The sequence below is a fragment of the Absiella sp. AM09-50 genome, assembly GCF_003433845.1.
Taxonomy (GTDB): Bacteria; Bacillota_I; Bacilli_A; order Erysipelotrichales; family Erysipelotrichaceae; genus Hoskinsella; species Hoskinsella hominis.
Map to the genome: position 1 here is coordinate 57,672 of NZ_QVFI01000007.1, position 57,671 is coordinate 115,342.

A 57,671-nucleotide genomic window follows, 5' to 3' on the forward strand; every position below is an offset into this window, starting at 1 on the left:
TTTTCCGCATCAGCTCTGCTGTAAATCACTTCTGCCGCAGTCTGTCCGTGAATGGCATAATGAATTTTGTTCTGAACTTTTTTGAAGAACCGGATAGAAATTTCCGCTTTCGGGTCATAGTCAATGCTGGTGGCATAGATTTCAAGCACCTGACGATAAAATACCTTTTCCGAAGCACGAATGTCTCTGATTCTTTCAAGCAGTTCCTTAAAATATCCACCGCCGCCCAGATTTTTCAATCGTTCATCGTCCATGGCAAAACCTTTTTTCATATATTCTTTGAGAATATTGGTTGCCCAGATTCTGAACTGTGTGCCACGCTTGGATTTTACACGATAGCCAACGGAGATGATAACATCAAGATTATAGTAATCTACATCATATACTTTTCCGTCAGCGGCAGTGTAGGCAAATTTTGCCCAAACTGATTCTTTGACCAGTTCGCCTTCCTTAAAGATATTTCTAACGTGCTTTCCGATAACGCTTCTATCTCTCTGGAACAGTTCTGCCATCTGGTCAATGGATAACCAGACGGTATCTTCATCAAATGTGGTTTCAATTTTCGTCAATCCATCTTCTGTTGTGTAAATAATCATATTGGATTTTTGATTCATATCGTCATAATTGTTCACCGAAACACCTCATTCCTATTTGTGCAACGGGGTGTTGCACTTTTGTTCTATGTAGCTCTATGCGTAGAGAATAGCAGCTCCCACATAGAGTTTGGACACTTATTCCACGTCTATTATATCATTGAATTTTTGTTGAATCAATAGTGTCCTTGGATTCTTCGGAGTCATTTTCTTCCTCCAAACAAGACGGCGGCTCCGGAAGATTATCAATATCCAGAACCGCCGCATATTTCTCTATTAAATTTGCAAGTAAATCGGCAAAGCCATTCCAATTATCTGTCAAAGGCAATCTCCTTTCTTTTTCGTCCATGCTCCTGCTTAACGTCCTGTACCTCTTTTCCTCTTGCGAGGATAGCAGAAAGAAAAGCCCTTACCTTTTCCGATGCAACTTCCACTGCATCCAGATAAGGCTGGGCTTTTTCTTTCAGGTCAATATATTTCTTTTTCCAGATACCAGCATCTTTCTTGGCTGTTTCATATTTCTGCTGGTATTTCAATTTCTCCGCTTTTTCAGCAAAGCTGCTGACAGCATAATTTTTGAGAGTACGGCACTCATCGGGTGTCAGAACGATGTTCCCGGTAAAAGATTTCTTACCCATCGACTCCAGTTCCTGAACCGTCACCGCTATTCCGGTTGCCGCCTTGGTCTGCGCTTGTAGGGATTTCAGCTCCTGCTTTTTCTTTTCCGCAGCCTGTGTGGCATCATCAAGCTGTGCTTCTTTCTGGGTCAGCTCCGCTGTCACAGCTTCCAGTCGCTGCTTTTCCTGTGCTACCTTAAACCGGGTCACGGTCAGATGTTCCTCGGTGCTGTCACGCTCTCCACGCTCCACATCGGTATATCCGGCAGCCCTCATGTGCTGGTAAAAATCATCCTGCAAAACAGAGTAGGATTTTCTAAGGACAGGCTTACCATTGGCTTGCAGGATTGGTTTTCCGTCCTCGTCCATAGCAGGCTTGGACAGCCACTTTTTACTGCGGCTGACCTGCATAATGGTTTCCTTTACCGTTCCTCTGAGAGCTTCATCCTTGCAGCGTTTCGACCACAGAATCTGTTTCTCCACCACCGGAACATAGACCACATGAAGATGATAGTGGAACACATCCTTGCCAAGTGCTTCGGACATAGCCCGGTTGATCTCGTCAGCGTGCATGACTGCCGAGAGGATATACTGCTCGCCGCCTACAATCTCTACAGCGGATTTATAGGCATCAGCATAAAACTGTTTGGCAAATTCATAGCCGCCGTGGTTATCAAAGTAAGCAGTGTTCACATCAAAGACCATCTCATTGAAATGGACAGCATCCGCTTTCAGACCTCTGGTGGAAATGATGTTGTCAGCTTTCATCTGCTCAAACATCTCTGCATAGCTCCCGGTCGGTTCTTTGAAGTGTACGTTGAGAGAGCTTCTTTCCGGGATAATATCTTCGTTACTGTATATTTCTTTTTCACGCTCGTTGTGTGCCTGGGCATCTCCGATGTCTTTATCTGCGACATCCATATTTCTTGCACAGGTACGGTCAACTCCGTCATTTCTTGCCATAGCATTTTTCCTTTCTTTGGGATTTGCAGACAGGGTAGCTTTGGAGAGGCACTTCTGCGGAAGTGTAATAACCCACTATGACACTTTCATCCATACTGGCTGCAAAGTGCCGTGGGCTCTCCGAGGGGGAGTGCGGTCGCTGCGGCGACCTCTGCCGAACACCGGAAAGTTGTCTGCTCATCTTTCCAATGTCCGGCACGGACGGCTGCTGTTTTGCGAAACTGCCCCGTCCGCTGACAGAAAAAAGACGAGCTTTTTCTGTCATTGGGGTACGTCACGATGGTTTTATATAGGAGTGATTTCCGGTTGTACGCTGTGTACATACGTACCAAAAAATCAATCCCGCCATTCCTCCGGTACGTACGTACACGGCGAAACGTCGTAAAACCCATTTATATTCGGGCGGGCAACGGCTTCAATTCCCATGAAGCCCCACACCCTGCGCCCGGCAGAGTTTGTAATTTTATTGGTGTGTTCCAGATTGTAGCGACTTAAATTTGCTACCACACTGTCACTAAAGCTGCGGGATTTCAGGGGCGGCAGAGAGTTTTCTTCACACCACATCCGATAGATTTCGTACAGCTCCTTGGAACTGATGGACGCATCTGCTTTCAGACGGATGTACCCCTCAGACTCTATAAAGTCGAAAATATTGTTGTTGTCACGCTTGACAGACTCTCGGTTTGCTTTGGTGCGCTCACTTTCTGTGAATTTGAATTTGTTGCCCACCAAACGCTGTAACCCCTCAAACGCCCACAGGAAAATCCCCTCTACTTCGGCTTTCATCTTCTCAGCAAGGTCGGGGTCATCCATTCTTCCGGCAGGCTTTTCCTTGGTGGTCAGCACAAGCTGGCGACGATAGAAGCCGTCACTTCGGTCATACAATGCCTGCAAATCTCCGTTGGAGAAAGCCAGCAGACGAGCGAACATCCAGCCCTGATAGCTCTGTTTCTTCTTTTGTTCCAAATCCATCTTTCCTTGAGCTGTCACAATGGATTTGACATAGTTGGTCTGACGCAGAGCTTCCATTCGCATATCATCATCCACGCACAGGAGAATATGCTCCAGATCGGCACGGGCAAACTGGTTCTCAGAGATTTTTCCAATGCTGCCGTCTTTCATGGAGCTGCCCAGCATTTGTCCCAGCACTGCACCGATTTGGGATTTACCCTCGCCGCCGTTGCCCTTAATGACCATCATCCGCTGTCCCTTATTGGAGGGAATCAGGCAGTAGCCGATAAACTCCTGCAAGGTGGGGATGTCCTCTGGGTAAAGCAGACCATCCAGAAAGGAAAGCCACAGCACAGGCTTCGGCTCATCCGGGCGATAGAAAAGCGGGAGCCTGTTTCGCACAATGTCCGGCTTGCCCTCTATAAAGGTACCGTCCAGCATGAGCGTCCCGTTTGCCAGATGAATCCTGTCCTGTTCCGGCGGGAAGTCCTCCACATGAGCCACCAGCTTCATAATTTCAATGATGTTGCTGATTTTGCGGGGAATGTTGTTCACGGCACAGTATTTCAGTTCCTCAAAGATTTCCCCACGAAGCGTCAACTCATCTGTAACCCTGCCGTCGGGTGTAAAAAAAGCTCTGTCTACAAAGATAATCTGATGTTTACTCAGAAAATCTTCGCAAAACAGAGCTTCATTGATACTCTTGCCGTCAAACCAAATCGGCATATTCATATCAGGCAATTTCCTGTTCTCTGACATGGCAGCGCACCTCCTTTTTCTGCTCGTCCAGTCGTGCTTGCATTTTTGCAATCGTTCCGCCTGTCAAAAGTTTCTTGACGGTATCAGCCCTTTCTTCCTGATCGCTCGTAAGGAGCAAATCATTCAGATACTCCACATATTCCAGCTTGTGACAAGCTTCCACGAACCTCTCATCAAGCTCTCCCTCCGGTGCTTCGGGAGCATATCGCTCTTTCCAATCCTCCAAAAGATGAAGATACCCGGACAGCACATTCATGCAGAGAAGCTCGTCCTGCTTCAACTGGTTCACACGGGGACGGGGCTTTCTGACCTGTGTTACCACAGACGGTCGGCTGGTGTCCAGCCCGAAGTCCGCAGCCAGTCTCTGTGCCGCTTCATAAGCGGACAGACCAAGCAGCCTTGCCGTGAAGTCCACCACATCCCCGGTAGCCCCGCAGCCGAAGCAATAGAAGTAATCCTCGTTCAGCTTCAAGCTGGGGTGTCTGTCGTCGTGGAACGGGCAGCAAACCATCCCGGAACGGTTGATTTTCAGCCCATAGTAGTCGGCGGCTTGTCTGAGCGTGACCGCCGCCTTGACTGTTTCAAAAATGTTCATTTGCGTAACCTCCTTGATTTTTTCGATGGTTTTTTTCATCTGCCTGAATATACGCAGAAAAACGCTTCAAACCGAAAAATCAGGCACTTCCGCAAGCAAAGCAAAAAGCCGCCCTGAAAACTTGCAAAAATGCAAGTCCGGGACGGCAGTGTTCACACAAAGTTGGTTGATATTGTTCCGTAAATAGAATATAATTGAAGTTACTATGAATCAGGAGGGACGATACAGAAATGAAATACCTGTCTACATTTGAAGTTGCCGAGAAATGGGGTATCTCTCCCCGAAGAGTTGGTATTCTCTGCAATAATGACCGTATCCCGGGCGCACAGCGGGCAGGAAGCCGCTGGATCATCCCGGAGGACGCTGAAAAACCGACAGATGCCCGCATTAAAAGCGGAAAATATATCAAACAGAAAGCTGACAGAGAGGAGGAAGCATAATGGCAGATACTTATTTACCCGCCGATGTCCGAAAAAGAATCGTTGATGTGATGAGAGAACGCAAGATGACCCAGCGAGAGCTGGCACTGCGTATTGACGTGAACGAAAGCACAATCAGCCGCTTCCTCAGCGGAAAAACTGAGAAGCTGAGCGAAGAAAGCGTTATCCGTATTGCCAGAGTGTTCAATGTCTCCACGGACTTTATCTTAGGTACGACCGTAATCCCCGACAAAAAGAACTACGATATTTCCGAACTGGGGTTATCTGTGGAAGCTGCAAAGAACCTTTATACCGGAAAGGTCAACAATGATGTTGTCAACCGTCTGCTGGAAAATCCCCGCTTTGCCACGGTTACTTATATGATCGCACAGTATCTGGATGATACCCTCGCAGGAGGATATGCCGCACAAAACCAGATGTTTGCTACTGTTGGTTCTCTGCTATTGGGGCAGAACCAAGCTCCCGAAGCAGTACAGGCAGCCAGAACCGCCAATGCCATGAAAGTTCCTGCTTATCAGGCAGACCAGACCACGATACAAAACACTTTTATGACAGTGGTTAAGGAAATCAAAAAGGAAGCAGGCAGCGATTTAGCCGCAGCAAGGGCAATTAGCAAGGAAGCCACAGAAAAGATGTTTACCGAGCTGACCAAGGGGCAGGATTCGCCCATTCCAACCATCACGCCGGAAGCAGTTGTTGACGCCATCACAGGTAGCATTTCCGGTGTCGATGGAGTCAATCAGGAAGCTCTGGACAACTTTAATCATGCCCTGCTGGGGCTGATGCAGACGATGGTTCTGCCGGAAGATGATGGACAAGATAACTAACGAACAGCTCTGTATTGCGGCGCAGGGCGGCGACAAATGGGCAGAAAACGCCCTTGTAGAGAACAATCTGCGGTTCATCCGAAAGACGGCATACGAGATTTGGAGCGCACAGCGGGAATTGAATGTTGCCCTCGGCATTGAACTGAACGATTTGGTGCAGGAGGGTTCATTGGGGCTTTTGGACTGCATAAACAGCTTCCAGCCCGACTATGGAAACAAGTTTCTGACCTATGCTGCCCCGGCAATCCATAATGCCATGCTGGACTACATTCGCAGGCAGAATCCCACCTTTGAAGCCAAGAATCTGGACTGTATCATCCGTCTGGATGAGGTTAAAAAGGATGAAAATCGGGGACAGCATGAGTTTATAGCTGATTCCAGAGTACAGAACCCAGAGCAGATTTTCATTGCCAAGGAAACCCACGAAGAAATCCATACAGCTCTGCAAATGATTGATGAACGAGAGAAAGCCTATCTCTGGTATCGCTTTGGCTTTGAAGATGATGTTCTCCATCCCCTGAATGAAACAGCGAAGCACTTCCATCTGTCAGAAAGCAGAGCGAAGTCCACAGAAAAGCTGGCTCTGGATAACTTCTGGCTGGAACTGCCGTGGTGGTACTAAAAACGGTCTGATTTTTACAGACGTTCTTCATATTGTAAAGCTGAAACAAAAATAACAGAAGAAAATGGCGAATGGGGAGAAATTGTATTCGCTTTTGAGATGTATGAATAAAGGCAAATAAATTTACCAGTCACAAAAAGAAAAAACCGCTGCCGCATGGTTTTGTTTCCATGTAGCAACGGTTACACCGATAAAATTCATTCACAATACAAAGCTTCACTTTCAAGCCAACTCCATTCTCATCAGGACAATTTCCTGCCAGCCTGTTTTTCGAGAACGAAAGCCCTTGGGATTTCTGCCATATTCACGAAATCCTATGCCTTCGTACAGGGAAATCGCTCTGCGATTTTCACTGACAACATTTAGCTCCAACTGCATATATCCGGCAGCTTTTGCACATTCTACACAGGCAACAGTTAAAGCATAACCGATTCCAATGCCCCAGAATCCTTTTTCAATACTGATTCCAAACTCCGCACGATGTTTGACCTTATCTTTTTTCCCGACAGCTTCAATACCAGCAGTTCCAACAATATGTCCACCGACAACAGCACAAATCTCAATTTCATTTGCGCTGCGTTCCTTCTCCAGCAAAAAATATCGTTCTTCCTCGGTGTCAAACAAATTCTCATCCGGATATGTACATAAAAAGTCTGTCTGTGCATGGGTCAGATTGAAAATCTTATGTATTTCTTCAGCATCTGTTCCAACTGCATTTCGGAGCAAACATTCCTTATTGTTTTTCAAAAAAACCGTTTTTGTGTACTGCACCAGATATATACCTCCACATTTCAGGGAACAAAGTAATAGCTTTTTTACAGGCTTCCATGCCCTTTTTCAAATTTTCAGGCAAAGCAACACCTGGCATCAGCTGTAAGAGAGCTATCTTCAATGTGTTTATAGCTTCTTCTCCATTTCATACTGCTTCACAAACATCCTAAATCCTGATTGTTTTAGAAAGGCATTCAAAGATTCATCTCTTTCATCTATGTTAATCATTTTTACTTTAGGGCTGCTGGTTTGTCCATGCAAACACCACATAATTTCTGTGGCGACACCCTGCCTGCGATATTCATGCTTTACCGCTAACTGAACGATATCCCCGTTCGATTTGTTTATGATTCCATAGCCTATTAGATTTCCAGATACTTCAGCAAGAACATAGGCAAACAAGTCAGCTATGGCACGCACAGAATCAATGGAATTTTGCCAGGATGGAGAACAATTCCAAAAGCTTTTCGCAAGTTCCCACTGTTCAGCCGTAAGTGCTTGCGGATGAATCATTTGCCACTGCTTTCGTTTGCCTAATTTTCTTTCGTTTCTTTCCGCTATATAGCAATTCAAAGTACGTATAACCTGAAAGCCTTGCCTTTTATACAGAGACACTGCGGCGGTATTTTCCTGTATTGCCTCCAACTGATACCGCCCGATCCCCTTATCCTGACATATGGTTTGTACAATATTCAGCATTTCCTTTGTAATCCCTCTTTTTCGGAAAGCGGGAATCACTCCGGTTCCAAGGTCATAGATTGTTTTTACCCCATCCCAGCAGCGCACACCATTTAAGACGAAACCTACCAGCTCTTCCTGCTCAAAAGCACCAACTGATACATCGGGCATATAACCATTTCTTTTGAGGTTCGTCTCAAAGGCTTCATACGGCATATCAACAGTCACCTGATAATCAGAAAACACCTTTGTGAATGTTTGATACAAACAGAATGTATCTGTCTTTTCTAATGTTTGATACTCCATGCTATAGTCACCATTCCCTGCATCTATTCAATAGGCAAGTTGTGCTGCTTCAAAAAGGACAGCTTATCCCAATATCCTCTCTGAAACAGGATTTTACCATTTACAACATGGAAGAAGCCGCATCCCCGCAGTCCCAGAGGATCCTTCCATTCTAAAATCGCCCACTGTCCATCTTCAAAGATATTCTCTACAATGGCGGTCATATCGGCAGTGGCAAATTCTGCTGTAAACATCTCACGAATTGCTTCTATCCCAATCACGGGATCATTGGTCACCTGATGGTTGGTTGCGTTATCATGGTATAAGCTCACGATTGCATCTACATCGTGATTATTGAAAGCGTCTACCCATTTACATACAACTTCTTTTGGTCGTAACATTTGTTTTCCTCCTGCAAATTCATATTCATAACTGGCTTCATTCTATCCGGTTTCGATATAAAAACCGATATTCCGTCATTTGTCATTTCTTCTCAATGTAATAATTGCATGGCATATCAAGCCAAATACAAGAGAAAAACAGCCGCCGCCAAACAGGGATGCTCCCCACCCTGTACCCGACATTGTCATAAAACCGCCAACAAAGAAAATACCAATGCCAAGAAATATACCGACAGCATAAAAAAGCCCAATTGCCATATCGTATTTACTAAATTCTCGTTTTTCCTTTTTTTCATACGTTTCCATTTTCGTTATTACCTCCTTTGCAAAATCGTCCATGTGAACGCCAAAAAGAAAGCAAATTTTTTGTAGCGTATTCAAATCGGGTTCATTAATATCTCGCTCCCAATTTGATAGTGCCTGCCGGGTAACATTCAATTCCCCTGCCAGTTCTTCCTGTGTCATTCCTGCCTGTGTTCGCAGATGACGTATTTGCTTTCCTGTTGTAATATCCGTCTGTTCCTGGTTCAAAATAGTTCCTCCTCTCTGAGGCTGATTTTATCAATGATATTTCGCAAAAGCAAGCAATGAACACTTGCATTGCGCAAGATGTACATTATCTTTATGAAACATATGCCGATAATGAATAAGCGGTGCTTCTGACTTCTAAACTGAAGCACCGCCATATTCGTTACGGATAAATAATTTTTTCAGTACGAGCATTTTCCATGCCCGCACAGGTGGCTTGCATTATCTCTGGCAATCAATCCAAAGATTTATATTCTGTTATAGTTTGCCCTCCTTAGATCATGCCGAAATGCTTGAGTGCTTCCGTGATTGCCTTTTCCTTGTCGGGCGGGCATTGGGGCTGCCTTGCATCCTCGGACTTCGGTTTATTGTAGTTTTCTCGCTCGATGATGCCGCACTTCTGCTTTACCTGAGCGATATACAAGCTACTGACCTTGAGTCCGCTATGCTCCAGCACATATTCCTTGATTTCTTCATAGGTAGCTTTACTTTCCGCAGAGGTCAAGTCCAACTCGTCCATCTTAACCTCAACCTCGATATGTTGCTTCGTATTAAGTTTGGATAATAAACATACCGTCTCAACCAAAGGTGTATGTGGGAACATATCATATGGTTGAATATTTTTTACGATATAACGTGATTGCAAAGCTGCCAGATTCTTTCCAAGTGTTGCTGGATTACATGATACATAAACAATATTTTTGATTTTACTTCTTAAAATACATTCCAGCATGGCATCATCCAGACCACTTCTTGGTGGATCAACAACCAAAACATCAATACTTCGTTTCTTAGATATGTAAGTCAGCTTATCCGCAGCATCTGCGCACACAAAGGAAACATGCTCACAACCATTTGCTTTTGCGTTTTTATTGGCATTTACTACAGCATCTTTGATACTTTCAATTCCAATAATTTCTTTTGCTTTATCTTTTAAATACAATGAAATCGCACCAACACCACTATACGCTTCTACAATTAGATCGTTGCCATCTTTGATCTGAGCCGCAATTCCACGATATAACTGCATGGCTTGTTTTGTATTCAATTGGAAAAAGCTTCTTGGAGATAATTCTAACTTTAAGCCATCAAAAGTCAGTGGCAAATAACGTTCTCCTGCAAGGAATATCATTTGATTGCCAAATACTTCCGGCGTTTTCTTTGTTGTATGAATACTTTGCCATAAACTATACATACCTTTGATTTTCATCAACGCATCAATTGCCTCTTGTGATAACTCATCATCTCCAGTGACGATCGTACATTGATATTTACCATCAAACCCTCTTGCAATCAGATTGCGGATACCGGATTTTTTATGATAATCATAAGCTGGCATTTCATATTCATTTAAAACACGCATGACATCTTTTCTGAAATGCTCCAAGCCTTCATTGTGGACCACACAACGATTGATTCCAAAAAAATAGTTAGAATTTGGCAAGAACATTCCACTGGCAAGTACACCTTCCTCTATGGCACAAGGCATTTTAAATTGATTACGATATTCAAAAACATCTTCACTAGGTATTACCTTCTGAATTAAGCGAGGATTTACCTGCGCATATTTAATTAAAGACTGTTTTAATAATTCATACTTATATTCCAATTGTTTTGGATATTTTACATCCATTAATGGACATCCGCCACAGCGGTCCTGTACAAAGCATTTTGGCTTCACACGATCTTTGCTTTTCTTTAAGATACGATTGACTTTACCTTTTGCATAGCGTTTATTCTTTTCGATTACCTGTATATCAACTTCCTCATCAATCAGGGCACCTGGTACAAATACCGGCAACCGGTCAATATAACCAATTCCCTCCCCGTTGATTCCAATTTTCTTTATTGTTACTTTCATAGCTTTCAACCTCTAACTTTCCTATTTATCATACCATAATACCTGTTCAATAAGATACTATTTCTTTTTCTTAATGACTCTTTTTTCAACCATTTCTGTGATTCTTGTACATAAAGCAAAGAATTTATCATATTTCAAAGGCAGGCGATACTCTTTGCCATAATCCTCTTCAAATACAATGTTCAGACAATAGCCAAAGTATATGATACAGGAAATTAGATAAATCGCAAGCAATAATGTCACAAGACTTGCGAGTGGCCCATATACGTCCTGATAACTTGTAAAATGATTAATGATTGTGATAAACAAGGAAGCCAGACATAAGATCATCAATGTTGTAAATATTGCCCCTAGTATGCCAAAAGACCAGTTTCTTTTGCGAAAGCTCAATGCCCGATACATCATTGTAAATAGTAGCAGCATCAATCCAGATGATACTAGTGGAAGATATTCCTTTAAAAATGTACCTACCGTTACACATCCTACCAGCATAGCCAGAAATAATATAAATAAAATAATTGATTTAATACGTATTGCCCATTTGGGTACATCTACTTCTTCATGGGATGCACTGATTAACAAAAATGAAAATACAATTCTGCTGGCAAGGTAAAAGGATACACATAATGTGATAATAAAACTGACCAGATTATATTGCCGTTCCAAAAAGAACTGTATAATCGTTGTGATAGTTTCTTCACTGGATGCATAAGGCTGAAAGCTCATTATAAAATTAATAATGATATCGATAGGCAATAAGTTATATTTAAATAACATGACAATGATAATCAGAGAAGGTGCCAGTGCCAATAAAAAAGAAAAGGATAAAGAATATTTAAATAAGCTTCCTTCAAAGGAAGTAAATTCTTTATATAAATCCATAAACCGTTGCATAATAACACCCTTTTCTATTTCATGTTCTGAATATAGTTTACCACTTTTTGTGCATCACTACCAACAATTACATAATAATATTCACCAATTCTCCCTTCTTTTACCTCAGATAATACAGCATCTGCTTCCAAAATTAAATTTATCCACTTTGATTTTAGTTGTGCGATATGTTTTTCCACAGCCTGTTTCATCATAGAATCTTCTTTTTCTTCCACATGAAAAAAAGCAATTTCTCCCATTTGCGCAGGAATTAAGGAGCTGTGTACTTCACATTCTTTGATATTGATCATATCCATCTCATAAAGTTTGGATACTTCATTTAAGCTTATCGCTTCTTTATTTAATAAAGGAAACTGCCAATCTCCATTGATACTTTTCTGATTGATCTTATCTGATAATTTAGACAGCTGCATGGTTCCATCTTCAAATTTTCCCACACCATGACTACAGCCGCATAAACAAAAAAAGCATAGAAACAGCAGGATATATTTCTTCATCTTCATCATCTTGCCTCCATGCTTTACTATATGAATTTCACAGTGTATCTATTACATATAAAAAGCGTAATTTCTTACGCCTAATCGTTTGATGCCCATTCAGGTACTTCATCCCCACGTCTAACAAGAATTGCTTTCTGGAATTCTGTCTGATTTAGGAATTCTAATATTTCATATGTTTCTTCTTCGTTACATCCAACCAATAATTTGATTTCACAATCTTTTTTCAAGATATCCGCACTGACTGCCACAGCCTGTACCAGATTATTTTTTTCTGAACCTTTGAATACATCAATTGGAGATTGTCCATTGGATGCGGTATCACTTAGATATCCATAGTCCACAGGGTACTTCAAATTAGAGTATTTATAATGAGAACTGTTCTTTGGCTGATCAACCACCAGTTTCCCTGCTAAATACAATGTGTCCAGCTTCTGCCAGAAAAATGCGTTATTTTCAAATGCCTTCATAAATATCCTCCTTTACCATTTTACTGTAATATGTTCTTTATTAATTTCTTCTATGCGTTTACATCCAGCCATCGCCATGGCTTCTTTTAGTTCAAGCTGTATTTTATCTAAATAGATTTTGACGCCCTGCGCACCATCGCCAATGACTGCGTGAGAAATGCTTCGCCCAATCAGCACACCATCCGCTCCAAACGCCAATGCTTTAAAAACATCATTTCCACTTCGGATACCGCCATCCACAAACACTTTCATACGTCCATCAACAGCTTTTACAATATCCTCTAATACTTCAATACCACTTAAACAGTTATCCAGAACACGTCCGCCATGATTGCTGACAATGATACCGTCAACACCGGCTTCCAGTGCTTTCATTGCACCTTTCACACTCATAATACCCTTTAAAATGAACGGAACATGACTCATCTGTTTTAATTCTTTTAAATCTTCAACGGTTTTAAATCCTACCGGAGTTACACTTTTTCTAAGGTTGGTTAGTCCGCTGGCATCAATATCACTGGCAATAGCCAGTGCATTCACCTCAGCCGCAAGATCCATACGCCATTTCATATGTTCTTTTGCCCAAGGTTTAATTGTAGGAACACCATATCCCTGCTGTTTCTTTAATATTTCCAAAGGTCCCTTGAACATATCATCATACATACCATCACCTGTAAAAGCAATTGTACCAGCATCAATACATCCTTTTACCAGTTCTTCTGTATATACCAGATCATCCATATCCGCACCATAATTTTGTCTGATGCCAGAGATAGGTGCTGCATACACCGGCATAGATACCTGATGCCCAAAGAAATCTGCATGGGTATCTACTTCTTCATTACTTGTGATCGTATCCATTGTGATAAACACTTTTGATAACATTTCTACATTACGGACAAATGCGCTGCCACTGCCTTTTCCACCAGGTCCAGGTGTTTCACCCCGACAGGCCAGTCCATTACATGTTGGACAACAACGACAGATATTACACTTTTCGCGCGCATGGGCGTAAACTTCATCCCAGGTTTTCATATATGCACCACTTTCTAAACAACTTTTTTATATATACGCTTTTATATTATACTGTTTATGAAAAAAATTATCAACACTTTTAATTTATTTTCATATTTTTTCATTGAAACAACTACCAAAACAACGTTAAAAGCAGGGGAACATTGTAAAAATGTTTCCCTACTTATTGTTATCTTATGAAGATTTTGGCAAATTGTTTACCCAATCCCAGAAATATTCCGGATGATTTTCTTGATAGCCTAATAAATCATCCTTTACCTCGCCTTTTTCAATATAGAAAACATGCGGTGTCAAATCAGCATCTTCAAATCGTTCCCTTAAACGATCTTTATCTTTTTGTGTAGCTTCTTCACTGCTTTCATCTAATTGCACCGTATATAATACTACATCTTGTTTTTTTAAGGTATCCTCCAGCATTTCTTTTAACGCTTTACAATGTATACAGGATTCTTTTGAAATCAGCAATAGGAATGTATCTTTATGATCCATTTTTTCAAACACATGATCTATACTGGCATATTCTATTTTTCCTTTGCCTGTACACCCGCACATCATCAGGATACACAGCAATCCAAGAAATATTTTTTTCACACAATCACCATGATAATGAAACAGTTACATTCTGTTACATCAATCCTTTCCGTGATATTATAACGGGTTTCTTCATATTATTCAACCTTTAATGCACGCATGGAATTTAAAACCGCCAACAGCGTCACACCAACGTCTGCGAATACACCCATCCACATATTGCTTAATCCAAAAATCGTTAGAATCAGGATACCAATTTTAATTACCAAAGAGAAAACAATATTCTGCCACAGGATACCCATTGTTTTTCTTGCGATGCGCATAGCAATACTTAATGCAGCAGGATCATCCTTCATCAACACAACATCCGCAGCTTCAATAGCGGCATCACTTCCAATGCCTCCCATGGCAACACCAATATCTGCACGGGCCAATACAGGAGCATCATTAATGCCATCTCCTACGAATGCTAATTTTTTACCATCGGCTTCTTTTTTCAACAGCATTTCAACTTTTTCTACTTTATCAGCTGGCAATAACTGCATGTGTACTTCATCTAAAGCAAGCGTTTTTGCGACAGCTTCGCCTACCTCCTGACGATCTCCACTTAACATGACACATTTTTTTACACCACTCGCTTTTAATGTCTGGATAGCGGCTTTGCTTGTTTCTTTGATTTCATCGCTAATGAGTACATAACCTGCATATTGATGATCATATGCTACATAGATAATTGTACCAATTGCTTTTACCTGTTCATATGCAATATGATTCGCATCCATTAGTTTATGATTTCCCGCAAGTAGTTCTTTTCCTTCATATAATACACGTACACCATTACCGGCAACTTCTTCATAATCACTTAATTTATCTGAATCAATATCTTTGGCATACGCTTTACGAATAGAAGAAGCGATTGGATGATTAGAATAATATTCTGCATATGCTGCATATTCCATTAATTGATTCGTTTCCTTGCCACTTGGAACACATTCACTTACTCCAAATACCCCTTTTGTAAGGGTTCCGGTTTTATCAAATACAACAGTATCCACATCTTTTAATGCTTCTAAATAGTTTCCACCTTTGATCAAAACTCCCTTTTTACTCGCAGCACCAATACCCGCAAACATTCCCAATGGTACAGAAATCACAAGGGCACAAGGACATGAAACAACTAAGAACGTCAATGCACGATATAGCCATTGATTAAAATCTGCGCCCTCCACAAATATTACAGGTAGAAGCACAACAAGTATCGCAAGTCCAACAACCGTTGGTGTATATACTTTCGCAAATTTTGTGATAAATTTTTCCATAGGCGCTTTTTTACTGCTTGCATTTTCTACCAGTTCTAATATTCTTGATACTGTGGATTCTCCATATTCTTTTGTGACACGTATGGTGATCACACCATTTAAATTCACAACACCAGCCAAAACTTCATCTTCAGGCACCACTTCTCTTGGCATGGATTCTCCAGTTAATGCGGAGGTATCTAATGAACTAGAGCCATTTATGATCACACCATCTAATGGCAGTCTTTCTCCTGGTTTTACCAGTATGATATCATCAACTTTTATATCTTGTGGATCTACTCTTTTTTCCACACCATTTACCAACAGATTGGCATAATCTGCACGAATATTCATCAAAGAAGAAATAGATTTTCTTGAACGATTAACAGCGTAAGATTGAAACATTTCACCGATTTCATAGAAAATCATAACCGCAACAGCTTCTTCATTTGCGCCTACACAAAATGCCCCTATTGTCGCAACACTCATTAAAAAGTTTTCATCAAAGACTTCTCCACGCATAATGTTGCGTAGTGCTGTATATACAACTTTTCCACCCGCAATGATATAACTTGCGAAAAACAACCAGAAAGACCAGTCTTGTTTCTCAAAGATAATTGCGATGATAAACAAGATGATCCCCAAATATAGTCGATAGTTGTCTTTGAAAGAAAACATGGATGCTTTCTTTTCTTCCTGTTTATCAAAACTAACTACTACACCATCTTCTAATGTAGGCACTACTTTTTGAATTTTTTCAAATGTATCCATTTTTTTTGATGGATCTTCAACTTCCACAAATAATACTCCTGTGGAAAAATTCAGACTGGCATCATGAACATTATCCATTTTCTGTACATATGCTTCCACCTTTGCAGCACAACTTGCACAATCTAATCCATTGATATACAGCTTGTCTGCACCTGCAATCACACGTTCCTCATGTGCAGCATGTTCATGTCCACAGCTACAGCCTTCCTCATGATGATGCTCGTGAGTATGCTCATGTCCACAGCCACATTCTTCTTCATGGTGATGCTTGTGAGTATGTTCATGTCCACAGCCACAGCCTTCTTCATGATGATGCTCATGGGTATATTCATGTCCACAGCCTTCTTCATGGTGATGTGCATGATGTTCCTTTTTACCTTTGGTAATATCCTTCACAACAACATCTGGTTCTAAATCATGGATACAATGAATGATTTCCTCCATCATACCTTCTTCATGTTCTATGAACATTTTCTTAGACACGAAATCTACGCTTACCTCATGTACTCCCTTTAATTTACCAACTTTTTTCTCAATCTTCATCGCACAATTTGCGCAATCAAGATTTTCCAATAAATAAACCTTTTCCATATACTTTCCTCCATATCCATTCAAGTATATTTTAGATCCCACCAAGATCATTTCTTTCCATATAGACACTCACCATTGTTTTGTGGCGGTGTTCTATCTTTTTTATCACTTTAAAACCATTGGCATGTATTGCCTGTATTACAGTTTCTTTTTTGTATAACCTAAAGCCATGCGATGAATATGGCATAACGCTTAGAAAGGATTGATCATAGAAGGACAAGATTGCCTTTCCTTCTTTCTTTAAACAGCGATGTAGCTCTTTTAATCCCGCATCCAAACTTTCCCAAAAGTAAATCGTGTTAATGGAATATATTACATCAAAGGATTGCTCCTCATATGGCAAATGTTCCATTATGCCTTTCTTTATAAACATTGTATGATTGAGCGCTTTTTGATTTTTGTTTATCACCTGCTTGATCATACGCTCACTTATTTCCAAGCCATATACGATATGTCCCTTATCCATCACACGCTTCATAACATATCCATTGCCAAAGCCAACATCAAGTATCTTTTGTTTATCATCTTTAATCAGCTTTATGACATCCTTGTACATTTGATAATTCATAAGATTCATCATTTTCGCAGCACAGCTTCCACCAAATCCTTCAGGTTTTGCGAACTGTTGAGCAATTGTTTTCCACATATTTATTCCATAATATGTGCAAGACCAGCATCAAATATCAATTGGATATGTTCATCATCCAGTGAATAATAAATATTCTTTCCACTTCTTCGATATTTTATGATTCGATTCTGACGCAGCACACTTAATTGATGTGATACCGCTGATTGTGTCATATCTAATAATGTGGAAATATCACATACACACATTTCTTCTTTGAATAATAGACTTAATATTTTTAAACGGGTTGGATCTGCGTACATCTTAAACAACACTGATAAATCATTAAATTCCTCCTGTGTCAGCATTTCATCTTTGACGCGATTGACCACATCTTCATGTACATGTGGTTCACTACATACTGGTATCTTTTTATCCATATCGTTGTCCTCACTTTAACATATGAACATCTGTTCATATGTATTATAATTCAAGAAACCAAATTTGTAAATAGAAAACAAAAAAAGTATCTGCTTTTACACAGATACCTGATGATTAGAAAAATATAAGATGGTTTTCATAATCGAATATGTTGCGGCTGTCAGTTTTTCCGGCGCATTTTCTAATGCCTGTTGAAATGTCATGGCACGATCACTGATACTGTAAATCCCCACAAAACCTAAATCAAATAACTCCATATATCCAATACCTAATGCACCACTTATACAAATAGTAGGTTTTTGATAACGGTTTGCGATATTTAATATTCCTACTGGTACTTTTCCAAACATTGTTTGTTTATCACTTTGTCCTTCTCCTGTAATCACAAGATCACAATCTTTTACCATTTCCTCCATATCACTATAAGATGTCAATAATTCAATACCCGGTATCATCTTTGCGCCTAAAATACCAATCAAAACAGCGCCGATACCACCTGCTGCTCCACCGCCTTCAAATTCATTGATATCAATTTGTGTATATCGTTTGATTTGATTACGGAAGTTTTCCATACCAGCATCTACTTTTTTTAACTGATTTGGGAAAAAGCCTTTTTGTTTACCAAACACAAAGGTAGCACCTTCTTCTCCCAACAAATGGTTTTTCACATCACATGCGGCAATTAATTCTATCCCTTGTAAATAATTCATACGGTGAAAATCAATATAACGTACCTTATCCAGGTTGATTGCCTGTGGGGACAGATATTTATGTTCACTATCATAAAAACGACATCCCAGACTTTGTAGAAGTCCCATGCCTCCATCATTTGTAGCACTGCCGCCTAATCCTATAATAATTTTTTTACAGCCTTTTTCCACAGCATCTAATATGACTGTTCCTACGCCAAAGCTGCTTCCAAAAAATGGCATACGTTTTTCTCTTTCATGCATATTTAATCCTATAATATTTGCGACCTCTATGACTGCGGTATTTCCATTTTCAATAACTGTATATTCCGTCTGAATTTTTCTACCATATGCATCGCTTGCGCCAACCTTTTGTTTTACACCCTGACATGTCTGATGAAATGCTTCTACGGTTCCTTCTCCGCCATCTGCGATGACATAGGATATCGTTTCAACATCTCCTTTTACCATATGAATTCCTTCTTCGATATGATCTGCGACCTCTCGTGAACTCATACAGCCTTTATATGAGTCACAGGCTATTACTACCTTCATTCTAATCACTCCTAATTTCTTTTAGATACTCTTTCGTTAATTTTACCACAGTTTCTGTTAAAAATAAAAGAGAAATCAGATTTGGTATTGCCATACACCCATTCAGGGTATCCGCAATCTCCCATACATTCGATAACTGCATACAGCATCCCTGTACCAAAAGAATTAAAAATATCCCATTATATATGTGTATAACCCACTTAGAGGTAAATAAATAGCGAATACATTCACTGGCATAATAATACCATCCTAGAATGGAGGGTATCGCAAATGCGATGATAGAAAACGCAAAGATGATACCACCAGCTTTTCCAAAGCCTTGTTCAAAACAGGCAATTGTTAAAGCAGCCCCATCCATTCCATCACTCAACAACCCACTACTTAACACGACAAGAGCTGTTAATACACATACGACCATAGTATCAAAAAACACTTCAAAGATTCCCCAAAAGCCCTGTTCCACGGCATTAGCATCATCAACACTGGCATGTGAAATTGGTGAACTTCCCATACCTGCCTCATTACTGAATACACCTCGTGATATTCCATAATGAATGGCACGACTTGTTAGAAAACCTCCAATTCCACCACTCACACTAGATAGATCAAATGCATCTTTTAAAACAATTTCAAATACATGTCCCAATTGGTCCGCATGTAAAATAATGAGATAGATACATGCGCCTAGATATAAGACACTGACAAAAGGCACAATGATTTCATTAAATTTCATAATCCCTTTGGATTTTCCTATTAAAATCATGCCAATGCCCAAAGCCAGTATCATGCCAATTATCAAAGGTGGTACATGAATATAGGTCTGAATCGTTGCAGCAATGGTATTGGCAGGTGTTACATTACCGATACCAAAGGATGCAAAGATACATAATAACGCAAAGATTACTCCCAACACTTTACTATGCATCCCATTTTCCAATGTTGTCATAGGGCCGCCAAGATAACCTTCATCGCTATGATTACGATAATGTATCGCCAATACGACTTCCCCATATTTACTCATCATACCAAAAAAAGCACTTACACACATCCAAAGAATTGCCCCTGGACCACCCAGTGTGATTGCGGTCGTTACGCCAATGACACTGCCAACACCAAGTGTACCGGCAAGTGCTGTCGATACCGCCTGAAAAGGTGTGATTCCTTTCTTTTCATCCTTATGAAATAAAGAACCTATCGTCTTTTTCATAATCAAAATTCCATGACGAAGAGGTAAAAAACCTGTCCGTATAAAAAGCCAGAAACCACAAAACAATAATAAGAAAATCATATATTTTCCCCAAACAAGATGATTCAATGCGGTATTTAATCGCATAAGTTTATCCATTTCTCCACGCTCCCTGCATGCTACTATTCTATTCATCATATATATAAAATAATGAGTGATAAAAAGAAAAGTGATATAATATCGTTGTATGAAACAAGGAGGAGCATATTATGAAGGTATTATGTGTATTAACAGATGGTTTTGAAGAATTAGAAGCAGTTGGTACGATTGCTTTATTAAGACGTGCAGGTATTACTATTGATGTTTATGCGTTAGATGCAAAACAGGCAACCGGCCGTTTCCAAATCAACATGGGTGAAATCAAAGATATTGTAGAAGCGAATGTTGAAGATTATGGCATGTTGTTTTTACCAGGAGGGCCTCATTATCAGAAGTTAGAAGCTGATGCACGAGTGATGGCTATAATTGATCATTTCGCAAGTCAAAATAAATTCATTGCGGCAATTTGCGCTGCACCTACCATTTTAGGTCGTCATGGTCTATTAAAAGGAAAACGCTATACCTGCTTTACCAGTATGAATGAAGACTTTGGCGGTACGTATGTGGATGAATATACGGTTACTGATCACAATATCATCACAGGAAGAAGTGCTGCGGCAGTCATTGATTTCGCATTTGCGATCATTGAAAAAATTAATGGTCCACAGGCTGCGCAAAAGGTAAAAGAATCTATTTATTATTAAAATTTCTTCTGATTGACAAAATTCGACAAATTATTTTGTATTCACTGGCTATACTTTGTACATACAGGGAGTGTTATGCATATGGAAATCAAAGAACTTCACGTCTGTATCAAACGTATTATAGATGTATCTTTGGATATCGAAAAAGAAAAGCAAAAAGCATCTTCTGATTTAAAAACAGCACTGGAGCATGAGGATGTTATACAACAGGCATATGCGTATCAACGTTTATTCGCCTGTAGTATTATCAAAAAAGATACTGTAGATGCAAGATACTACAAAGCATATGCCACGCAATACGCCATTCATCTTGACGAGCCTGCCCTATTGCTGATCAATCATCAATTGTGCGGGCTTTTCTATTTGGATGAAGAAGAAGCACTGGAGTATGATTGTAAAGCGCTCATGATAGCGAAAAAGCTGCAGGATGTGGAAAGTGAAGCACGTATTTTATATGATATAGCAACCATATTTGATAAGCGAAAAGATTGTAAAGCCAAAGATTTTTATGAACGCTCTATGCAGTTGATGGATAAAAACGAACGAATTTATCCCTTGTTAATGGCACATCTTTTTACACTTTATACCAAAAGTGATCCCCTTTTTGCGATACAGTTTTATGATGAACATTGCAGTTTTCCACAATTCTCATCTTTTATTCATGCGTATTTGGATATCCTTTATTTATATGCTTGTAGAAATAAGCTTCCCTTTATGCAGTTAGAATCATTTCTGAAGAAGCCGATGTGTGATGCTTCCACATATTGGATGTTAGAAGAACTATATCAGGTTGCTTTGCAAATCAAAGATCAAAAACATGCCAAACAGATTTTGATGCTGTTATGTGAAAATGGCGAACATGATCAAATCCAGCAGCTGTTAAAGATTCAGGATTATGTCATATCTTATTCTGAAACATTTCCCTGTGCCTATGATCAAAGCATGTTGTATCAGGATTACGTACACCTTTCAAGAAAGCTCATGATAAAAAAAGATGCACAGATTTCCCATCGATATGAAGAAAAACTTCAATACTATGAACTACTGGCACAAAATCAGATATTGAAACAACAGGCAAGCTATGATGAAGTCACTAAACTGCGCAACCGTCAGCGGTTTCAGATTGATATCGAAGAAATGATGCAGCTTGAAAGTATACAATCCATTGGTATTGCCATGTGCGATATTGATAATTTCAAAGAATATAATGATACCTATGGACATTTGTTTGGCGATCAAATCATACGGAAAATGGCGGATATTTTACAATCCTTCGCAGATGATAATATTACAATCTATCGCTTTGGTGGAGATGAATTTTTATGTATGTTCGTCAATAAAAGCAAAGATGATATCAGCTGTTATCTTACAGAAATATTTATCGCATTAGAAAAGCTGCCGCAAAAGCTTCATATTTCTGCTGGTTATACGTGTTTAAGTATAGAATGTATACAATCCTTAAAAGAAATGATTCATCATGCGGATACCGCTTTATATCAGGCAAAAAACTGTGGAAAAAATCAATTTATGGAATATGTGGAACAGGAAGCATGAATTTGCTTCCTTTCTTGTAAATTTATCTTTATTTTTAAATCTTTCTCATGATATAATAAATGAGCGAAAAAAGGATGGTGAAGTTTATGTCTCCAGAGCCGGAAAGTCCATATCATCAATGTAATAGAGAAAATACAGGAGGCATAAATGTACTCCTGTTATAAGGAGGGCACCATGTTAGAATACTACAAAACATTTGAGAATGGCACAAGAAAAATCGACCAGCCGGAAACAGGATGCTGGATCAGCGCAATTTCTCCTACACAGGAAGAAATCGAATTTTTAACAAATCAGATTGGTGTATTGCCAGAGTTTATCAAAGCGAGTCTGGATGAGGAAGAAAGCTCTCATATTGACCATGATGAAGATGAAGGACAAACACTTGTCATTGTCGACTACCCTAGTGCAGAAGATGATGAAAATATGGATGAGAATACATTACTTTATACGACCCTGCCACTTGGTGTTGTCATCATGAAGGGATATATTGTTACAATTTGCCTTCACGAAAACTTCAATATTGAAGATATGGCAAGTGGAAGAATTAAAGGTATGCATACAGATATGAAAACACGCTTTTTATTCTTATTGCTGTTACGTATCTCACAGCGTTTCCTGATGTATCTGAAACAGATTGATCGTGTATCCTCACGAACAGAAATGCGTTTACATCAATCTATGAAAAATAAAGAGTTGATTCAGATGTTAGGATTAGAGAAGTCATTGGTATATTTCTCCACATCCTTAAAGACAGATGAAGTTACTTTAAACAAGATCATGCGTGGCAAACAAATCAAGTTATATGAAGATGATCAGGATATTTTAGAAGATGTTATGATTGAAATTCATCAGGCAATTGAAATGTGTAACATTTATAGTAATATCCTATCTGGAACAATGGATGCTTATGCATCTGTTATTAGTAACAATTTAAATATTGTTATGAAGGTATTGACAGTTATCACCATTGTAATGTCTATTCCAAATATTATCTTCAGTTTCTATGGTATGAATGTTAGTGGACTTCCTATCCCTGAATGGTGGTTTCCTACACTAGTGGCTGTCATTGCCTGTATCATCGCAACTATTATATTCAAACGAAAAGATATGTTCCATTAAAAAAATGTATGCGCGACTATCACGCATACATTTTCTTTTACTCTTCTTCTGTTGGAACGATAACATCCATTTCTTCGATCTTATCATGCTTTTTTTCTTCCCCAAAATCCAGCATGCTTTCTCCTCTTGTACCATATTTACGAACGATGCGTTTATAATACAAGATCGTATAGAAGTTGGCGATAGCATCCAGAATCAATAAGAAACTAAACAGATTGTGCAGGGTATTTTCATCAAAAGGCACAAGGATAATCACCATGCCAATGATTAAAGGCACAATGGCGGCACCAATATTGATTTTCCACTGACTTTCCTGCAGACGAAATAAATTCATGGAGTATTGTAAACGAAGAGTGGAATCTAATACAACAAGTCCACTTAATACAAGTGGATAATTGTCCACAATGACTTCTGGCTTAAAGGTGACAATCAATCCTGCCATACAGTATAAAATACCTGTCGCAAAGCTGAATTCATTTGGTTTTAAGTATTCTTTCTTAAAGAAATATACTAGAATCTGAAACAGGCCAATTAATATAATGACGATTCCAGCAATTTTAAAGAAATTTAGAAATTCAACCTTCTCAATTGTATAAGATAGTATGCCAAAGATGATGTAGAATACTGACAAAACCAGCAGTTTCCAGTTTTCTATTTTTATATTCATATGTAAGTCCTCCTGTTTATCTTTTTTTATCATATCATATTTTGTGCCATTTTTCTGTGTTTATAGAAAAGAAGTTTTATTTTTCCTATTCATATCCAATACGCTTTTTTCCTGTTCGTGTTATACTTAGAAAAGAGGTGAGCAAAATGTTGAAAGAATTATATGAACGTCAAAGTATTCGTAAGTATTTAGACAAACCGGTCGAGGAAGAAAAAATCATGGAGTTGTTACGTGCTGCCATGAATGCACCAACAGCCAGAAACACCCAAAGCTGGCGATTCATGGTGATTGAAAACCGGGAGGCTTTAGATCATATGCAAACATTATCCCCCTATACTGGAATGATGAAAACTGCACCATGTGCCATCATGGTATTAGGTGATAAACGAGATATTGAACCAGAAGAGTATCTATATGTTAATGCTGCGGCAGCCATTGAAAACATGTTGATTGAAGCTGTACATCAGGGACTTGGCACATGCTGGTGTGCTATTGGTCCAAGAACTGAGCGTATAGAAAACTTTAGAAACTATTTCCATATAGAGGATCATTTGATTCCTATTGGTGTTGTGGCTGTTGGTTATGGTGATGAAGTAAAGCCAAAAGTTGATCGTTTTGATCCTGAAAAGATATCGTATTATAAATAAGGAAACGCACATGCGTTTCCTTTTCTATAAATGTTCGATTGGTTTTCTTTCTGCTTTCAGATTATGTGTTTTTTGAGAACGTTTTTCCAGTTCTGCATTTACATCATCTAATGTGATGCCTTTTTCTACCATCAACACGATTAAATGATACATCAAATCTCCGATTTCACCTACAAGCTCTTCTTTACTTTGTGATAAGGAGGCAATGACAACCTCTGTACACTCTTCTCCCACTTTTTTTAATATTTTATCTAAACCTTTATTGAAAAGATAAGAAGTATAGCTTCCTTCTTCTCCATTGGCTTTACGATCAATTACCGTTTCATATAATACATCTAATTCTTTCATTTTTCTTCTCCTTCTATATTGCGATAAAAACAACTGTAGTGTCCTGTATGGCAGGCTGCACCAACTTGTTCCACCAGTAATAAAATGGTATCTTCATCACAATCGATACGAATATCTTTTACATACTGATAGTGTCCACTTGTTTCTCCCTTGACCCAAAGTGCCTGGCGGCTTCTGCTGTAATAGGTCGCTACTTTTGTTTCTATGGTTTTATTCAGACTTTCTTCATTCATATAGGCAAGCATCAATACTTCTTTTGTATGAACATCCTGCACTACTACTGGCAACAAGCCATTCCCTTTTTCAAAATCAAGCTTTATCATATACGTACAGGAATTCCTTTCTTTTTCAAATATTCCTTAACTTGTGGAATTGTAACTTCTCCATAATGAAACATACTAGCAGCGAGTGCCGCATCACATGCTTCTTCTTCAAAGGCTTTCGCAAAGTGTTCCAGTGCACCACAACCGCCACTGGCAATGACTGGTACATCAACGATTTCACGCACTGCCTTGCATAAAGGTATATCAAAGCCTTGTTTCGTACCATCAGCGTCCATGCTTGTTAATAGGATTTCACCAGCACCAAGTGATACGGCCTGTTTTACCCATTCCAACAAATCCATGCCTGTATCTATACGACCACCATTGATCACGACATTCCAGCCACTTTGATCTTGTCGCATTCTTCCATCAACCGCTAAGACAATACACTGATTGCCAAACATGGCAGCACCTTCTTTGATTAAATCAGGATTTTTTACAGCTGCACTGTTTAAGCTGACTTTATCTGCGCCAGCACGAAGCATTTTACGGATATCATCAACACTGCGAATGCCTCCACCTACGGTAAAAGGAATAAAAATCTCTCTGGCGACTCTTTCAACCACTTGTTCCATGGTATCCCGCTGTTCATTTGTTGCGGTGATATCCAGAAACACAAGCTCATCAGCCCCTTGTTCATAATAGGTTCTGGCTAATTCTACAGGATCGCCAACTTCTTTTAAACCAACAAAGTTAATGCCTTTGACCACACGTCCATCTTTTACATCCAGACATGGAATGATTCTTTTTGTGTGCATATCTTAGTCCTCCTTACATAAAGCAATTGCTTCTGGAAGAGATAAGGTTTTCGCATACATTGCTTTACCGGTGATTGCTCCATAAATATCCAGATCTTTTAAAGCCTTAATATGGGTGATATCCTTGATACCACCACTGGCAACTATCTGCATGGAAACATTTTTCTTTAATTCTGCCAGCATCTCAACATTAGGTCCCATCATCGTTCCATCTTTACTAATATCTGTCACGATAATTGTTTTCACTCCCATAGCTTCCATTTTCTTCGCAAAATCGATATATTGCCATTTACTTTCTGAAAGCCATCCATGACCACATACAAAGCCATCTTTACAATCAATACCTACTGCGATTTTTTCTTTATACTTGTCGAGCGCAGCTTTTATAAATGTTTCATCTTCTAATGCAGCTGTCCCTAGAATCACACGGGATACGCCTTTACTAAGATAAAAATCCACATCTTCCATAGAACGGATGCCACCACCGACTTCCACAGGAATATGAATGGTAGAGGCAACTTCAATAATCGCTTGCGCATTACATTTTTTGCCATCCTTGGCACCATTTAAATCTACCATATGAAGATAACTGGCACCTTCTTTTTCAAACACTTTCGCAATTTCTAAAATACTTTCTCCAACGGTTTCACTTTGTCCATAATCTCCCTGATATAAACGTACAGGTGCATTATTCAATATATCAATTGCCGGTAATATGATCATACAAATTCCTCCTTAAAATACCTTAGAATTGCCAAACCATCCTCGCCACTTTTCTCAGGATGAAATTGTGCTCCTAAAATATTATCATGTCGTAACAGTCCTGGAATTTTCAAATCTCCATAACAGGAATATCCCACTAAATCACTTTCTTCATAACCTTGTGCATAATAAGAATGTACATAGTAAACAAATGGCTGTGATGACAGTTGATCAAATAAGGCGAAATCCTGGTTTTTTTCTAATAAGTTCCATCCAATATGAGGGATTTTCACATTAGGCTCCACCATTTTCACGATTTTACCTTTCAGAAATCCTAATCCTTTTGTAGGTGTTCCTTCTTCACTTTCTTCAAACAACGCCTGCATGCCTAGGCAAATACCCAGCAATGGCTTCTTGTTTACCAGTACCTCTTCACGAAGAACTTCCAATAAACCACTTTCTTCCAGATTTTTCATACAATCCGGAAATGCGCCAACACCTGGCAGAATCAATTTATCTGCCTGTTTTAAATCTTTGGGATCTTTCGTAATTTTACATGCACAGTCTATTTTTTTCAACGCATTTTCTACACTGTGCAAATTTCCCATATCATAATCAATAATAGCGATCATTCTAACTTCCCCTTTGTACTTGGAAGTGCGTCACCTTCCACTTTAACAGCTGCCTTTAAGGCTCTGCCTAAAGCTTTAAAAATGGCTTCTATTTTGTGATGATCATTCACTCCATAATACACATTGACATGCAATGTAATTCCTGCCGCAAATGCAAATGCACGCAAGAATTCTTCTACCATTTCACATGAGAAATTGCCAATTTGATCACGTTTTAATTCACAATGATATACCAGATAAGGACGACCACTGATATCTAAAGTAACATTGCATAATGTTTCATCCATTGGCAGCATCATGTTTCCATAACGGGCTATGCCACGTTTATCCTGCAAAGCTTCCTTCACACATGTGCCAAGCAAAATACCACAATCTTCTACTGTATGATGATCACATACATTCAAATCACCATTTGCCTTTAATTTTACATCAATACCTGAATGAAAGGAAAACAATGTCAGCATATGATCAAAAAAGCCAACACCTGTATGGATATCATTTGTGCCATCCCCATCCAAATTTACATAACAGGAAATCTGTGTTTCTTTGGTATCCCGTTGTTTATTTACACTTCGCATACATGTTCCTCCTTATCAAACTGCAGTAAAACATCCATGACTAATTTATTTTGTTCTTTACTGCCTATCGTGATTCTAAAACTATCACTGCCTTTATAATTTCTTATTACGATCTGTTTTTCTTCAAATGCCTGAAGCAATTTATCTTTACACGCACATCTGCCATATAGATAATTTGCCTGAGATGGATAAAAACGCACTGTCTTTAAATCCTTTAATTTCTGAAACATCTTTTCACGCTGTTCAATTGTATCACGCACGATGGGCTGATATTCTTTCGCATGACGTAAAACAATGACGCCGATTTTTTGTGTAAATGAAGAAATATTATAAGGCACAACATAAGGCTTTAATTCCTGAATATTCTTTACATTACTGATTAAAAAGCCTAATCTGGCACCCGCAAGTCCATAAGCTTTTGACAAGGTTCTTGTGACATATAAGTTTTCATACTGATCCACACACTGTAACATGCTTTCACTCGCAAATTCTCCATATGCTTCATCAATAATGACAGGAATATCAGGGAATGCATACAGGATTTTATCAATGACTTTACGATTAATCGCATGCCCTGTAGGATTATTGGGATTAGAAAACAGAATCATATTTACACTTTTTTCTTTTCCATCCTGAATAAACTTATCCACATCAAATGCGCCATCTTCAAAACAGGTATATTTCACAACATCTGCTTCATGCATACTCGCATAATAATCATACATGGAGAAATCTGGATCAAGGGTATATAAACGTTTTCCTTTCCCAAGGAAATACCCAATCAAAAGACCAAGCATTTCATCACTGCCATTCCCTGCCAGAATTTTATTGCTTTGTATATTCATTACATTGCCATATGCCTGAATCAGTTCTTTGTTTTCCATATCCGGATAACGATTGAAGGCGATATCAGAAAGTGCTTCTTTGACTTCTTCAATGATTTCATCACTTGCGTTTTTATATAATTCATTTGCATTTAACAGAATTCCTTCTTGTTTTTGTGCTTCATAGGACTGTATTTCTTTCATTTACTTCAACCTCACTTTTACCGCATTGGCATGTGCCTGTAAATCTTCCTGTTCTCCCATTTCCACAATGTAAGAACCATATGCGTCCACTGCTTCTTTTGTATAATGCAGGAAACTTGATTTTTTAATAAAACTATCTACTGATAACGCACTAGAGAAACGTGCTGTGCCACTTGTTGGCAATACATGATTGGTACCGCCAAAATAATCTCCAATACTTTCACATGTATAATATCCCATAAACACACTGCCTGCATGTCTTACCAGACCTAAATATGCCATAGGATCTTCTACCATCAATTCTAAATGCTCTGGTGCGATTTGATTAGCGATGTTAACACATTCTTCAATACTGTCACATACAATTGCTTTCCCATAATGCTTCATACTTTCTTCCACAATGGCTTTCTTTGGCAATACATCTGTTTGTTTTCTTAACTCTTCATTAACCGCATCCAATAAGGAAACAGAAGTTGTCAATAAGATTGCGCTGGCCATTGGATCATGTTCTGCCTGAGATAATAAATCACTTGCGACATAAGCAGGATTAGCATTTTCATCTGCGACAACTAGAATTTCACTTGGTCCGGCAATCATATCAATATCTACTTTTCCAAACACCAATTTTTTGGCAGCTGCCACAAAAATGTTTCCTGGTCCCACAATTTTATCCACCGGTGGCAGAGTTTGGGTACCATAAGCCAATGCCCCAATTCCCTGTGCACCACCTACTTTATAAATCTCATCAATACCCGCAAGTTTTGCGGCATATGCAATATTAGGGTGTAAAGAGCCTTCTTTACTTGGCGGTGTAATCATTACAATACGTTTTACTCCGGCTACTTTTGCTGGAATCGCATTCATTAAAACACTGCTTGGATATTGCGCACGACCACCTGGTACATAAATACCAACACTGTCTAATGGAAGTACACGCTGTCCTAAATAAATACCTTTTTCCTTCTGTAGCAAATATCCATTCTGTTTCTGCGCATTGTGGAAAAATTCAATATTTTTCTTTGCCTTCTGCATGCTTTCCATAAAAAACGGATCACAATGTGATGCTGCCTCATCTATTTCTGCTTCACTTACACAATAGTTTTCTAATCGGATTCCATCAAATTTTTCTGTATATGCAATAACCGCTTCATCTTTTCGCTTTCTAACATCTTCTAATATTTTTGATACAGTCACAATGATATCACTGCTTATTTCCTCATTACGGCTTTCCAGATATGCTTTTAATTCTTCACTGTTTTCCTTTTTGATTTCACTTAACATATGTTAATCCTCCATCACTGATTTCAAATCATTCAAGATCTGTGTAATTTCGTCTTTCTTTAGTTTAAAGCTTGCTTTATTCACAATGACTCTGGCAGAAATATCACATACAGTATCAAATACAACCAGACCATTTTCCTTCAAGGTTGTGCCTGTTTCCATGATATCCACAATGCCATCACATAAGCCTAAAATAGGCGCCAATTCCACAGACCCATCAATTTTGATCAATTCTACATCCATACCTTTTTCTAAAAAATAAGCCTTTGCGATATTAGGATATTTCGTACCAATTTTCACATGTCCTACTTTATCGAATAAATTATTTTCAGGAAGTCCTGCGACAATAAATTTACATTTGCCTATCCCTAAGTCTAGCATTTCATAATAATCTTTATCGCCTTCTAATAAAGTATCTTTACCTACAACACCAATATCCGCAACCCCATGTTGTACATAGGTAATACAATCATTCGCCTTTACTAAGAAATAACGAATGTCTTTTTTGGTATCAGGAAATACAAGTGCTCTTCCTTTATCTTTTAGGTTTTCTATGCCATAACCACTTTTTTCCAGCATCTTCACTGTTTCTTTTTCTAAACGGCCTTTGGTAAGTGCAAATGATATACTCATGCCATAACCTCCTTCACTTCTATATCTTCTCGCTCTTGTGGCAATAATTCCACACGATAATCTTTACGTAATGTTTTTGCTTTCTGTAAAGCTTCCAACTGCTTAGACAATGGATAAAGTATCTGTATTGTCTTTTTTGTTTCACATGTCAGTTCATATACCTCTAAAAGATAATCCAGTTTTACTGAGAACCCAATGGCTGGCATTGGCTTGCCAAATTTTTCTAATAGATGATCATAGCGGCCACCGCTTAATACGCTGGTTCCAATACCTTCCACAAAGCCTTCAAATAATAATCCACTATAATAGTTTAAATGTGGTACTTTCCCTAAATCAAATGTAATATGTTTTCCATATCCCAATGCGGTTAAATCACTCATCAGCTGTTTCAACTGGTATACGATATCCTTTAACTGATCATTGAAACAATAAGTCAAAGCATCGTCTAATACCTTTATATCACCGCAAAGCCATGGCAGCTGTAAGAAAAACTGTTGTTTATCTTCATCTAATTTCAATTTTGATAAATAATCTTTTAATTCTATCATACTCTTACGATCGATTAAATCTGCCAAAATTTCAACTTCCTCTTTATCTAACTGCAATTCATCACATGCACTATGGAAGAAATTCACATTTCCAATTTCCAGCGTATAAGAGCTTTGTTTCATCGTTTCCATAACTTCTAAAGCACACATTAAAATTTCAAGATCACTTTCTTTATCCTGTAAACCTAATAATTCAATCCCACAATCCGTAACTTCATTGCGTTTTCCCGCAAAAGACTGTTTCACCTTATATACGTTTGCATGATAACGGAAACGAAATGGCGGTGTCTGATCTTTAAACTTAGAAGCACACACACGGGCGATTGGCACTGTCATATCCATACGCAGCGTTAATATCTTTCCATCTTGATCAAAGAATTTATACATCTGTTCATCCTTTAACTGTTCAAAACCTGTCTGATATGTTTGATAATATTCGATGGATGGTGTAATAATTTCATCATATCCATATGCGTCAAACACTTCTTCAATGCCTTTTTGTAAAGCTCTTTTTTTCATACATTCATCTAATATCAAATCTCTTGTACCTGAAGGAATACTGAATTTTTTCATCTTGCGCACCTCTTTCTTAACAAAAAAACTTTCATCCAAAGGACGAAAGTTTAACTTACGTGATTCCACCTTATTTTATTGATATCTCACGATACCAACCTCTTCGAGTACCAACATACTCTAGCATGATAACGGATGCAGGGACCCCGATAAAGACTACTAAGGTTCATCTTTACTGCTCAAGGATGTGTTCAAACAAAGAAGCATATCTTTTTCCACCAGCCAAAGACTCTCTATCAAGTTCTTTTGTTTTACTATTTCCCATCAAAGCATTTATTTTATCTGTATACCTAATATAGTAAACGTAAAACTGAAAAATGTCAATCATTAATTTGAAAATTTTCAGTTTTTATGAAACTATTTTCAGTCATCAGATAAATAATGTTTTGTGAGAAGCTGAACCACCTTTTCTTCTGAATCAAACTGATCATAATCCTTGCCCTCCCCATAGCGGATACCATGGATCATGTTCTGAAAAACGCACTTTCCTAATTCTTCTACACCTTCATACTTTGCGAATCTTACAAATGCACGATATCGGATATTATTATCCTTTGAAAATACATCCATGTCACATGGTGCATCATCGCATTCCCAACAGCCTGCTAACCCCTTTTGTTTGCTGCAATGATACTGATAACACCCCTCACGTGTTAAATGCTTTGCACATTCTGCGCTTGTGGAACCACATCCACGGCAGAAAGCAGCATCCTTGCAGAACGTACAGATTTTCCCACATCTGCCGACATTCTCAATTACGTCTTTTTCATTCATAATGTGTACCTCAACTTTTTCTCCTTTTCTCTATTGTAACAGTATTTTACGAATTATAAAAGTAATTTTATTCTCCTAAAATCAACTTTTCCAAAGAAATCATCAATTGATAAAATTTTTGTTGTTTTTCCAATGGTAATGATCGATATAATTCTATGATTTTTTTCTCTTCCTCATTGACTTCTAAAACGATTTTTTGTTCCATAACATTCACGACCTTTCAACCTAAATATAGTATAACGCATTTATGAAATTTGTCTATCACACTATAATAGATACTATGTGTCGCTTAGCAAAAAAAATACACTTGCTCGTGTATTATTTCATTAAGTCTTTAAACCTTTTCACAACAGCCGTGAAGTCTTCTTTTTTTTCTTCAGGTACTTCATCCAAAATACTCATAAAATCTTTTTCTTCATCTTTTTCTAAAATGCGATATGGATAATAAGTTTCATTCATACGCAATACCTGATTTAAATTTAAATCCAGCACTTGGCAAATCATAACCAATGTTTCTAAAGAAGGCTGCTGTTCCCCACGAACATATGCCGAAATGGAACGCTGTGTAGTTCCAATTAACAATGCAAGTTGTTCTTGTGTCATCCCACGCCTCTTCAATGCCTGATGAATGGCTACGCCTACTCTTTGGTTGATTGTTGATCGTTCCATTTTTTGTAATCCCTTCCTTACACTGTTACTATTATAAAAGAAGGTTGGTAAAATTACGAAGTTTCAGCATAAATAATGCTAAAAAAGTTCATGTTTCTATCAAAATATACCTATTAGGTATATTGACAAACAAAAAAAGGTTACCTTACTTCATTTAGAAGTATCGGTAACCAATTCTTTTTTTAGATATTTTCTTCTACTGCTTTTACAATATCCTTTGCTGTCATTCCATATTTTTCAAGCAGCTGTGCAGGCTTTCCACTTTCTCCAAATGTATCCTGCATACCTACCATAGCAATCTTTCTTGGTGCTTTCTTACCAAGAACTTCTGCCACAGCACTACCTAAACCACCAATTACACTGTGTTCTTCACAAGTCACAAATAAATCGTGATTTTCAGCTAAAGATACAAGCAGCTCTTCATCAATTGGTTTAATTGTGTGCATATCCACAACTGTTGGTTCATAGCCTTTTTCTTTCAACATATCATAGGCAGCAAGTGCCTGCTCTACCATGATTCCACAAGCAATGATCGCTACTTTTTTTCCAGCACGCAATACATTGCCTTTTCCAATCTGGAAATCCATATCTTCATCATATACTGTTTCTACAGCACTTCTTCCAAGTCTTACATAACAAGGTCCATCATATGCCGCAACAGCTCTGATCGCTTTACTAGCTTCTACACCATCAGCAGGACATACAACAATCATATTAGGAATACCTCTCATTAAAGAGATATCTTCAAATGTCTGATGACTTGCGCCATCTTCTCCTACTGTAATTCCTGCATGGCTTGCACAGATTTTTACATTTAATCTTGGATAGCCAATGGAGTTACGAATCTGTTCATAAGCACGTCCAGTCGCAAACATTGCGAAACTGCTGGCAAATACAATATTTCCACTTGCCGCAAGACCTGCCGCAACGCCCATCATATTGCCTTCTGCAATTCCCATGTTGAAATGTTGATTTGGATTATTTTTCTTTACCATTCCACTTTTAGTAGAACCAGATAAGTCCGCATCCAATACCAGGATATTTTCATTTTCAGCAGCTAATGCAGCAAGTGTCTGCCCATAAGCCTCTCTTGTCGCCATCTTTGCCATTATGCGTTTCCTCCTTCCAATTCTTTTAAAGCATCTGCACATTGTTCCTCACTTGGCGCAACACCATGCCAGCTTGCTTTATTTTCCATGAAAGAAATACCTTTACCTTTTACTGTTTTCGCAATGATTGCCGTTGGATTGCCTTCTAATGTTTTCGCAGTTTCAAGTGCATCCAACACCTGCTCCATATCATTTCCATCATCTAATGTAATGACATTCCATCCAAATGCTTTAAACTTTTCATCTAATGGTGTAGGATTCATAACATCATGAATATCCCCATCAATCTGTAGACCATTAAAATCAACAATTGCGATTAAATTATCTAAATGATAATGAGCGGCAGCCATAGCTGCTTCCCATACTTCTCCTTCTTCACATTCTCCATCTCCAAGTAGTGTGTATACACGATATGGAAGATCGTGATATTTATTTGAAAGAGCCATACCGACTGCAGCACTGATTCCCTGTCCTAATGAACCAGTAGACATATCAATGCCAGGCAGCTTGCGCATACTTGGATGTCCCTGTAAACGAGAATCAATCTTTCTAAATGTCATCAATTCTTCTTCACTCAAAAAACCTTTTTCACATAAGACAGCATACAATAACGGTGATGCATGTCCCTTGCTTAATACAAAACGATCACGCTTGTTGCTTTCTAAATTATCTGCATTGATATCCATCTGTGTGAAGTAAATAGATGTAAGGATTTCAACTGAAGATAAAGATCCACCAGGGTGTCCAGATCCTGCAGCTGTCACCATTTTCACAATGTTTTTACGTATATTCGTCGCATGTTCCTTCAAATTTTCTAAATCTGACATTATTGCATAGTCCTCCTTTATTTGACCGCCTACATTATACTAAAAATCATCACATATATCAAAGAAATTTCTGTATAAAGTGAAAAAAAGCATATTTTTCACAATTTTCATGGAAATCTATGCTTTCTTTCATTGTTTACATTATGGTTGCAAAAATATATTTTATTTTTCTTTTATAAAATCACAGACTTTTTCCGCAAGTTTTTGTATTTCCATATCGTTTGCTTTTTCTACTATTTCCAAATAGCCATCAGGAATATTCCTTGTTCCATTTAATGCGCCTGCCATTGAACCAGCAATCGCAGCTACTGTATCTGTATCATAACCAATATTAACTGCCTCAACTATTGTATCCCAAGGATCTCCTTTGCAGGCAACGATAATACCAATTGCTGCTGGAACAGCTTCTGAAATATGTAAGCCACTACCTACTATTTCATAAAGCTTACGCATTTTTACCTCTTTATCTAAACCGGATAAGGCGATGGATATGGCAAGATTCATTCGCTCTTTAACACTTGCTCCGCCAACTGTATGACCATACTGCATACCTAATTGTTCTCCTTTTTCAGCGCCATAAAAGGCTGCTTCTATGGCTGTATATAAAGTGGCATTTGGTTTAAGTGAAGCACTGATAAATGCTGCAACTGCACATGCTCCGCTGATGGCAAGCTGATTGTTGTGGGTAACACTGGATATCAAAAATGCATTTTGCACAGCCTCATCAATACAATCGTAAGCAAATAAACCAGCTGGTGCAATTTTCATAGCACTTCCATTGGTTGCCTGTGATGCATAATCCACCACTTTTTTCTCTGTATCAGGCTTCTTCTCGCCAATTTTTTCTTGTAAGGCAGCAATCGCTGCTCTAGTGGTTGGTCCGGCAAATCGATTAAAATATACCGGCATATGTGACCAATCAATCAACATATCTTCCACTGCCTCTTTCTCAACTTTCCCATGTTTCAAAATTTGCTGTGTTAATAAATATGTTTGTGAAAAATCATCCGTTACTTGTCCTGCACAATTACCATAGGCAAATGCACTTTTATCAGGCACCAGCATTTCCGTAACTTTACCATTATATTTTTCTCTTATTTGATCAAATGTTAAATTTTCTGTTACTGCTCCCATTGCATCGCCTATTGCACATCCTAATAAACATCCCAATACTTTATCATATATAATATTATTCATTTTCAATTTTCTTCTCCTTATCTTTATCTCCGTTATATGCAATTTTCAAGAATACATACCATAGCACTGTTAATACAGCAATGATCACAATTTGCAATATTCCACCCTGTAAAGAGTTCGTTGTGATGATACCACTTAAAATCATAGGCGTTGTCCATGGAATAGAAACACCAGTACATAATGGCACAAGACCAACCGTCATCGCAAAATAGCTGATGGCACATGACAACATTGGTGTTAACAACATTGGTATTAACATAATTGGATTTAACATCAATGGTAATCCAAATACGATTGGTTCATAGATACTAAAGATTCCAGGAACCATAGATACCTCTGCAAGTTTCTTCCATTCTTTCTTCTTTTTGAAGAAAATAATGATACAGATCAAAATAGGATATGCTATAAAACTACCATTAAAACCGCCGAAATAAAACGCAAATTCTTCAGTAATAACATTTGGAATCATTTTATGTGCCTGAAATGCAGCTAGATTCTCTATGGAAAGTGCCTTAAAAATAGGACTTAATACGGAATTATAAACAATACTGTTTCCATGCAGACCAAAGAACCAGAACAAATTACATAATGCACCCGCAATCATGGTTGCCGTAAAACTGCTTCCAATTCTAGAAATTGGTATTTGAATCATTTCATAAATAAATGCGTTCATTGTTTGAAATCCAGTGAATGAAAAGCCTAATTGAATGATAAAACTAATAGATAATACAGCTCCTACAGGGATAAATGATGAGAAAGAATCCGCTACCAGCTGCGGAACACTATCTGGCATCTTAATTACCAGATTTTTCTCCACGACCCATCGATAAGTTTCTGTACATAAGATTGCCATGATGATGCCTGAAAAAATAGCCATTGTTCCTAAATTATTTAATTCATAGACTCCTGTCACAACATTTTCTTCAAATAAAGTTGTTGTAGGTGTTACCATCAAAAATCCTATTAAAGATGAAATGGCTGTATAAATTGGATTTGATTTATAATATTTTCCTAGACTATATCCAATACCCAGTACCACAATAACCGCAATTACATTAAACGTAACATTCTGTATTGGCGCTGCTGCCGCCTGAATAGCTGCGATTGTATCTTCTGCGATTAATTTGTTTAAAAAAGGTATATTTACAAGCGCAAGAATAATGGAGCCAAACATTGTAAATGGTAAAGAAATCAGAAAAGCATCTTTTATTGCTAATAGATAACGATTTGAACCAATTTTATTAGCAACTGGCAATAAATATTTTTGCAGTTTATCTGCTATGATTGTGATCATATGTAATCCTCTCCTCTTTATTATATTCATGATATCTCTTTCGCTAGCGACACCTATATTATGCAAATAAATCCTTATTCTGTAAAATAAAGAGTATTCCGCTTAATGCGGAACACCCTTTAAAGACTTTTATTATATTGAAGATTAATATATGTAATCAGTTGTTTTTGATATTGTATGAATATATCAAAAGTGTTAAGGAACTTTGATTTACTTGTCATTCCAAATAGAATAATGTATGACACTTTATGTGACCCCCACAATATTGGCTTCTGATTTTTAATAACAACCACAAAATTCTTTAATGCCCGAATACCACTAGAATGAGGAATCGCAATACCATTACGAATATAAGTAGAAGACAATCGCTCTCTTTCTAATACTTCTTCTATAAATTGTTCATGAATGATCTGTGATTCTTTTAATGGTTCACAAATCGCATGAATAAAATCATATTCATTATCCATGTATATTTCCTGTTTATAAAAAATTTCATCAAAACCTTGAAAAGCTTTCTCAATTACTTCATAAGCTTTATAATCTCTTAAAGTTCTACAAACATCATCAATCTTATCTATATCACCTTCATGAGGCAATGGATGAATCTGTAAAACTGGGATTTTTACATCTAAATGCAAAGGATAAACACTTAAAATAAAATCAAATTGATCTAGTTTAACATCTTTAATATCATGATAACATTCTATGTTTAAATGCTCTCTGGAATGTTTTAATATATAAGAAATCAGCTTCTTTTCTGCGTCATAATACATAGGAAATAATAAAGCTGCATGATAATCGATCATGGGTGCTGTATTGATAATATCATTTGCTGCATTTCCCAAATGCAGTACTAAAAACGCAAGTTCTCCCTGATTTAATTCCACATGATATTCCTTATGTATTTCGTTTGCGATAAATACCGCAATATCAAACAAAGTTGGATATTCCTCTTTTATGGTTTGACATAATGGATTTTCCTGTAAAGTATTCGTTTTTAATCGTATGGTTAATTTTTCTATATGAAGCGCAAATTGCGCAATAAAAAGTTCATTATAAAAATCAATATGATATAACCGTGATATTTTATCAACAAGCTGTCTGACAAATTCTACACTTTGTGGTTGAACATATTTATCTACACGCACAACCTGATCCTGTAGAAATTCATTTGGCACAACTCTTGATAAGATAGCAAATTCTAGTTCTGCATATTCATCTTCATTTAGTTCGATATGATATTGCTGGCTTATATCTTTTATTAAATGATGCGCAAAAACCCGCATATGATCGTCAAACTTTTTTTCTGAATGCAATATAACATTTTCAGATAATAGATTATTCATGGAAATACGCTCTACACTAATGCCAATATGCATGGATAAATTAAGCATAGAAAATTCATTCATTTTCAAATTTGACATATTTAAATTTTTTTCAATGATCTTACGGATATTATCTAAATCTGTTAAAGAAAAGAATTGTTGATAATATTGAGAATCAAAGATATATTGTGTTTGATCCTGAATCAATATTTTTTTATAGAGTTTTCTCTTTTCACTTTCTTTTCCTTTGAGTTTAAACACATTTTGATACCTTGTTAGTTGAAGATCTGTGTTTTTACACAAATTTTTGATTTGCTTTATATCTTGTTCTATCGTGGCAATACTGACATTTAATTCATCCGCTAAACTACTGATATCTATTTCATTTGTTTCATCAGTAATTGCTGTAAGAATATAAGCAAGCCTTGTAGACTGCTGATCTATATGTGAATCAAAAATATAAGCAGGATATTTAATCAATTGATATCCTTCTTTACCAGAGATGATAAAAGGTTTTGATTCACAATTAATCTGTTTAACATATTTTCTAATCATCCGATCACTGACATTTAAAACTTTTACTAATTCTTTTGAAGATACTGCTTCTTTTCTTTCACAAAGGATGTGAACCAGTTTTTGTTTATTATCCATACGCATCTCCCATCACATTTAAATCTTTTACCATTATCAAGTATATTATATTTGTTTATTTATATCAAACAATTCCTATTCCGGTATAAAGAAAAGCCATTTTTGTTATTTTCAAAAATGACTTTCTCATGATTATGGCTGTAAAAAACTCAATTGTACTTTCTGTTTCTCTTCATCAATATTATATACCCAGACTTTTACGATATCACCGACAGCAACTAATTCAGAAGGATGAGATACTCTTTGTTTACTCATCTTTGAAATATGTACCAAACCATCTTCATGTAATCCGATATCCACAAAGGCCCCAAAGTCCACAACATTTCTTACAACACCCTCTAGCTGTTGTCCAATGTGAAGATCCGATAACTCTAATACATCACTTCTTAACATTGGCTGGGCATACTGATCTCGATAATCACGTAATGGTGCCGCAATGCTGTCTAATATATCTTTTACAGTGTAGCTATCTGCTTCTAATGTTTCACACAGTTTTTTTACAGATGCTTCTTTTACTTTATCCGCAGCACTTGCACTGCCCATTTCTTCTTCTTTGATATCTAATTCTTTTAAAATTTTTTTCGCAAGATCATAGCTTTCCGGGTGAATGCTGGTACGATCCAACATTTCATCTCCATCTTCAATACGTAAGAAACCAGCTGCCTGTTCAAAGGCTTTTGCGCCAATCTTTGGCACTTTCTTTAATTCTTTACGATTATGAATTTCACCATGTTCTTCACGATATGCTACGATATTTTTCGCACAGGATGCATTCAATCCAGAAATATTCTTTAATAATTCCGCACTGGCCATATTGACATTGACACCAACACGGTTAACTGCTTTACTGACAACGAAATCTAATCGTTCCTTTAAACGTGCCTGTGGCAAATCATGCTGATACTGTCCAACGCCAATAGATTGTGGATCAATTTTAATCAATTCACTTAATGGATCCTGAATACGTCTTGCAATAGATATCGCACTACGCTGTTCTACATGCAGATCTGGGAACTCTTCACGTGCAAGCTTACTTGCGGAATAAACGGATGCACCTGCTTCACTGACGATTGTATAGGAAACATTTAAGTTATAATCTTTGATTAATTTTGCCACAAAAGCTTCACTTTCACGACTTGCTGTACCATTACCAATCGCAATGATATCAATTGGATATTTCTTTAGTAAATCCAGCATGATACGCTGTGATTCTTTTACTTTCGCATTTGGCTGATGAGGATAAATCACACTGACATCAATCATCTTTCCTGTATGATCAATTACCGCAAGCTTACAACCGGTACGAAAAGCCGGGTCAAATCCTAATACCATTTTATTCTTCATTGGTGGCTGTAATAATAAACGTTCTAAGTTCATGGAGAATACTTCGATAGATGCTTCATGTGCTTTTTCACTTAATTCATTACGAATTTCACGTTCCACGCTTGGAAAAGCTAATCGCTTCAGCCCATCTTTTACAGCTTCATCAATCAAATAATTTACTGGACTTGTGCGCTTCTTGGTAAATTTATTGATTGTCCAGTTGATGATATATTCTTCATCAAAATCAATGGAAACATTCAACACTTTCTCTTTTTCACCACGATCAATCGCCATGATACGATGGTTGGCAAGACTAGATACTCGTTCACTGTATTCATAATACATTTTGTATACTTTTTTCTCATCTGTATGTTTTTTCTTAGCTTTTGTGACAAGATGTCCATATTTTTCCATGCTGTTTCTTATGCGTGAGCGCACCTGTGCATCGTCACTCGCCATTTCCGCAATAATATCTTTTGCGCCCTGCAAAGCATCTTCCATTGTTTCTACCTTATCATTGATATACTTCTTTGCCTCAGCTTCGATATCCGCCGTTCTTGGAAGTGTTAAGATCCATTCCGCTAATGGTTTTAAGCCTTTCGCAATCGCATCCGTTGCTCTGGTTTTACGTTTCTGTTGATATGGACGATAGATATCTTCTACCTGTGACAGCTTTTCGGCTTTCATCACATCTGCCTTGATTTCATCCGTTAATTTACCCTGTTGTTCAATCAGACGCAATACATCCTCTTTACGTTTTTCCAGATTTACCTGATAAGCATAATTTTCCTGAATCACACGAATCTGTTCTTCATCTAATCCACCTGTTACTTCTTTACGATAACGGGCAATAAATGGTACAGTATTTCCTTCTTCCAGTAAGCCTAATGTATTTTTGATTTGCTTCACACTAATATTCAGTGCGCTGGCAATCGCTTCAATAATATGATCCATATGTATATCCTTTCCTTCATCTTTTGATGAATCCCATAAGACACATTATATCTAATTTTCATCAAAAAACAAGGGTGGACTTTTTCCTTGATTATGCTTTATGAACATACAGTTATATATAAAATATGATTTTACCCCATAAAAAGTATTCATGATACACTATATAAAAAAACACCTATCACTGGTGTAAGTATCGTTCAGATACGATTCCATTCATAGGTGCTTATTTTATGCTTCTTTGAACTGCATCTCAAAATAATCAAACATTTTATGGAACATTTCTTCCCTGCTAAACATATGATGTTCATCTTCAACAATGATACTATATACGATGCCATCTAATTGGAACATAAAATAATAAGCTGGTATTTCACCTTCACGTTGATTATCACTATAATATACGGCAATGTTTTCTATTATTTTCTTTTCCTTATTTTTTGATACTACTGATAATGAGGTTCCTTCTCTTGTGAACTGTGCAGTAGGATTGTTTTCATTTTCTTCATGAACAATATGAAAAGTACAGTAAAGATTCCTAAATCTAATTGGCGTAATAATCAATAAATCTTGGTATTCAGATATATGAATTTTTTTGTCATTAACAATGTATTCTAATGGATCATAAAAATCATAGAAATCTATATGTTCTGCAGTTTTATATTCCTCTAATGATTGATATAGGTTAACTCTTGAATCTTTCCCATAAAAATGTGTTGAATAAAAAATGTACATAGCAAGCATTCCTATTATAACAGCAATTACGATATAAAACTTTTTTTTCATCGCCTTTATCCTTTCTATAAAATGGCAAACTTTTCATATAAAGATTTAGATAGTAAGACAAATATCTTTTCCTCCTATCTAACCTCCTTAGAATAGTAAATAAGATGATATCATAAAAGAAATTCGAATATCATCTTTTTCAATTAAACGATAGCATTTTTAAGCAAAAAAATATATTCTCTTTTACAAAAAAGGGTTCTAATGAAAAAAACGGGATTGTATGACTTTATGAATGATATGCTTATAAAAAACAAGGCTGGACTTTTTCCTTGATTATGCTATGTGGTATAATAAAAAAAGTATTTTGAAATAGATGTGCTGATGCGCAGTCCATATAAAGAGGTAAAAGCCATGATTTATAAAAAATTCATTCACCCGCAGTTACGTAACAATGCTCATCGTGTTCCATATAATAAAGCAGTGATTTACATAGCCAATATTTTTCAAAGTATCGCTTTTCATATGAAGAAAGTTCCAAAAGGAATCAAGCAAAGTAAATTTACGATACAAGTGAATCATTTGTCATTAAAAACCCATGTATTTGAACCAAAAGATAGTTCAAAAAAACTACCATGCTTACTATATATTCATGGAGGTGCTTTTAGTTATAAAGCAAGTATGATTCACAAACACTATGCATGTCTTTATGCTTTAGAAGCTAACTGTAAAGTATTTTTCCCTGATTATCATTTATTGCCCAAATATCCTTATCCAACCGCTTATGAAGAAGTTCTCGCCTTATATCAATATCTTATGCATCATGGGGATGAGCTCAATATTGATATAAATCGTATAGGCATTGGTGGAGATAGTGCAGGTGCTTGTCTTTCAGCATTATTATGTAATCATATTGAAAAAGAAAACTTAATAACACCCTGTGCCCAAATGCTGATTTACCCAGCAGTGGATGCGGATATGCAAAGTGAATCCATGAAAAAATATACAGATACGCCAATATGGAATGCGAAAAATAATCAGCGTATGTGGAAAATGTATTTACGAAATTCAAATGAAGAAATGAAAAGAAATGCTTCCCCTATGCAAAATGTACTTCCTTCCAAAATACCAAACACCTATATGGAAGCTACAGAATTTGATTGTTTACATGATGAAGGTATCTTCTATGGTCTACGTTTACAAGCTGCTGGTGCAAAGGTGATAATCAATGATACAAAGGGAACCTATCATGCATATGATGCTGCCATTCACAAAAAAATTGTCCATACACATGTAAAACAGCGTATATCGTTTTTAAATGATTGTTTTTATAAACGATAATAAACAGCTTTATAAAATTCTCTTTTATAATTCCTTTGGATACGATACAATATGCATAAAAGAAATGAGGAAGATAGGTTATGAAAATCGAACAACCAAAGATTGGGTCGCTTTTAGATAAAGCAACAGATTTAGAAAGCTGTATTCATGAAGATCCTTATGTACAGGGAAAACTTTTTGAAGATATTATGGTTTCCTCTTTAGATGTGGAATGTTTACATTTGGATGGCTGTGTATTTAAGAATGTATTCTTTGAGGATTGTCATTTTCCATTAGTAGATATGGTAGATGTTGTTTTTGAGAATTGTGAAATCAGCAACCTGCATTTTGAAGAAGGTGCGATACATCGTACACAGTTTCTACATTGCCGCATTACCGGCATTGAGATCTTAGATTCTACATTAAAAAATGTATATTTTAAAGAATGTAAAGGGAATTATGCCAACTTGTCTGGCAACAAGTTTAAACAGACAGTTTTTGAAAACAGTGATTTCACAAGCAGTTCTTTTGTTCAGTGTGAATTTTATAAAACGATTTTTGACCGCTGCCGACTCAATGAAAGTGAATTTTACAATACAGCGTTATCTGGAATGGATCTTGCCAGCAGTGATATTGAAGGCATTGGCGTTACACAGGATAAATTAAATGGTGTCATTGTGAGTGAACAACAGGCCTTAGAACTTGTGAAGTTATTGGGTATTACAATTAAATCAGAACTTGCTGAAGATGATGAAAGGGGATGAATAATCATCCCCTCTTTGTTATTTTGCGATATTTTCTACGATTTTCACAAGCAGCTCAACGCTTTTTTCCATTTCATCAATACATGCAAATTCATATTTTCCATGATAATTATATCCACCAGTACCAAGATTTGGACAAGGTAGTCCATCATATGTTAAACGTGCACCATCTGTACCACCACGAATCGCATGAGAGGTTGGTTCAATGCCAACTTGTTTCATTGCTTCCTTCACTAAGGTGATGATAGACATATCTTTTTCAATAATTTGACGCATATTTGCATAACTGTCCTTGATGGTTAAAGTAATTGTACCCTCTGGATATTTTTTATTTATATAATCTGCGGCATCTTTAAACTGCTGTTTCTGTTTTTCAAACAGAACTTCATCATGGTTACGAATGATATAAGAAAGCTGTGCATGCTCACATTCTCCATGCATATCTGTCAAATGATGAAATCCTTCATAGCCTTCTGTATAGGCAGGATTGTCAAAGACAGGTAATAAGGAATGAAATTCCATTCCCACAAGCAATGCATTGATCATTTTACCTTTTGCATCTCCTGGATGAATGCTTCTTCCTTGAATTTCTACTTCAGCACTAGCCGCATTGAAGTTTTCATAATCCACACTATCTACTTCTCCACCATCAACGGTATACGCAAAATCTGCGCCAAATGCTTCTATATTAAAGTGATCAGCGCCACGTCCTACTTCTTCATCCGGTGTAAATGCCAGTTTGATTGTTCCATGTGGACAATCACTTTGCATAATAATTTCTGCCATACTTAATATTTCCGCAATCCCTGCTTTATCATCCGCACCTAATAATGTGGTTCCATCAGTGACAATTAATCGTTTGCCTTTTTTATCTTTTAAAGAATCAAATTCATCTGGTCCCATCTTGATATCTTTTTCTTCATTTAAAACGATGACACCACCATCATACTCGTCAATGATTCTTGGCTTGATATCCTTGCCACTCATATCCGGTGATGTATCCATATGCGCAATAAATCCAACTGTTTTTACACCTTGTTTGGTTGCTGGAATTGTTCCATATACAATGCCATATGTATCAACATACGCATCTTGTATTCCCATTTCTTTCATTTCTTCCACAAGTGCTTTCGCAAGTGTTAACTGTTTTAAACTGCTTGGTGTTGTAGTAGATGCTGGATCTGATTCTGTATCGTATCCAACATATTTTAAAAATCTTTCTGTAACGTTCATATTTACCATCCTTTTTTCATTTATTTCCTTATGTTATTGTATCCTAACCATCCCTCTTTTTCAATCAGAATCATTTGATATCGATCAATTGATTTTTCTGATCATATTTATAATCATCTTCTGTGATATCCCTTATGACTTTACAGGGACTTTGCCACAACATTGGCTGATATATTTTTAATCATATCTTTTATGAATTTCTGTTTTCCTTTTTGATGACTTAGTTTTAGATAATGCATACGATATTTGATTTCATTTTGATTAGACAAAAGAAGCTGTCAACTAAAAAAGCGGCAGATTACCAGCTGCTTCCTACCTTGGTTTTACTTTAATTCAATCAGATATTTATGCAGATTATAATAAATACTTTTATAATCATCCTCCATAATACGAATGGTTTTCTGCATTTCTTCATCTAAAGTAAAGTGAGAGTCATCAAAATCACGAATGGCTTTTTCTCCCATTTCAATACTTTTTACTGCTTCTGCGATCACTTCTGTATCATTCATCAATGACAGATTTTTTATTTTACTCATCATTTCTGCCATAGAACCCATCATCCCAGCATCATCCGCAGCATCCCCGCCATTGGTATTGATTTGTCTTGTCAATTTTCTTTCATGAACTTTTAAAATACGCAGGATACGATCAAATTCTAATTTCAATTCTTCACTTTTCAATTTACCTGCCAGATTTTCAAATACGCCTGCGCCCATATGACATCCTTTCAATAATTGATTTAATTCTTCCATTAACTTTTCCTTATCCATTATCATCACCTCATCTTTAGTATGCTTCGATAAATTGGAAAAACACACTTTAATTTTTCATTTTTGTACAGTTTTTCTTATCTTTTTCTTAATTTCCATGAATTTTCATTTTATGGTAGGAAAGCGGATACGAAACAGGATATAATGATAGTAAGAATTTATGAAAGGAAGTCCATCATGAAAAAAATATTAACGATCGGCATCTGTTTCATGATGCTGTTATTATGTATACAGCCATTATCCGCAAAAGAAGATACATTAAGCGATGATGCGAAATATCATGTTGTAAATGTCACAAAAGATGGCACAACAGAAATTATTAAAACATATGATTCCTATGGTGAAGCAAAAGTTTCTCATACGTTATTAAAAAACCAATACAACAATCTGGGAATTACCTATGGTACATCATTTTTGACTATTGAATATGGTGTTGTCGGTTTTGAAAAGGCGGATGATTGCAGCTTCAATGTTGAATATCGCAATGATGCCAATGGAAAAGATGGATACACCAATGGCTGTTATGGCGCAGATGCGGCTTTTCTTGAATACAATTATGGAGATAATCAGGTAAAATTCATGTTGAGTGGTGTTATTGGATGGGCAGAAGGTAAGGATGTTACGATTTATCCCATCGAACAAGTATCCAAAAGCAGTACGTATTCTGTCAAAGACGGCTATTTATATCACCATATATCTTCTGATATCCATGCGTTAGATTATGATACCAGTGTAAAGCTTGAAAAAGATGTGAGCGGACTTAGTGAAGGAAAAACATATTACAGCTATGATGGACATTATTTTTATGAAGATTTTAGAAAGATGATCAATGATTATCGTGATGATACACATAAACAATCTAAAAATAAAGACTCTCCTTTCTATAACTATTTCCAGTATATTTCTCAAAGAACCACCAGTAATTATCAAAAAGAAGATCTGGACGCATACTTTAAAGATCAATTGGCAATCAATCATTCCATCACATCTTTTTATGATAAGGATAATCAGATTCATGATATTCTGACACAATCCAATTTGCCACAGGCGATTAGTGCCTTTCTGCAATATCAAAATCAATATGGCGCAAATGCCTTGTTGAATCTGGGATTATCCATGAATGAAAGTGCAACCGGTAAAAGTGTACTGGCTTATCAGCGCAATAACCTGTTTGGACATGCAGCATATGACAGCGATGTAGAAAAAAATGCCAGTCGTTATCAAAGTATCAACGCAAGTGTCTATGCGCATGATGTTCAATATATCTCAAAGTCATATACCAATCCTGATGAATTTCCCTATGCTGGTGGATTCTTTGGGGATAAAAGTGCAGGCATGAATGTAAAATATGCTTCTGATCCATATTGGGGAGAAAAAGCAGCCCAATATGCAATGGAAATTGATGAAGCACTTGGTGGCAAAGATCAATCACAATATGCTTTAGGAATCAGTAATCAGAAAGAAATTAGTGTGTATACAAGTGCAGATACGAAAAGCAAAAAGCTTTATACTATTGAAAAAGGCGCAACCTTTAGCTTTGTTTTGTTGGAAGAAATAAAAAACAAAGATGGTCAATGGTATCGTGTACAATCAGATATCGCATTAAATAAAGATAGAAAACGTGTAAATGATGGAACATATTCCTTCAAAGACAGTTATGGTTATATCAAAGCTGAAAACATACAGACCATAATTCATCCAAAACAACTATCTGATGTGAATTATATCGACATTACCTTTGACGCAAACGGCGGTACATTTTATCCTAATCAAAAAAGTGTTACATTACAGGTAAAAAATGGTATCATACCTAGTGTTACGACTCCTGTCAAAGAACACGCATTATTCAAGGGATGGGATAAAGAGGTACAAGCTGCCACAGAAACTACGACTTATCGGGCAATTTATGATCAGGTGAAAGATGTTACAATATCTAAAAAACCGAAAACAAAGTATACTTATCAGGAATTGTTAGATGTAAAAGATGGCATGCTTAGTATTACTTTTGAAAATGGCGATAAAAAAGAAGTCGCAATAGAAAGTGAAATGGTATCAGGCTATGATAGTAAAAAGACAGGAAAACAGGTGTTAGATATCACTTATGCCGGATACACCATACATTATGAAATAGAAGTAGATAAAGATAGTCAAAAGAAAAATGAAACATTATCTTCCACAGCAGATGAAATCATTAAAAATTATGCTGGAAAACGTGATTTAAGTGAAGAATCCATGGAACAGCTGGAACAATTTCAAAAAGATATGCGGGGCGCTGATGTAAATATCTTCACTGCTGCCCAGATTCGTATGCTGGATCAAATCTTTCAGGAAAACCTGCATCCTTCCTACAGTGTTGTGATCAAAGATAAAAGCCATGACCTTGCGGTATCTGGGTTATCTTTAGCCATACAGGATGAAAGCTTTTTAAATCACTTGTTCCCTAAAACGATTATCTTACAGGTAAAAGATACAATTGGAAAAGAACAAAAAGCCCTTGTGGAAAAGGTTGCGGATGCCAATTATGTTCGCCTGGATGAATGTTTTACAATATCAGGAAAAAATGATTTTGGCAGTCTACAGGGAAAAAGTGAAATGCTTTTCTCTATTCAAAAACCTAAAGAACATAACTATCGTCAATATCGTATCTATTACATTGATGGTGAAGATGTATATCAGCTGCCAACAAGCCAGACAAAAGATCGTATTATCTTCCAGAGTGAACATATCGGAAGTTTTGCGATTGTTTCAACTACCAATACCCGTTTGCAGGAAAGTGATAATATTATTGAAAATAACAGTATCAAGACAAATGGCACAAACTATATTATGCGTTATCTAATAGTGCCTTGTGTGATTCTTTTGATATTATTATCCTTATATATTGCATTGCGTATCTATATGAAAAAACACCGGCTACAGTTTCGGTGGAAAAAAAATAAAAAAAGAAAGAAATTAACAAGAGGTGAACGACATGAAAAGAAATGAAATTGAAACAGAACTTACATGGGATTTAAGTGGATTATTTAAGGATCAGAAAGCCTTTGATGATCAATTTGAAAAAGCAAAGGCATATATCCATAAGCTATGCCAGTTTAAAGGGCATATTGCGGATAGTAAAAACAGCTTTATCGCCTTCATGAATACACGTGAGGAACTTATGCGTTATATGGAAAACATCGAAGTATATGCCAGTATGTGTGTGGATGTGGATTCAGAAAATGAAGCTGTACAGGAAAATTTGTCAAAGGCAAATAGTCTGATTGATTTACAGACAAGCTCTTTAACCTTCATTGACAATGAAATTATCGCATCAAAAGATGCTATTGAAACTTATCTGAAGGATGAGGATTGTAAAGATTTCCGTTATGCGATGTCTGAAATCTTTCGTACCATTCCTCATCGCTTAGATGAAAAAACAGAAGCCTTATTGGGAGATGTTGTCACATTGGCAAAATGCCCAGAAGATACCTTTAGAAGCTTTCCTTTAAACTTTGAGCCAGTCATTGTAGATGGGAAAGAAGAATTCTTAAATGGCGCTACTTATATATCTTTCCTTCAAAATAAAGATGTAGATGTTAGAAAACAGGCCTTTGAACATTACTTTAAAGAATATCAAACATATCAAAATGTCTTTATGAATACACTAAGTGCTCACGCAAAAGGACAAGTTCTGCTCGCAAAAGCAAGAAACTTCAAGAATGCATTATCTGCCAGCCTGTTTGAAGATGGTGTAGAAGAAGATTTATTCCATAAAGTATTATATATGGGAAATGAAAAATACCATGACTATGTACAAGAATATTTCTCATTACGTAAAGAAATACTACAACTAGATGTACAACATGTTTATGATATTCAATTAGAACTGGTAAATGAAGTGGATGTGAAGTATTCGATTGATGATTGTTTTGATATTATGGATGAAGCATTAAAGGTTTTAGGGGATGATTATATTCAACTACTGCACAAAGCAAAAGCTGAACGCTGGATTGATTTTATGCCATGTAAAGGAAAACGCAGTGGTGCATATTCCTGGGGTACTTACGATTCTAAGCCATACATCATGACCAATTTCAATGGAGATTATGAATCTTTAAGTACACTGGCACATGAATTGGGACACTCCATGCATTCCTATTTTTCATGGGAAAACAATCGTGCCATGAATAGTGGTTATCGTATCTTTGTGGCAGAAGTCGCAAGTACAGTAAATGAAGTCTTATTAAATGACTATTTGTTGAAAACAAGCAAAGATAACAACTATAAAGCTTATATCCTCAGCAATCTTTTAACACAGTTAATCGGTACGCTGTATCGTCAGCCAATGTATGCGAAATTTGAATATGATCTGCATACATGGGTAGAAAATAAAGAAGTCATTTCTTCACAAAAGATTACACAGCATTTCCTTGATTTAAATAAACAATATTTTGGAGATAGTGTAGAAGTCGATGATTTACAACGCTATGGCTGTTACTATATTCCACACTTCTACTACAACTTCTATGTTTATAAATATACTTTGGGAATGTCTGTGGCATTATCCTTTGTGAAACGCATCCAACAAGGAGATGTACAGGCTTATCGTGAATTCCTTACAAAAGGAGGAAGTGAATCACCTTTAGATGAATTGATTCATGCTGGTGTTGATCCAAGAGATGATCAGGTATATGATGATGCCTTTACATTCTTCAAAGAAACCTTAGATCAATTTAAAGAGCTGGTAAAATAAAACAAGGAGTATGTTCCTAATACAGGGAACATACTCCTTTACTATTAATATGAGAATTTATCGTAGTATTCCATATCTTCTAATACACTGATATCTTCAATTGGATTTTCATCTAAGCGTAATTCATACAAATTTTTCAGCTTGGAAAGCGGTGTAACATCGGTTACATAATTTGCCTTCAATGTTAAAGAACTTAGATATTGGCAGCTTACCAATGGACTTAAATCCATAACACTGTTGTGATCTAAACGCAAACGTGTCAGATTGCACAATTTCTTTAATGGATTTAAATCTTCGATTACATTGCCATATAAATCAATAGAACTTAGATTGGTCAGATCTTTTAATGGTTTTAAATCACGGATGTCATTATTGCTTAATCCTAAACATTCCAGATTGATCATACCTTCTAAAGAGTCAATATGACGGATATCATTATTGCCAACATCCAAGGTTGTCATTTTATCACAGCCTTTTAAAACATCAATATTTTTGATCTGATTATTATATACATTCAATTCTTCCAGCTGTTTTGCATTCTTTAAGAAATCAATACTTTTCAAGAAACAAAAGCTTGCTTTAAAGTATGTCAGATTTTTCATTTCTTCTAATACTTCTGTATGTGTGACACGGTTTTCTGAAATATCCAGTTTTTCGAGTTTTGTCAATCCCTTTAAATTACGAAGGTCTGTCAATCCACCCTGGATAATACGAAAATCTTTTAATTTCTTCAGCTTCTTCAAGAAAGAAAAATCTTTGACATGATTAAATGATAAATCTAATGTTTCCAGATTTGGGAATTCCGCAAGCATACTGCAATCCACCAAATATTCATTGTTTGTTAAGTTTAATGAACGAAGTGTATCTTTACAATACTGTAAAGGACTTAAATCAGAAAACAGGTTTGTGGATAAGTCTAATACTTCAATGTGTTTCAAATAAGTTAAATCACTGATATCATACAGCCACATCTTATTCATATGTAATTCTTTTAATTCATCCAGCATGCCCAGTATGGATAATGGGAATGGTCCGTTTTCAATACCAACATATAACTTCTTCAATTTCTTTACATTTTCCAGATAAGACAGATTATCTACCTTACTGCGTTCCAGATTCAATTCTTCCAGATTAATCATACCTGCAAGGGCAGAGATATCCATGGTATACAAATTATTTCTTGAGATATCCAAACGTAACAGCTGACGATATTCACGAAGAGCCTGAATATCACGCAGCATATTTTTAGACAGATTTAAATATTCTATCTCCCTCAAATCCTTGATTGGCTCTAGATCTTCAATGCTGTTTCCGCATAGATCTAAATAATCCAGATTAATGGCATATTGTAAACCATCAAGTGAAACAATGCCGGCTGAACGGGCAGATAACGTCGTTAATTTTTCCATCTGCTTCTCATCTATGGCTTCCTGTGGTATCTGTAACGTACGGGCAATTGCCGCCGCCAGCATTTCATCTTTTATGATCATAACAGATTCCTCCAATCTATTCGTATGTCTGTTTATATTATACCCCAATTTTAAGATTTCTGAAACTGCTTTCCTGTTTTTTATAAAGGGATTTTTGATACAAAAATAAAAACGTAAGCGTTTTACGTTGACAACACACAAAAAAAGTGATAAGGTATATAAGTAATAAAAAGCAATAACTATGATTTCACGATTCTGGAATTGTATTTATTCTCTAATGTACAATGATCTAATCGTGATTTTTTTATACATTTGAGGGCTTCTTATTCAACACTTATAGGAGGTACGAAAAATGAGTACAGGTAAAGTAAAATGGTTTAACGCAGAAAAAGGATACGGATTTATCACTTCTGATGAAGGAAAAGATATCTTCGTTCACTACACAAGCATCAATGCTGATGGTTACCGTTCTTTGGAAGAAGGACAGAAAGTAACTTTCGACGTTGTTGAAGGTGATCGCGGTCAGCAGGCTGCTAATGTTTCTGTAGAAGCTTAATTAACCAAAACAATACCGAAAACGTTGGTCTTAAGATCAACGTTTTTTTTATATTGAACATGGACTTTCACTATACAATAAAACGAAGAAATGATAAAATAAAAGTAGAAGAAGGTGATACCAATGGATCGCTTAGAACTTATTCGTATCGAAACTGACAAGATTATTCAAAAGCTGGCTAATGAGGAAAATCGAAAGTTTGCCTATTTGCATAGTTATGGTGTTTCTCAATGTGCCATTTATCTGGCAACTGTAAGGAAACTTGATGTTGAACTTGCCGGTGTCGCTGGTATGTTACATGACATTGCAATTTATGCAGAAAATTGTCCTCATAAAGATCATGCACAACGAAGTGCTGTTTTAGCAAAATCTATCTTAGAAGAATCAAAACTGTTTAAAGAAGATGAAATAATCGCCATCACAAGTGCAATTGCCACGCACTCAGATAAAATGTCCCGTACAGATTCCCGTTTTGCGGAAATGTTGAAAGACAGTGATGTATTACAGCATTATCTGTATAACCCAAATATTGAGTTACAGGAAAAAGACCGTTATCGTTTATATTATCTATTAGAGGACTTAAAAAAGATGCATCAAAAAGGTGAAGCATCCTAAGCAATACTTAGGGCAGCCTCACCTTTTTTCTTTTGTTTCCAAAGAAATGTAACGCTCACAAGCAATGTAACTGATTCACATACAAGCGTCGCATACCAGATACCATCTCCCTGAAAGAGATATCCCATCAATAATACGCTTAACGCAATCATGATAAAGCCTCTTAATACGGATATCGTAAAGGAGTAACGACTTTGTTCACTCGCCGCAAAATAACCACTGGCAACAATGTTATATCCAATAACCAGATAACATAAGGAGTATTCCCGAAAAGCTTTGACACTTTCATTAAACAATTCCCCACTTGATGGATCAAGGAAGATCGATACAAGTAATGGTGTCAATATCAAACAGATAGCAAGGGATACAATGGAAGTCAACAGTGTGGATATAAAGCCATATCGTAGAAACAACGCACATGTTTTGGGTTCCTTTTTACCTCGATAAAAGCTTACAAGTGGCTGCATTCCCTGGGAAATACCAGTAAATGTCATCATAACAATATTATAAATATACGTAATGATCGTATAGGTAACGATACCATCATCTCCGATATATTTCAATATCGCATGATTAAATACAAATACAATAAATCCCGCAGATAATTCATTCATAAAGTCTGCTGTTCCAATGGGAAGGATACGTTGATAGATGGATAAATCCAATCTGCATTTTATCCAGTGGATACTGCCTTTGCGTTTGATGAAATGGTGGAAAAACACACCAAATGTTAATACCTGAGATAATCCAGTCGCAATTGCCGCTCCCTGAATTCCCATCTTACATAATACCACCAACACATAGTCCATGACGATATTGGTAATGGCACCAATGGCAATGGCTGCTGTAGTAAGCTTTGGAAAACCATCGGTTTTGACTAGTACTTCTAAGGAATAGGATACAATAAAGAAGAATGAAAACCAGATGATGATTCCCAGATAGTTTTTTACATAAGGCATCGTGACCTCACTAGCACCCAGAAAGAAAGCCAGTGTATCCAGATTTAAATATGCCAGAAAGGTAATCAAAACTGCAGATATTGCCAATACAAATGTATTGATCGTAAATACCTGGTTTGCTTTATCTAATCGATTTTCTCCACGATAGATTGCCACAACCGTAGAGGTTCCTACAGAGAATAGTATAGAAAAAGCAAAAATAAAGTTGATGTATGGCATAGAAATATTTACTGCGGATAATGCATGCTCTCCAACAAAGCGTGCAACATAGATGCCATCCACCATCGTATAAAGATTAAATACCAGCATACTGACAACACTTGGTATTACAAATTTTAAAAACTGTCTTTTTTTATTCATAATTCACCTCTTGCCTGTTCATTATAAACCCTGGTATAATACCAGAGTCAACCTCAATTTTCATCATCCCGTATACATCTCATGTGATTGCGCTATCATTCACAACATTGCAGTATACTTGATGTGGTGTTAAGATGAAGAAAAGAGGTGATGTTTATGCTATGGCAAAACGAACTGCATCATAATATCACAACCATAGAGGAATTATCCAAGTACTATCATTTTACAGAAGATGAAAAGAATAAATTAAATCGTCTGTTGGAACAATTCCCTATGTCCATCACTCGCTATTATTTATCTTTGATCAATAAAGATGATCCTCATGATCCTATTGCCCGTATTGCTGTTCCTAGTCTACAAGAATTTCATTTGGAAGGTTCTTTTGACACTAGTGGTGAAAAAGAAAACACCAAAGTAGTTGGTCTACAACATAAATATGCGCAAACTGCATTAATTCTTTCCACCAATCAATGTGCTTCCTATTGCCGGCATTGTTTCCGAAGAAGGCTGGTAGGTTTATCTGGTGATGAGATTATGAAACGCTTTGATGCCATTGAGAACTATGTGGCTGAGCATAAGGAAATCAATAATATATTGATCAGCGGTGGAGATTCTTTATGTCAGGATAATCATATGATTAAACGCTACTTAGATACCTTTTCTAAAATGGAGCATTTGGATTTTATCCGTTTTGGGACCAGGATTCCCGTTGTATTTCCACAACGTATCATCAATGATCCAGAACTTGTGACTATGTTTCGTGAATACAACAATATCAAACCGATTTATATCGTAACCCATTTTAACCATCCTCGTGAAATCACAAAGGAATCCACACTTGCGGTTAAATTATTAAGAGATGCTGGCATCATTGTGAAAAATCAAACAGTATTGTTGAAAGGTGTCAATGATGATGCGGATACTTTGGCACAGCTTTTACAGGGTCTGACCCGAATCGGTGTAGTCCCATATTACATTTTCCAATGTCGCCCTGTCTGTGGTGTAAAAACTCAATTTCAAATTCCGCTGGCACTTGGCTATGATATCGTAGAAAAAGCCAAGGCACAACAAAATGGTCAAGGAAAATGCTTAAAGTACATCATGTCACATCAAAGTGGTAAAATTGAAATCACAGGCAAGATCGATGATACCCATCTCATGATGAAATATCATCAATCCAAAGATCCAAGCCAATATGGTATTACCTATATCAAGGAGCTGCCAGTGGATGAAACATGGCTGAAAGAAGATCATTTATAAAGAATAAGGAGAGGCTTATGAAGAACTACTATAAGATTAATGAAATCAGTAAGCTTTATAATATCGGTGTAGATTCTATCCGTTATTATGAAGAGCTTGGCATTCTGCATCCAAAACGTGCTAGTAATGGATATCGTCAATATACAACCAATGATATCCACCGGTTGAATGTCATTCGTGATTTAAGAAGTCTTGGCTTTTCTATGCAAAGCATTAAAGCA

The 57,671-nt window shown here is 37.0% G+C and carries 60 protein-coding genes and 1 other annotated feature (2 of these 61 cut by a window edge); of the genes, 15 read left to right on the forward strand and 45 right to left on the reverse strand.

Going from position 1 to position 57,671, the window contains the following annotated elements; translation table 11 throughout:
- The 5 genes from rhuM to DW114_RS08265 all read right to left on the reverse strand — a co-directional run.
- Nucleotides 1-632, reverse strand: the 5' portion of a protein-coding gene (gene rhuM, locus DW114_RS08250) for a virulence RhuM family protein (RefSeq protein WP_117453297.1). It extends 376 nt beyond the left edge of the window; the window shows 632 of its 1,008 coding nt (coding positions 1-632); its start codon is at nucleotides 630-632; its stop codon lies off the left edge, out of view.
- A gap of 118 nt (nucleotides 633-750) precedes the next feature.
- The gene (locus tag DW114_RS21465) at nucleotides 751-915 is read right to left on the reverse strand and encodes a hypothetical protein (RefSeq protein ID WP_187426190.1); all 165 of its coding nucleotides are present in this window, start codon (nucleotides 913-915) and stop codon (nucleotides 751-753) included.
- A complete protein-coding gene (locus DW114_RS08255) occupies nucleotides 905-2,173 on the reverse strand; it encodes a plasmid recombination protein (RefSeq protein ID WP_117453298.1) in 1,269 nt (422 codons plus the stop codon). The genes DW114_RS21465 and DW114_RS08255 overlap by 11 nt, the downstream gene beginning before the upstream one ends.
- Before the next feature lie 336 nt (nucleotides 2,174-2,509).
- Nucleotides 2,510-3,883 carry a DNA primase family protein gene (locus tag DW114_RS08260; protein WP_117453299.1) on the reverse strand — a complete coding sequence of 458 codons (1,374 nt, stop codon included), beginning with the start codon at nucleotides 3,881-3,883 and terminating at the stop codon, nucleotides 2,510-2,512.
- The gene (locus DW114_RS08265; RefSeq protein ID WP_117453300.1) at nucleotides 3,858-4,517 is read right to left on the reverse strand and encodes a CHC2 zinc finger domain-containing protein; all 660 of its coding nucleotides are present in this window, start codon (nucleotides 4,515-4,517) and stop codon (nucleotides 3,858-3,860) included. Before DW114_RS08265 ends, DW114_RS08260 begins: the two co-directional genes overlap by 26 nt.
- Before the next feature lie 191 nt (nucleotides 4,518-4,708).
- Between DW114_RS08265 and DW114_RS08270 the strand changes: the two genes are divergently transcribed.
- From DW114_RS08270 to DW114_RS08280, 3 genes are read left to right on the forward strand one after another with little or no spacing between them, the layout of a single operon-like run.
- Nucleotides 4,709-4,918, forward strand: coding sequence for a helix-turn-helix domain-containing protein (locus DW114_RS08270; RefSeq protein ID WP_117453301.1), 210 nt, complete (start codon nucleotides 4,709-4,711; stop codon nucleotides 4,916-4,918).
- Nucleotides 4,918-5,745, forward strand: a complete 828-nt coding sequence (locus tag DW114_RS08275) for a helix-turn-helix domain-containing protein (protein WP_117453302.1) — start codon at nucleotides 4,918-4,920, stop codon at nucleotides 5,743-5,745. Before DW114_RS08270 ends, DW114_RS08275 begins: the two co-directional genes overlap by 1 nt.
- Nucleotides 5,729-6,367 (forward strand): sigma-70 family RNA polymerase sigma factor, encoded by a 639-nt coding sequence (locus tag DW114_RS08280; RefSeq protein WP_158552219.1) that lies wholly within the window; start codon nucleotides 5,729-5,731, stop codon nucleotides 6,365-6,367. Before DW114_RS08275 ends, DW114_RS08280 begins: the two co-directional genes overlap by 17 nt.
- Before the next feature lie 222 nt (nucleotides 6,368-6,589).
- Here DW114_RS08280 and DW114_RS08285 read toward each other — a convergent pair whose 3' ends face one another.
- The 15 genes from DW114_RS08285 to DW114_RS08355 form a co-directional block, all read right to left on the reverse strand.
- Nucleotides 6,590-7,138 (reverse strand): GNAT family N-acetyltransferase, encoded by a 549-nt coding sequence (locus tag DW114_RS08285; protein WP_117453304.1) that lies wholly within the window; start codon nucleotides 7,136-7,138, stop codon nucleotides 6,590-6,592.
- A 126-nt stretch (nucleotides 7,139-7,264) separates the two neighbouring features.
- On the reverse strand, nucleotides 7,265-8,122 hold the full coding sequence (locus tag DW114_RS08290) for a GNAT family N-acetyltransferase (RefSeq protein WP_117453305.1): 858 nt from the start codon (nucleotides 8,120-8,122) through the stop codon (nucleotides 7,265-7,267).
- A 23-nt stretch (nucleotides 8,123-8,145) separates the two neighbouring features.
- Nucleotides 8,146-8,502, reverse strand: a complete 357-nt coding sequence (locus tag DW114_RS08295; RefSeq protein ID WP_117453306.1) for a nuclear transport factor 2 family protein — start codon at nucleotides 8,500-8,502, stop codon at nucleotides 8,146-8,148.
- A 75-nt stretch (nucleotides 8,503-8,577) separates the two neighbouring features.
- The gene (locus DW114_RS08300; protein ID WP_117453307.1) at nucleotides 8,578-9,033 is read right to left on the reverse strand and encodes an XRE family transcriptional regulator; all 456 of its coding nucleotides are present in this window, start codon (nucleotides 9,031-9,033) and stop codon (nucleotides 8,578-8,580) included.
- A gap of 271 nt (nucleotides 9,034-9,304) precedes the next feature.
- Nucleotides 9,305-10,891 carry a 23S rRNA (uracil(1939)-C(5))-methyltransferase RlmD gene (gene rlmD, locus DW114_RS08305; protein WP_117453308.1) on the reverse strand — a complete coding sequence of 529 codons (1,587 nt, stop codon included), beginning with the start codon at nucleotides 10,889-10,891 and terminating at the stop codon, nucleotides 9,305-9,307.
- A 57-nt stretch (nucleotides 10,892-10,948) separates the two neighbouring features.
- Nucleotides 10,949-11,785, reverse strand: a complete 837-nt coding sequence (locus tag DW114_RS08310) for a YihY/virulence factor BrkB family protein (protein WP_117453309.1) — start codon at nucleotides 11,783-11,785, stop codon at nucleotides 10,949-10,951.
- Between the two features lie 14 nt (nucleotides 11,786-11,799).
- Complete coding sequence (locus DW114_RS08315) at nucleotides 11,800-12,288, reverse strand: DUF4358 domain-containing protein (RefSeq protein WP_117453310.1); 489 nt, start codon at nucleotides 12,286-12,288, stop codon at nucleotides 11,800-11,802.
- Nucleotides 12,289-12,362: 74 nt separating this feature from the next.
- On the reverse strand, nucleotides 12,363-12,752 hold the full coding sequence (locus tag DW114_RS08320; RefSeq protein WP_117453311.1) for an Inorganic pyrophosphatase: 390 nt from the start codon (nucleotides 12,750-12,752) through the stop codon (nucleotides 12,363-12,365).
- Nucleotides 12,753-12,764: 12 nt separating this feature from the next.
- Nucleotides 12,765-13,787, reverse strand: coding sequence for an alpha-hydroxy-acid oxidizing protein (locus tag DW114_RS08325; RefSeq protein WP_117453312.1), 1,023 nt, complete (start codon nucleotides 13,785-13,787; stop codon nucleotides 12,765-12,767).
- 174 nt (nucleotides 13,788-13,961) lie between these two features.
- Entirely contained in the window at nucleotides 13,962-14,378 is a 417-nt protein-coding gene (locus DW114_RS08330; protein ID WP_117453313.1) for a bacteriocin, read from the reverse strand.
- 77 nt (nucleotides 14,379-14,455) lie between these two features.
- Entirely contained in the window at nucleotides 14,456-16,978 is a 2,523-nt protein-coding gene (locus DW114_RS08335) for a heavy metal translocating P-type ATPase (protein WP_117453314.1), read from the reverse strand.
- A 31-nt stretch (nucleotides 16,979-17,009) separates the two neighbouring features.
- Nucleotides 17,010-17,624 (reverse strand): class I SAM-dependent methyltransferase, encoded by a 615-nt coding sequence (locus tag DW114_RS08340; RefSeq protein WP_117453315.1) that lies wholly within the window; start codon nucleotides 17,622-17,624, stop codon nucleotides 17,010-17,012.
- A 2-nt stretch (nucleotides 17,625-17,626) separates the two neighbouring features.
- Nucleotides 17,627-17,983, reverse strand: a complete 357-nt coding sequence (locus DW114_RS08345; RefSeq protein ID WP_117453316.1) for an ArsR/SmtB family transcription factor — start codon at nucleotides 17,981-17,983, stop codon at nucleotides 17,627-17,629.
- Between the two features lie 96 nt (nucleotides 17,984-18,079).
- A complete protein-coding gene (locus DW114_RS08350) occupies nucleotides 18,080-19,228 on the reverse strand; it encodes a glycerate kinase (protein WP_117453317.1) in 1,149 nt (382 codons plus the stop codon).
- Nucleotide 19,229: 1 nt separating this feature from the next.
- A complete protein-coding gene (locus DW114_RS08355) occupies nucleotides 19,230-20,573 on the reverse strand; it encodes an alanine/glycine:cation symporter family protein (protein WP_117453318.1) in 1,344 nt (447 codons plus the stop codon).
- Between the two features lie 110 nt (nucleotides 20,574-20,683).
- Between DW114_RS08355 and DW114_RS08360 the strand changes: the two genes are divergently transcribed.
- From DW114_RS08360 to DW114_RS08370, 3 genes are all read left to right on the forward strand, one after another.
- On the forward strand, nucleotides 20,684-21,217 hold the full coding sequence (locus DW114_RS08360; RefSeq protein ID WP_117453319.1) for a DJ-1/PfpI family protein: 534 nt from the start codon (nucleotides 20,684-20,686) through the stop codon (nucleotides 21,215-21,217).
- Between the two features lie 81 nt (nucleotides 21,218-21,298).
- The gene (locus tag DW114_RS08365; protein ID WP_158552218.1) at nucleotides 21,299-22,771 is read left to right on the forward strand and encodes a GGDEF domain-containing protein; all 1,473 of its coding nucleotides are present in this window, start codon (nucleotides 21,299-21,301) and stop codon (nucleotides 22,769-22,771) included.
- A gap of 174 nt (nucleotides 22,772-22,945) precedes the next feature.
- Nucleotides 22,946-23,890, forward strand: coding sequence for a magnesium transporter CorA family protein (locus tag DW114_RS08370; RefSeq protein ID WP_117453321.1), 945 nt, complete (start codon nucleotides 22,946-22,948; stop codon nucleotides 23,888-23,890).
- Nucleotides 23,891-23,927: 37 nt separating this feature from the next.
- On the opposite strand, the gene DW114_RS08375 is transcribed toward DW114_RS08370, so the two are convergent.
- The gene (locus tag DW114_RS08375) at nucleotides 23,928-24,557 is read right to left on the reverse strand and encodes a DUF308 domain-containing protein (protein WP_117453322.1); all 630 of its coding nucleotides are present in this window, start codon (nucleotides 24,555-24,557) and stop codon (nucleotides 23,928-23,930) included.
- A 146-nt stretch (nucleotides 24,558-24,703) separates the two neighbouring features.
- On the opposite strand from DW114_RS08375, the gene DW114_RS08380 reads away from it, so the two are divergent.
- Nucleotides 24,704-25,204 carry a nitroreductase family protein gene (locus tag DW114_RS08380; RefSeq protein WP_117453323.1) on the forward strand — a complete coding sequence of 167 codons (501 nt, stop codon included), beginning with the start codon at nucleotides 24,704-24,706 and terminating at the stop codon, nucleotides 25,202-25,204.
- Nucleotides 25,205-25,228: 24 nt separating this feature from the next.
- Here the strand turns inward: DW114_RS08380 and hisE are convergent, their stop codons facing one another.
- The 20 genes from hisE to DW114_RS08475 all read right to left on the reverse strand — a co-directional run bounded on the left by hisE (nucleotide 25,229) and on the right by DW114_RS08475 (nucleotide 43,514).
- Nucleotides 25,229-25,552 carry a phosphoribosyl-ATP diphosphatase gene (gene hisE / locus DW114_RS08385; protein WP_117453324.1) on the reverse strand — a complete coding sequence of 108 codons (324 nt, stop codon included), beginning with the start codon at nucleotides 25,550-25,552 and terminating at the stop codon, nucleotides 25,229-25,231.
- Nucleotides 25,549-25,875 carry a phosphoribosyl-AMP cyclohydrolase gene (gene hisI, locus DW114_RS08390; protein ID WP_117453325.1) on the reverse strand — a complete coding sequence of 109 codons (327 nt, stop codon included), beginning with the start codon at nucleotides 25,873-25,875 and terminating at the stop codon, nucleotides 25,549-25,551. Before hisI ends, hisE begins: the two co-directional genes overlap by 4 nt.
- The gene (gene hisF, locus DW114_RS08395) at nucleotides 25,872-26,633 is read right to left on the reverse strand and encodes an imidazole glycerol phosphate synthase subunit HisF (protein WP_117453326.1); all 762 of its coding nucleotides are present in this window, start codon (nucleotides 26,631-26,633) and stop codon (nucleotides 25,872-25,874) included. The genes hisI and hisF overlap by 4 nt, the downstream gene beginning before the upstream one ends.
- Before the next feature lie 3 nt (nucleotides 26,634-26,636).
- On the reverse strand, nucleotides 26,637-27,356 hold the full coding sequence (gene hisA, locus DW114_RS08400; protein WP_117453327.1) for a 1-(5-phosphoribosyl)-5-[(5-phosphoribosylamino)methylideneamino]imidazole-4-carboxamide isomerase: 720 nt from the start codon (nucleotides 27,354-27,356) through the stop codon (nucleotides 26,637-26,639).
- On the reverse strand, nucleotides 27,353-27,967 hold the full coding sequence (gene hisH, locus DW114_RS08405; RefSeq protein ID WP_117453328.1) for an imidazole glycerol phosphate synthase subunit HisH: 615 nt from the start codon (nucleotides 27,965-27,967) through the stop codon (nucleotides 27,353-27,355). The genes hisA and hisH overlap by 4 nt, the downstream gene beginning before the upstream one ends.
- Nucleotides 27,964-28,545 carry an imidazoleglycerol-phosphate dehydratase HisB gene (gene hisB / locus DW114_RS08410; RefSeq protein ID WP_117453329.1) on the reverse strand — a complete coding sequence of 194 codons (582 nt, stop codon included), beginning with the start codon at nucleotides 28,543-28,545 and terminating at the stop codon, nucleotides 27,964-27,966. The genes hisH and hisB overlap by 4 nt, the downstream gene beginning before the upstream one ends.
- Nucleotides 28,533-29,573 (reverse strand): histidinol-phosphate transaminase, encoded by a 1,041-nt coding sequence (gene hisC, locus DW114_RS08415; RefSeq protein ID WP_117453330.1) that lies wholly within the window; start codon nucleotides 29,571-29,573, stop codon nucleotides 28,533-28,535. Before hisC ends, hisB begins: the two co-directional genes overlap by 13 nt.
- Nucleotides 29,574-30,854, reverse strand: a complete 1,281-nt coding sequence (gene hisD, locus DW114_RS08420) for a histidinol dehydrogenase (protein WP_117453331.1) — start codon at nucleotides 30,852-30,854, stop codon at nucleotides 29,574-29,576.
- 3 nt (nucleotides 30,855-30,857) lie between these two features.
- Complete coding sequence (gene hisG / locus DW114_RS08425) at nucleotides 30,858-31,487, reverse strand: ATP phosphoribosyltransferase (RefSeq protein WP_117453332.1); 630 nt, start codon at nucleotides 31,485-31,487, stop codon at nucleotides 30,858-30,860.
- Nucleotides 31,484-32,608, reverse strand: a complete 1,125-nt coding sequence (gene hisZ, locus DW114_RS08430) for an ATP phosphoribosyltransferase regulatory subunit (protein WP_117453333.1) — start codon at nucleotides 32,606-32,608, stop codon at nucleotides 31,484-31,486. The genes hisG and hisZ overlap by 4 nt, the downstream gene beginning before the upstream one ends.
- A 35-nt stretch (nucleotides 32,609-32,643) precedes the next feature.
- Nucleotides 32,644-32,885, reverse strand: a binding site (T-box leader).
- Between the two features lie 86 nt (nucleotides 32,886-32,971).
- Nucleotides 32,972-33,382, reverse strand: coding sequence for a DUF3795 domain-containing protein (locus tag DW114_RS08435; protein WP_117453334.1), 411 nt, complete (start codon nucleotides 33,380-33,382; stop codon nucleotides 32,972-32,974).
- Between the two features lie 67 nt (nucleotides 33,383-33,449).
- Entirely contained in the window at nucleotides 33,450-33,587 is a 138-nt protein-coding gene (locus DW114_RS21245) for a hypothetical protein (protein WP_158552217.1), read from the reverse strand.
- A gap of 113 nt (nucleotides 33,588-33,700) precedes the next feature.
- Nucleotides 33,701-34,051, reverse strand: coding sequence for a helix-turn-helix domain-containing protein (locus DW114_RS08440; RefSeq protein ID WP_117453335.1), 351 nt, complete (start codon nucleotides 34,049-34,051; stop codon nucleotides 33,701-33,703).
- A 182-nt stretch (nucleotides 34,052-34,233) separates the two neighbouring features.
- Complete coding sequence (locus tag DW114_RS08445; protein ID WP_117453336.1) at nucleotides 34,234-35,160, reverse strand: transketolase family protein; 927 nt, start codon at nucleotides 35,158-35,160, stop codon at nucleotides 34,234-34,236.
- Nucleotides 35,160-35,987: a transketolase gene (locus tag DW114_RS08450; protein ID WP_117453337.1), complete on the reverse strand. Its 828-nt coding sequence runs from the start codon at nucleotides 35,985-35,987 to the stop codon at nucleotides 35,160-35,162. The genes DW114_RS08445 and DW114_RS08450 overlap by 1 nt, the downstream gene beginning before the upstream one ends.
- Before the next feature lie 162 nt (nucleotides 35,988-36,149).
- Nucleotides 36,150-37,184: an ADP-ribosylglycohydrolase family protein gene (locus DW114_RS08455; RefSeq protein WP_117453338.1), complete on the reverse strand. Its 1,035-nt coding sequence runs from the start codon at nucleotides 37,182-37,184 to the stop codon at nucleotides 36,150-36,152.
- Complete coding sequence (locus DW114_RS08460) at nucleotides 37,177-38,478, reverse strand: PTS sugar transporter subunit IIC (protein ID WP_158552216.1); 1,302 nt, start codon at nucleotides 38,476-38,478, stop codon at nucleotides 37,177-37,179. The genes DW114_RS08455 and DW114_RS08460 overlap by 8 nt, the downstream gene beginning before the upstream one ends.
- A gap of 119 nt (nucleotides 38,479-38,597) precedes the next feature.
- Nucleotides 38,598-40,454: a BglG family transcription antiterminator gene (locus DW114_RS08465; RefSeq protein WP_158552215.1), complete on the reverse strand. Its 1,857-nt coding sequence runs from the start codon at nucleotides 40,452-40,454 to the stop codon at nucleotides 38,598-38,600.
- Nucleotides 40,455-40,586: 132 nt separating this feature from the next.
- Complete coding sequence (locus DW114_RS08470) at nucleotides 40,587-42,731, reverse strand: Tex family protein (protein WP_117453341.1); 2,145 nt, start codon at nucleotides 42,729-42,731, stop codon at nucleotides 40,587-40,589.
- Between the two features lie 228 nt (nucleotides 42,732-42,959).
- Nucleotides 42,960-43,514, reverse strand: a complete 555-nt coding sequence (locus tag DW114_RS08475; RefSeq protein ID WP_117453342.1) for a hypothetical protein — start codon at nucleotides 43,512-43,514, stop codon at nucleotides 42,960-42,962.
- A gap of 351 nt (nucleotides 43,515-43,865) precedes the next feature.
- Here DW114_RS08475 and DW114_RS08480 point away from each other — a divergent pair, with 351 nt between their 5' ends.
- Both DW114_RS08480 and DW114_RS08485 read left to right on the forward strand, forming a co-directional pair.
- Nucleotides 43,866-44,792 carry an alpha/beta hydrolase gene (locus DW114_RS08480; RefSeq protein WP_117453343.1) on the forward strand — a complete coding sequence of 309 codons (927 nt, stop codon included), beginning with the start codon at nucleotides 43,866-43,868 and terminating at the stop codon, nucleotides 44,790-44,792.
- A gap of 80 nt (nucleotides 44,793-44,872) precedes the next feature.
- On the forward strand, nucleotides 44,873-45,535 hold the full coding sequence (locus tag DW114_RS08485) for a pentapeptide repeat-containing protein (RefSeq protein WP_117453344.1): 663 nt from the start codon (nucleotides 44,873-44,875) through the stop codon (nucleotides 45,533-45,535).
- A gap of 18 nt (nucleotides 45,536-45,553) precedes the next feature.
- On the opposite strand, the gene pepT is transcribed toward DW114_RS08485, so the two are convergent.
- Nucleotides 45,554-46,768, reverse strand: coding sequence for a peptidase T (pepT, locus tag DW114_RS08490; protein WP_117453345.1), 1,215 nt, complete (start codon nucleotides 46,766-46,768; stop codon nucleotides 45,554-45,556).
- A gap of 323 nt (nucleotides 46,769-47,091) precedes the next feature.
- Nucleotides 47,092-47,538 carry a DUF2383 domain-containing protein gene (locus DW114_RS08495; RefSeq protein ID WP_117453346.1) on the reverse strand — a complete coding sequence of 149 codons (447 nt, stop codon included), beginning with the start codon at nucleotides 47,536-47,538 and terminating at the stop codon, nucleotides 47,092-47,094.
- A 177-nt stretch (nucleotides 47,539-47,715) separates the two neighbouring features.
- Here DW114_RS08495 and DW114_RS08500 point away from each other — a divergent pair, with 177 nt between their 5' ends.
- Both DW114_RS08500 and pepF read left to right on the forward strand, forming a co-directional pair.
- The gene (locus DW114_RS08500) at nucleotides 47,716-50,523 is read left to right on the forward strand and encodes a glucosaminidase domain-containing protein (RefSeq protein WP_233509427.1); all 2,808 of its coding nucleotides are present in this window, start codon (nucleotides 47,716-47,718) and stop codon (nucleotides 50,521-50,523) included.
- Nucleotides 50,510-52,270 (forward strand): oligoendopeptidase F, encoded by a 1,761-nt coding sequence (gene pepF / locus DW114_RS08505; RefSeq protein WP_117453347.1) that lies wholly within the window; start codon nucleotides 50,510-50,512, stop codon nucleotides 52,268-52,270. Before DW114_RS08500 ends, pepF begins: the two co-directional genes overlap by 14 nt.
- A gap of 44 nt (nucleotides 52,271-52,314) precedes the next feature.
- Here pepF and DW114_RS08510 read toward each other — a convergent pair whose 3' ends face one another.
- A complete protein-coding gene (locus DW114_RS08510; RefSeq protein ID WP_117453348.1) occupies nucleotides 52,315-53,760 on the reverse strand; it encodes a leucine-rich repeat domain-containing protein in 1,446 nt (481 codons plus the stop codon).
- 292 nt (nucleotides 53,761-54,052) lie between these two features.
- Between DW114_RS08510 and DW114_RS08515 the strand changes: the two genes are divergently transcribed.
- Both DW114_RS08515 and DW114_RS08520 read left to right on the forward strand, forming a co-directional pair.
- Nucleotides 54,053-54,256: a cold-shock protein gene (locus tag DW114_RS08515; protein ID WP_117453349.1), complete on the forward strand. Its 204-nt coding sequence runs from the start codon at nucleotides 54,053-54,055 to the stop codon at nucleotides 54,254-54,256.
- Nucleotides 54,257-54,379: 123 nt separating this feature from the next.
- Nucleotides 54,380-54,871 carry an HD domain-containing protein gene (locus tag DW114_RS08520; RefSeq protein ID WP_117453350.1) on the forward strand — a complete coding sequence of 164 codons (492 nt, stop codon included), beginning with the start codon at nucleotides 54,380-54,382 and terminating at the stop codon, nucleotides 54,869-54,871.
- Here the strand turns inward: DW114_RS08520 and DW114_RS08525 are convergent.
- A complete protein-coding gene (locus tag DW114_RS08525) occupies nucleotides 54,868-56,190 on the reverse strand; it encodes an MATE family efflux transporter (protein ID WP_117453351.1) in 1,323 nt (440 codons plus the stop codon). The two genes, DW114_RS08520 and DW114_RS08525, sit on opposite strands and share 4 nt — an antisense overlap.
- 156 nt (nucleotides 56,191-56,346) lie before the next feature.
- Here DW114_RS08525 and DW114_RS08530 point away from each other — a divergent pair, with 156 nt between their 5' ends.
- A complete protein-coding gene (locus DW114_RS08530) occupies nucleotides 56,347-57,450 on the forward strand; it encodes a KamA family radical SAM protein (RefSeq protein ID WP_117453352.1) in 1,104 nt (367 codons plus the stop codon).
- Nucleotides 57,451-57,467: 17 nt separating this feature from the next.
- Nucleotides 57,468-57,671: the start of a MerR family transcriptional regulator gene (locus tag DW114_RS08535; RefSeq protein ID WP_117453353.1), read on the forward strand. 585 nt of this gene lie beyond the right edge of the window; only the first 204 of its 789 coding nucleotides appear in the window; the start codon lies at nucleotides 57,468-57,470; its stop codon lies off the right edge, out of view.

Coding starts and splice junctions, on each gene's coding strand:
- DW114_RS08255 (WP_117453298.1), bottom strand. CDS start 2,173: ATGGCAAGAAATGACGGAGTTGACCGTACCTGTGCAAGAAATATGGAT.
- DW114_RS08260 (WP_117453299.1), bottom strand. CDS start 3,883: ATGTCAGAGAACAGGAAATTGCCTGATATGAATATGCCGATTTGGTTT.
- DW114_RS08265 (WP_117453300.1), bottom strand. CDS start 4,517: ATGAAAAAAACCATCGAAAAAATCAAGGAGGTTACGCAAATGAACATT.
- DW114_RS08270 (WP_117453301.1), top strand. CDS start 4,709: ATGAAATACCTGTCTACATTTGAAGTTGCCGAGAAATGGGGTATCTCT.
- DW114_RS08275 (WP_117453302.1), top strand. CDS start 4,918: ATGGCAGATACTTATTTACCCGCCGATGTCCGAAAAAGAATCGTTGAT.
- DW114_RS08280 (WP_158552219.1), top strand. CDS start 5,729: ATGGACAAGATAACTAACGAACAGCTCTGTATTGCGGCGCAGGGCGGC.
- DW114_RS08290 (WP_117453305.1), bottom strand. CDS start 8,122: ATGGAGTATCAAACATTAGAAAAGACAGATACATTCTGTTTGTATCAA.
- DW114_RS08295 (WP_117453306.1), bottom strand. CDS start 8,502: ATGTTACGACCAAAAGAAGTTGTATGTAAATGGGTAGACGCTTTCAAT.
- rlmD (WP_117453308.1), bottom strand. CDS start 10,891: ATGAAAGTAACAATAAAGAAAATTGGAATCAACGGGGAGGGAATTGGT.
- DW114_RS08310 (WP_117453309.1), bottom strand. CDS start 11,785: ATGCAACGGTTTATGGATTTATATAAAGAATTTACTTCCTTTGAAGGA.
- DW114_RS08315 (WP_117453310.1), bottom strand. CDS start 12,288: ATGAAGATGAAGAAATATATCCTGCTGTTTCTATGCTTTTTTTGTTTA.
- DW114_RS08320 (WP_117453311.1), bottom strand. CDS start 12,752: ATGAAGGCATTTGAAAATAACGCATTTTTCTGGCAGAAGCTGGACACA.
- DW114_RS08325 (WP_117453312.1), bottom strand. CDS start 13,787: ATGAAAACCTGGGATGAAGTTTACGCCCATGCGCGCGAAAAGTGTAAT.
- DW114_RS08335 (WP_117453314.1), bottom strand. CDS start 16,978: ATGGAAAAGGTTTATTTATTGGAAAATCTTGATTGCGCAAATTGTGCG.
- DW114_RS08340 (WP_117453315.1), bottom strand. CDS start 17,624: ATGTGGAAAACAATTGCTCAACAGTTCGCAAAACCTGAAGGATTTGGT.
- DW114_RS08345 (WP_117453316.1), bottom strand. CDS start 17,983: ATGGATAAAAAGATACCAGTATGTAGTGAACCACATGTACATGAAGAT.
- DW114_RS08350 (WP_117453317.1), bottom strand. CDS start 19,228: ATGAAGGTAGTAATAGCCTGTGACTCATATAAAGGCTGTATGAGTTCA.
- DW114_RS08355 (WP_117453318.1), bottom strand. CDS start 20,573: ATGGATAAACTTATGCGATTAAATACCGCATTGAATCATCTTGTTTGG.
- DW114_RS08360 (WP_117453319.1), top strand. CDS start 20,684: ATGAAGGTATTATGTGTATTAACAGATGGTTTTGAAGAATTAGAAGCA.
- DW114_RS08365 (WP_158552218.1), top strand. CDS start 21,299: ATGGAAATCAAAGAACTTCACGTCTGTATCAAACGTATTATAGATGTA.
- DW114_RS08370 (WP_117453321.1), top strand. CDS start 22,946: ATGTTAGAATACTACAAAACATTTGAGAATGGCACAAGAAAAATCGAC.
- DW114_RS08375 (WP_117453322.1), bottom strand. CDS start 24,557: ATGAATATAAAAATAGAAAACTGGAAACTGCTGGTTTTGTCAGTATTC.
- DW114_RS08380 (WP_117453323.1), top strand. CDS start 24,704: ATGTTGAAAGAATTATATGAACGTCAAAGTATTCGTAAGTATTTAGAC.
- hisE (WP_117453324.1), bottom strand. CDS start 25,552: ATGAAAGAATTAGATGTATTATATGAAACGGTAATTGATCGTAAAGCC.
- hisI (WP_117453325.1), bottom strand. CDS start 25,875: ATGATAAAGCTTGATTTTGAAAAAGGGAATGGCTTGTTGCCAGTAGTA.
- hisF (WP_117453326.1), bottom strand. CDS start 26,633: ATGCACACAAAAAGAATCATTCCATGTCTGGATGTAAAAGATGGACGT.
- hisA (WP_117453327.1), bottom strand. CDS start 27,356: ATGATCATATTACCGGCAATTGATATATTGAATAATGCACCTGTACGT.
- hisH (WP_117453328.1), bottom strand. CDS start 27,967: ATGATCGCTATTATTGATTATGATATGGGAAATTTGCACAGTGTAGAA.
- hisB (WP_117453329.1), bottom strand. CDS start 28,545: ATGCGAAGTGTAAATAAACAACGGGATACCAAAGAAACACAGATTTCC.
- hisC (WP_117453330.1), bottom strand. CDS start 29,573: ATGAAAGAAATACAGTCCTATGAAGCACAAAAACAAGAAGGAATTCTG.
- hisD (WP_117453331.1), bottom strand. CDS start 30,854: ATGTTAAGTGAAATCAAAAAGGAAAACAGTGAAGAATTAAAAGCATAT.
- hisG (WP_117453332.1), bottom strand. CDS start 31,487: ATGAGTATATCATTTGCACTTACCAAAGGCCGTTTAGAAAAAGAAACA.
- hisZ (WP_117453333.1), bottom strand. CDS start 32,608: ATGAAAAAATTCAGTATTCCTTCAGGTACAAGAGATTTGATATTAGAT.
- DW114_RS08435 (WP_117453334.1), bottom strand. CDS start 33,382: ATGAATGAAAAAGACGTAATTGAGAATGTCGGCAGATGTGGGAAAATC.
- DW114_RS21245 (WP_158552217.1), bottom strand. CDS start 33,587: ATGGAACAAAAAATCGTTTTAGAAGTCAATGAGGAAGAGAAAAAAATC.
- DW114_RS08440 (WP_117453335.1), bottom strand. CDS start 34,051: ATGGAACGATCAACAATCAACCAAAGAGTAGGCGTAGCCATTCATCAG.
- DW114_RS08445 (WP_117453336.1), bottom strand. CDS start 35,160: ATGGCAAAGATGGCGACAAGAGAGGCTTATGGGCAGACACTTGCTGCA.
- DW114_RS08450 (WP_117453337.1), bottom strand. CDS start 35,987: ATGTCAGATTTAGAAAATTTGAAGGAACATGCGACGAATATACGTAAA.
- DW114_RS08455 (WP_117453338.1), bottom strand. CDS start 37,184: ATGAATAATATTATATATGATAAAGTATTGGGATGTTTATTAGGATGT.
- DW114_RS08460 (WP_158552216.1), bottom strand. CDS start 38,478: ATGATCACAATCATAGCAGATAAACTGCAAAAATATTTATTGCCAGTT.
- DW114_RS08465 (WP_158552215.1), bottom strand. CDS start 40,454: ATGGATAATAAACAAAAACTGGTTCACATCCTTTGTGAAAGAAAAGAA.
- DW114_RS08470 (WP_117453341.1), bottom strand. CDS start 42,731: ATGGATCATATTATTGAAGCGATTGCCAGCGCACTGAATATTAGTGTG.
- DW114_RS08475 (WP_117453342.1), bottom strand. CDS start 43,514: ATGAAAAAAAAGTTTTATATCGTAATTGCTGTTATAATAGGAATGCTT.
- DW114_RS08480 (WP_117453343.1), top strand. CDS start 43,866: ATGATTTATAAAAAATTCATTCACCCGCAGTTACGTAACAATGCTCAT.
- DW114_RS08485 (WP_117453344.1), top strand. CDS start 44,873: ATGAAAATCGAACAACCAAAGATTGGGTCGCTTTTAGATAAAGCAACA.
- pepT (WP_117453345.1), bottom strand. CDS start 46,768: ATGAACGTTACAGAAAGATTTTTAAAATATGTTGGATACGATACAGAA.
- DW114_RS08495 (WP_117453346.1), bottom strand. CDS start 47,538: ATGGATAAGGAAAAGTTAATGGAAGAATTAAATCAATTATTGAAAGGA.
- DW114_RS08500 (WP_233509427.1), top strand. CDS start 47,716: ATGAAAAAAATATTAACGATCGGCATCTGTTTCATGATGCTGTTATTA.
- pepF (WP_117453347.1), top strand. CDS start 50,510: ATGAAAAGAAATGAAATTGAAACAGAACTTACATGGGATTTAAGTGGA.
- DW114_RS08510 (WP_117453348.1), bottom strand. CDS start 53,760: ATGATCATAAAAGATGAAATGCTGGCGGCGGCAATTGCCCGTACGTTA.
- DW114_RS08515 (WP_117453349.1), top strand. CDS start 54,053: ATGAGTACAGGTAAAGTAAAATGGTTTAACGCAGAAAAAGGATACGGA.
- DW114_RS08520 (WP_117453350.1), top strand. CDS start 54,380: ATGGATCGCTTAGAACTTATTCGTATCGAAACTGACAAGATTATTCAA.
- DW114_RS08525 (WP_117453351.1), bottom strand. CDS start 56,190: ATGAATAAAAAAAGACAGTTTTTAAAATTTGTAATACCAAGTGTTGTC.
- DW114_RS08530 (WP_117453352.1), top strand. CDS start 56,347: ATGCTATGGCAAAACGAACTGCATCATAATATCACAACCATAGAGGAA.